The organism is Fluviispira sanaruensis (assembly GCF_004295685.1).
GTDB lineage: Bacteria > Bdellovibrionota_B > Oligoflexia > Silvanigrellales > Silvanigrellaceae > Silvanigrella > Silvanigrella sanaruensis.
In genome coordinates, this window is sequence record NZ_AP019368.1 from 604,289 (window position 1) to 661,959 (window position 57,671).

Sequence of the window (57,671 nt, forward strand, 5' to 3'; positions counted from 1 at the left end):
TTAAAATCAAGCGATGCATTGAGTATTTTTTCCTCTGCTGAAATAGCTCCGTGCATTAATTCCTGAATAGGTGTGAGCTCTTTTAATTCTTTTTTCTCATGATTTATCATTGTCTTAGTATGACATTCAGGGCTAAATTCATAAATATTTTCTCGAGAGCCAAATTCTGCAGAAGATTTGGCTAAATCAAAAGCTTCAGAAAGTCCTTCTGTAGTCAAATTGGAAGTGCGCGTAACACCCATTTGCTGATTTTGGTTCCAAACCCTTAAAATAAGAGAGGAGCGGATGGAAGAAGTTAAGGAAAATGGTTTTTTATCTTTTGCGCTTGCAGAACTTTCTTCTTTTTCTGTGCCAAAAATATCGAATTTTTCAATATTAAGATCACTTGCAATTTTTTTAGTTTCTTTTACGAGTTGTTCAATTTGAAGTGACATTTTATTTCCTTTTTAAAAATTATCGGCCACCGACAGTAATCGAATCGACTTTAATATGTGGTTGTCCAACTGTCACATAAACACTTCCACTAACTGATCCGCAAAATCCAGCAGATATTTCAAGATCATTGCCAGACATTGAAATCCGTTGCATGACTTCTGGGGCTTGGCCAATCAGCGTTGCGCCTTTGACTGGTTTTGTTACCTTACCATTTTCGATCAACCAAGCTTCTTCGACAGCGAAATTGAAATCACCCGTACTGCCCACACTGCCTCCGCCTAATTTCTTGCAATAAATACCCTTGTCTATGCTTGAAAACATATCTTCTTTTGAGTAATTGCCATGAGCAATATAGGTGTTTCGCATGCGACTTGCAGGGGCAAATGTGTAATTTTGTCTGCGCCCACTGCCAGTCCGCGGATGGCCCGTTAAAAGATGACCAGCTCTGTCACAAAGAAAATTTCTTAAAATTCCATTTTCTATGAGCAGAGTTTTTTGTGCGGGCATTCCTTCGTCATCCATATCTATTGAGCCAAAACCATTTTCCCAACTTCCTTCATCCCAAGCTGTGAGATTTTCATGGGCAATTTTCTCACCTTTTTTGTCTAAAAATGGAGTAGAATTTCTTTGTATTGCAGTCGTTTCGAGTAAATGTCCACAAGCTTCATGGAAAATAACCCCACCAAATTGATTGGCTAAGATAACAGGATAATTACCCGAGGATATAAAATCAGCATGCAGCATATGTCCAGAGCTTTCAGCAAGCTTTTCAGAAATTTCTTGTGTGTTTATCTTTCTAAAGAAATTTGGATTTGCTGCATCGCCAGAACGTATATGCGAAGATGTTCTATGAGCACCGTCTTCACAAAATACTTGGGTAGAGAGCGATTGATTGAGGCGAATATCTCTCGCAAATATACCTTCACTCGAGGCTACTAAGACTTCTTGCCAATCTCTGAACCCATTTGTCGTAGCACTCTGTAAGTGCTTTGTTGATTTTTGTTGTGCTAAATTCATTTGCATAAGAGAATCACACAATTCTCTTACTGAGCTGCATTGTGCTAACCAATTTGATTTTTCTTTTATTTCAACATAATCACGTAAAGGCTCTAGGTTTATTTCTGGTATTATTCTATTATGTTCGAGATTGAGAGCGTGGATATTGAGTGCTTTTTCTAAAATAATTTTAAGACCTTTAAAGCTCAGATCATTTGTAGAAACGTAACAATCTTCTTTTCCTTTGAAAACACGAACTCCTGCTCCTAAGCTTAATGCAGGATTTATTGCGGTTACTTGTCCATTTTCAATTAAAGCGCTTAAATAATTTCCTCTTTGTAGAAAAAATTCTATAAAATCAGCGCCAGCAGCGCGGCCTATTCCAAGTAATATAGAAAGTGGCTCTCTCCAAGTGTTGTCAAAAGATGCAGCGTGCATAATGTGATTTTTTTGAGAAATGTTATCCATTGAGAGTGCGTTTCTCATTATTTTCTCCATGAATGAATATTATTTAATTTGGCAAGAAAAGAGCATCACGATATTGTGTAAGAATTGCATCGTATCTACCAGTTTCTTTAATTATTTTATCTGCTTTTTGAAGTTTTTCAATCATATCTTTGGGAGCATTTTTTGTTACAGCTAAGAAAAATGTGACATCAAGAGGACTAAAGCCTTTGTTTAGACTTTTAACATCTAATTTTTTTGCATGTACAGTTTTTACGACTGTGCTTTCGGAGTTAAACCAAGCATCTGCTTTTTTTTTATACAGATTATCTGCGCACTGAGCAACTGTTGGAACAGGAGCTAAATTTTCAAAACCTTGACTGATTAAATATTTATATAAAACGGAATCAAGCCAGACACAAATTTTATTTAACTTCTTGGCACTTTCCAGTGAATTGATATTTAATTTAGCTTCTTTTAATGAGAAAAATGCAGTTTGAATATTGGCGATATGACCCGTATTATAAAATGTATTTAAATTCTTCTCATTTAAAATTGCGACTGTTGAATAAATTTTAGGATTTTCTTGATCAACAGTTTTCATAATGTTGAAAATATCTGGCAATGGATGAATTTCTTGGCGGTATTCTGTGTTCGATATTTTAAAAAGTTCTTTAGCAACATTAACATAAAATTCAGCGGGTGAAGGAGGTGTCATCAAAGTGATTGTCTGATTGGCATAGACTTGTCTTGAGCTAATCATAAGTATGAAAAAACTAAAATATCTTAAAAAGATATTAAATTTATATATTAAAAATATTTTGTAATCGAGCATTTTAAAATGAAAATTCACTTTGTCCTCGATAAAAGCTTTAATTTAATTAAAGCTTTTTAATTTGAATATGAATATCGTTCAGTTGTCGCTCAGATACCGTTCCAGGAGCACCCATCATAAGATCCATGGCTTTTTGATTGAGCGGAAATGTAATCACTTCGCGAATATTTGGTTCATCTAGAAGGAGCATGATCATACGATCAATACCTGGTGCAATCCCTCCGTGCGGAGGTGCACCAAAAGCAAATGCATTCCAAAGTGCTCCAAACTTACTTTCAACCACTTTTTCAGAGTAACCCGCTATTTCAAAAGCCTTTTTCATAATGTCTCTACGATGATTGCGAATTGCACCCGACGAGAGTTCAACACCATTACAAATAAGGTCATACTGGTACGCTAAAATATCAAGGGGGTTCTTTTGTTGTAAAGAATTCATACCACCTTGAGGCATAGAAAATGGATTGTGTGAGAAATCAATTTTTTGTTCATCTTCATTGAATTCGTACATTGGGAAATCAACGATCCAGGCAAATGCCCATATGTCTTTATTTCTTAAATTGAGTTTTTCACCTAAGTGCAGACGAACTTTGCCACCGGCAGTTTGGGTCGCAAGCTTATTGATTCCGACAATAAAAACAACTGCATCATTGTTTTGTAAATTTAGTTGACTGCCGAGACCTTTTTTCTCTGCATCACTGAGCTGTTTGGCAATTGATCCTTTCCATTCACCATCCTTGACTGCAAGCCATGGGAGTCCACCAAGTCCGTTTTCTTTGGCAAAAGTGTCGGCTTCTTCAAAAAATTTACGGCTTTGAGCGGCGGCATTTGGAAGCACGATAGCGCGAATAATACCTTTTTGTGCAAGAGTATTACTAAATACTACAAATTGTGTGTTTGCTAATGTTTCTTCTACATTTTGCATTTCAAGGGCAAAGCGCAAGTCTGGTTTGTCAATGCCGTACTTATCCATTGCATCATGCCAAGGAATACATGGGATTTTGCGATTGTTATGAATATATTTTGCATCATAATTTGATAAAGGCGTTATTTTTCTTTTGGTAAAAGCTTCATTTTCAAAGAGGCCATACATGAGATCTTCAACAATATCAAAAACTTCATCTTGGGTTACAAAGCTCATTTCAATATCGAGTTGATAAAATTCTCCCGGTGATCTGTCTCCCCTAGGGTCTTCGTCTCTAAAACAAGGAGCAATTTGGAAGTATTTATCAAAACCAGAACACATTAAGAGCTGTTTGAATTGTTGTGGTGCTTGAGGAAGTGCGTAAAAATGACCCGGGTGTAGACGACTTGGGACAAGGAAATCCCTTGCTCCTTCAGGCGAACTGCTAGTTAAAATGGGCGTGCTGAATTCATTGAAGCCAAGAGCATGCATTTTTTCACGAATATAACGAATAACATGACAGCGAAATAAAATATTTTTATGCATTTTTTCGGTACGTAAATCGAGATATCTATAGGTGAGCCGAGTGTCATCACTTTCTTGTTTTAGATTGTTTACAACTGGAAAGGGTAAAATCTCTGATGGTGACTCAATAGTGAAATCACTTGCAATAACTTCAATTTCACCAGTGTAAATCTTTTTATTGATAGCGCCTTCTCGTTTTACAACTTTGCCTTTAACTTGAATAACCGACTCTGAGCGCACACTGCTTGCTTCGGAAAAGAAAGGAGTATTTGGTGGGATGACAACTTGAGTGATACCATAGTGATCTCTCATATCAATAAAAATGAGTCCTCCTAAATCGCGTTTGGAATGAACCCATCCCATAAGAGAAACACTCTGATTGATATGCTCAGTATTGATTTCAGAGCATGTATGTGTACGTAAAGTTTGCATTTCCAAATACCTTTCTAGAAAAATACAAGATAACGGTTGGGACATAACATAAATAAAGTTCGTAGCCTAGTGAAGTTAAAAGGTTCAGAATGAATAAAGTTAGCTAAACTTCCAAATTTTTTCGACTAAAACTTTTTCTTGCCTACTCAGAGAGTCCCAGTGTTCAAGAATAAGATCGGGGCGGTTTTGTGCAGTGATTTTGAGCTGCTCTTTTCGAGTGAAATCAGAAATTTTCTTATGATTTCCAGAAAAAAGGATATCAGGAGCTTTCATACCAGAAAAGTTTTCGGGATGTGTGTATTGAGGGGCTTCAAGTAAGCCATTTTCAAAACTATCTAATTCTGCGCTCAGTTGATTGCCCAAGACGCCAGGGACAAAGCGAGCGACTGTGTCGATAAAGCACATTGCAGGTAATTCACCACCTGATAGGACAAAATCTCCGATACTTAAATTTAAATGAGCATGTTTTGCAATCACTCGTGCGTCATAGCCCGCATAACGACCGCAGAGTAATAGAACATGGCTTTTTTTGGCAATATTTTTCGCAATTGAGTTATTAAATACTTTACCTGAAGGTGTTAAATTTATGATAAATGTTGCATCAGTTTTGACTGACAAAATAGCTTTTTCGGTGATATCAGGGCGGAGAACCATGCCATCCCCACCACCAATAGGCTTGTCGTCCACATTTTTTCTTATATTATCGGCAAAATCCCGTAAGTAAACGGTTTCAAGTTGGATAATATTTTTTTTTATAGCTTTTGCGATGACGCCTTCGCTTTTTATTGTTTCGAACATTTCTGGAAAAAGGGTCACGGCAGAAAAACGCAAAAGTTCTTTCACTGCTCATCATCCTCAAAAAATTCAGGTACATACACTATTTCTATAGATCTATTCTCTTCATCTATCTTTTTAATAAAAGAATCGACAAAGGGAAAGAGAGCGGTTTTGTCTGTACCAATGACTTTGATTTCAAGATTATCTTGTGCGCCATAGGAACTGACACCGATTATTTCACCAATTGTTCCTTTGTTTTCTGCAATAACTTGAAAACCTTTTAAGTTGCCAACAATATACTCATCTTTGCCAACAGATATTTCGTTCTTATGCACGTAAATTTTTTTATTATATAAGGACTCAATTTCGTTGCGCGTTTCGAAGCCTTCCAGGATCAATGCCAGGGCATTTCCGCTCAGATAAGCTTTTAGAACCTTTTTTTCATGATATCCTTGCGGGGTTTCTATCAAGAGTTTTTTATAACCGTCCCATTTCGTGCGTCTGTCTTCTGTCTTCAAAAAAAATGCCCCCTTCAAACCATGAGGGCGGCCTACTTGCGCAAACTGAATATACCCTCGCGAAGAGAGTTGGTTTTCATCTAATTGTTCTAATTTAATGGTCATGATTCCGGGTCTTTTAAAAATGCGTTCAGTTCTGATTCCATATCAGACTGAGTGATGTATCCCAGTTCTACAAAGATTTGTCCAATAGGGCGAATGTTTTTTTGCTGAATTTCAAGAAGATGTGTGACATCTTCTTGTGTGAGGAGACTCATTGACACTGCTATTTCACCGAAGGGTTTAGCTGTTTCGGATTGTCTATTTAGTATCATAAAAATTTGCTCAACTGTTAGTTTTCCTTCGTTTAGAGCAATACGACCGATTGGGAGCCAAGTTTGTTTTTGAATATCGAGAGCCATCATAACTTGTCCAGGCGTTATATATCCTTTTTTTACTAGATAGGATCCAAAAAGCAACATAAGAACCTCTCAGGCCCGCAAGGTGAATAATGGTGTCTAAGTTTATGACTCCTATTTGTCGACATATTTATAAAGAATATGAGCTTTTAGAAAGGAAATGTGTCAAATGCTCTCACCGTTTATAAAGCTAAGAGATGATTGTGTTTTATGCCAAAAGCTTATGAATGCTAAAAATGAAAATGATTTTCTTTTTGATGGAGGAAATCATTTTTTAGTTTATAAGAGTCCTTTTGCGCAAAAATGGCCTGGGGCTTTAATGGCTGTTTATAAAAGACATATTTATGAGCATTCTCAAATAAGAGGCAACGAACTGTTAGACACTCTGCAAAGTTTGGTTTGTCTGGAAAAGGCAATCATAAAAGTAACAAAATGTAAAAGAATAAACTTTGTAAAGTTTGCTAACGTTGCGAATCATTTGCATTGGCATATTATTCCTCGTTACTATAAAGAGAATTATTTAGATAAATGCTCTTGGGAATTATTAGATGTTGCTAAAGAAGATCTTTATAAAAATTTTGAACCCCATTTTTTTCAAAAAAACCAAAATTTATACGCAAATTTAAGAAAAGAATACACCTTTGAAATTCATCACCGGGATTCATCTTATTTCGGGTGTGCTTTGTTTTTAAGAGCAAGGGATAAAAATAAGAGAAATAATATTTGGAAATTAAGTTTAGATGAAATTATAAAAAGTGCAAGAGAAAATCCAAGTGAATGGGAATGTCTCTTAATGAAAAGAAATTATTTTGATTTTGCTTGGGATTTTATCGGGGGAAATAGTGATATCAATGAATTTCCTGAATATACAATGATCCGTGAAGTGAAAGAAGAAGTTGGATGGAAAATATTACATTATAGAGAAATATGTCGGCAGTGGAAGCAAGGCACAATAAAGGGTTTTGTTTATTTAGCAATTCCCGAAGAAAAACAGTATATGGATGATGATCCTCCGCGAACTCCATGTGATGAAGTGCAATCTGTTAAATATTTTAATTTATGTGAGATTATTAAGTCGAATCATTTTTCAGACAGTGTCAGAGGTCGTATCAAAGCTTTTATCGATAAACGTTCTGATTTCTTAAGTATTGATCCTTAATAAAGGCAATAAATTTCTCCGCAACTATTTGCTGCATTCCCTTTAATAAATCTTCTTTTATTACATTAATGTGTAGATGAATTTTATATATTAGGAGAATCAGACATGACTGAATTCTTGAGCACTGAAATATTAGCTCGTTTGCAATTTGCGCTTACGATTATGTTTCATTATTTATTTCCCCCTCTTTCCATTGGCCTTGGTTTATTACTTGTTTTTATGGAAGGGATTTATCTTAAAACTAAAAATCCTATTTATGAAAAAATAACAAAATTTTGGGTAAAAATTTATGCAGCTAACTTTGCTATGGGTGTGGCGACGGGTTTGGTGATGGAATTCCAATTTGGTACCAACTGGGCAACATACTCAAGATTTGTTGGAGATATTTTCGGATCTGCTCTGGCATCGGAAGGGATATTTGCCTTTTTTTTAGAGTCAGGTTTTTTAGCAATTTTGGTCTTTGGCTGGGATAGGGTTTCACCCAAGGTGCATTTTTTTTCAACACTCATGGTTGCTCTCGGCTCGGTGGGTTCAGCAGTTTGGATCATCATTGCCAATGCTTGGATGCAGTCCCCTACTGGATTTCATCTTGTAGGTGAAGGAATGCAGCAAAAAGCTGTGATCGATGATTTCTGGGCAATGGTTTTTAATCCTTCGAGTGTGAGAATGATTGTTCATGCCATTATCGGCTGCTGGTTGATGGGTGCATTTTTTGTAATGAGTATTTGTGCTTATTATATCATTCAGAAAAAACATCTTGAGGTTGCCAAGAAATCTTTTGTGATAGCACTGCTGCTTGGTTTTACGGCTTCTCTTTTGGCAGCAAGTTCAGGCCATTTTTTAGCCGATCGCATTGCTATCACCCAACCTGCTAAATTGGCTGCAATGGAAGGTCATTTTAGCACAGGTACAGGCGGTGCACCGTTATATTTATTTGGCATCCCAAATAGTGAAAAAGAAAAAGTTGAATATGGAATAAAAATACCTGGGGGATTGAGTTTTTTAGTGCATTGGAATTTTAGCTCCCCGGTAATTGGTTTAGATCAATTTAAAAAGGAAGATAGGCCACCTGTAGGCATTACATTTTTTTCTTATCATCTCATGATAAGTTTGGGTGTTTATATGTTGTTCATAACAACATTGTCTTTAATTTTATTGAAAAAGAAAAAATTATTTGAAACAAAATGGATAATGAAACTCTATTGTGTTTCTATTCTTGCCCCCATTCTTGCCAATCAAGCAGGTTGGGTTGCTACTGAAGTTGGACGCCAACCTTGGATTGTTTATGGACTTATGCGGACTCCAGATGGTCTTTCTAAAGCAGTTAAAGCAGATCAAATTTTATTTTCTATTATAGTATTTGCTTTTATTTATATTCTTTTATTTATGGCTTATATTTTTGTCATTCATAATAAAATAAAACATGGTCCTGATGAAATAATGCAAAATAAAAAAATTGGAGCTTAAAATGGATATACATATTTTTTGGTTTATTATGTTAGGTATTCTTCTAGCAGGTTATGCAGTTCTAGACGGATTTGACCTTGGTGTTGGTATTTTATATCCATTGGCGAAAACTGAAGAGGAAAAACGATTATTTTTAAATTCAATTGGTCCATTTTGGGATGGAAATGAAGTTTGGCTTGTTACTTTTGGAGGTGCTTTATTTGCAGCTTTTCCCGATGCATATGCAACAGCATTTTCTGGTTTTTACACGCCCTTTATGTTACTACTCTGGGCGCTAATTTTTAGAGCAGTTTCTATTGAGTTTAGAAGTAAATATCATTCAAATATTTGGAAAAATACTTGGGACTGGAGCTTTTGCTTTGCCAGTATTCTTGCGACATTTCTTTTTGGCATTGCAGTTGGCAATTGTTTAAAAGGAATACCCGTTGGAGAAGACAAGGAGTTTTCTGGAGTATTAGCAGACTTATTAAATCCCTATGCGATTACAATTGGTATATTAGCTGTCTCAACATTTGCTATGCATGGTTCTATTTTTCTTTATTTAAAGCTTGAAGGTGAAATAAAAGAAAAAGTATATAAATGGTTATGGCATACTTTTGGTTGTTTTGTTGTGTGCTATATTTTCTGTACGATTTATACATTGGTTTCCATACCGCATGTCATTCATAATTTCGAAGAATATCCGTGGCTGTGGTTCATTGTTGTCTTAAATGTTTTAGCCATTGGCAATATCCCGAGAGCTTTGTTTTTAGGGAAACCTGGTTATGCATTTTTATCTTCTTCAGCTACTCTCATAGCTTTTACTGCGCTGTTCGGTGTTGCACTTTTTCCAAATCTCATAACTTCAAGTTTAAGTCCAGAATATAGTTTAAGTATTTACAACGCATCCTCGTCGGAGAAAACTTTAAATTTGATGAAGATTATAGCATTTTTAGGAATGCCTTTTGTTATTACCTACACACTCATTATCTATTGGGTCTTCAGAGGTAAAGTTAAACTAGGTAAATTCAGTTATTAAAGATTTTACGGAATTTTTTTTATTCTATATTATCCTTTCCTTTCCGATAAAAAATGGTTACTGAATTTGCAAGTCAATTTTGATGTGTTAGTTACATTTTAAGTTTATCCTTTGATAAACTATTTGTTTGTTCATGTAGTGATACCGACTTGGAGTAAATCATGACATTACCAAAAATTCATAGCCAAAAATGGTTAAGTGAAGTTGAATTGCTTGATTCTGATATTGAACCATCAGAATCTCTCATGCCTGCAAATATTGAGAAGTTTTTTGCGGGCATTGCGGATACTAAAGCTTGCTCAAATGCGACTAATGGCATTTTGAGCGATATAGCAAAAGAACTTGAGCACACAGTTCCTTGGTTTCTTTCGCAAATGCCTCCTCTTTATTTGTGGTCTACCTCACAAAAAGCTGTCATGGATGATATTCTTGAAATTGTATCCGGGAAAGTTTTGACCGAAAGGCAAGTGGCTGAAAGAGTTTGTGCCGCATCACAGACTGTCACTTTGATTGCAGCAGGCGAGCACTCAACGGCATCGGTACGGATTGCACCTGAGCTTTCGCGCTTTAAATGCAAGCTCGCACGTTTGTTTAACTCATTAGACAAAAAAATCGGACTTTGTGAAATTTATCATGCTCCATATAATACGGAAACTGCATGGTCGAGCAAAGCAAATCAAGCGAAACAAGAATCACTTAAAAAACTTTTAAGTAACAAGCCAAAAGCAAAAGTCGATGATTTTATCTCATCGCTTGATAAAGATTATGTAGATGTCTCTACAGTTAAGCAAATGTCCTTGGCTTATGATGCAATCGATTACTGTATGGAAAATGAAAACTCCTTTGTTAATTTAACTACGATTGTAGATGAAATGACAAAAGATGCGCGTGTCAGAGTTGATATTTGTTTAAAACATTTTCCTGTGAACGCTGCTATGGAAAATATAATCGGAATTTTTAATCGTTATAATTTTCAAGTACGACGTTTATTAGCGACTGAAATTTGTGCTAAAGAAAATCAGAAATTTACAGTTTTACATCTTATTTCTGGCACTCCAACGGGTGAAGTGATTACAGAAGATATGAAAGCTTGGGGTAAAGTATTAAAAAGCTTAAAAACCCTTTCTTATGTAGATCATGGCGATGAGTTTACGAATTTATTGCAAGGTGAAAATCCATTCAGTCTAAATGAAACAAATCTTGTTCGTGCGTTAGCAAACTGGGTACATATTTTCTTAACGAAACAAAATCCATATTATTATTCTATCGATCGGGTTTCAAAAGTTATTGTTAATAATCCTCACTATATGGATTTGAGTATCAAATATTTTAGAGCACGTTTTGATCCTCGTTTTCAAGGTGAGCGTAAACAATCAATCATTGAATACTACAATCAAATTAAAGCAACATTTGTTGAATTAAATGATGTCGTTGAAAAGAATATTTTAAAAGAAGGCTTAAACTTTTTAAATCATATTTTAAAAACAAATTATTTTTTAATTTCAAAAGGTGGCCTGACCTTTAGAATGGATCCAAGCGCGCTAGATAAGCACTATTATCCAGAAATGCCTTTTGGTATTTTTTATATGATCGGTCGTAACTTTAGAGCTTTCCAAGTGCGTTACCGCGACATTTCTCGCGGAGGGATGAGAGTTGTTATGCCTCGTTCATCCGGAGATTATGAAAATGCTTTGGCAGGTATATTTGACGAAGTCAACGGACTTGCCTCTGCTCAGCAATTAAAGAATAAAGATATTCCTGAAGGTGGAAGTAAATGTGTAATGGTCGTTCGCCAAGGCGGAGATAAAAACGAAGCTGTTAAAGCAGCTATTTCTGGTTTACTCGATTTGATCGTGACCGATCCTGTCACAGGGAGTTTAAAAGAAGGGATCATCGATTATCACGGAAAAGAAGAGATCATTTATTTAGGCCCAGATGAAAATCTCACGGATGATCTTATTGTCTGGATTATTAAACATGCTCTCCATCGCAAATACAAATATGCCTACGCCTTTATGTCTTCCAAACCCGATTTTGGTATAAATCATAAAGTTTATGGTGTGACTTCGGAAGGCGTGAATGTTTATGTTGACAATGTTCTCCGTTACCTTGGTCTGCAAAACTCGACTTTTAGAGTGAAAATGACCGGAGGCCCAGATGGTGACGTGGCTGGCAATGAACTCAACATTCTTTATCGTGAATATGGCGAGCGCTGTCGCGTGGTTTCCATAGGTGACGGATTTGGTGCTGCTTTCGATCCAAAAGGTTTAAATTGGCAAGAGCTCTTACGCTTATACAAAGAATCCCGTTCTATTGTCGAATTCAACCCACAAAAATTGAGTGGAGACAGTAAAGCTTTTGTTATTTCTGCTAATACAAAAGAAAATATGAAAATTCGTGACACCTTATATGCAACGGTTGAAGCAGAAATTTTCATTCCTGCAGGCGGTCGGCCTTATACAGTTAAAGAAAGCAATTGGGATAAGTATTTAATGCCAAATGGTAAGCCAAGTTCTTTAGCAATTGTAGAAGGCGCAAATATTTTCTTCACCAAAGAAGCAAGACAAAAGATTGTGGATTCAGGTGCTGTTGTTATAAAAGATAGCTCTGCAAATAAAGCAGGTGTGAGTTGTTCTTCTTATGAAATCATAGCTTGTTTAACAATTTCACCAGAAGAATTTGCTGCAATAAAAGATATTTATGTTAAACAAGTTTTAACTATTATCCGTTTTAATGCAGATCAAGAAGCTAAACTTTTATTCCGTGAATGGCAAAAAAATAAAGCAGGAACCGATCTCGTTAAATTGAGTTATGAAATATCTACAGAAATCAACTCTGCAAAAGATATTTTACTCGATAAATTAAATTTATTAAGTGATGAAGAACTTTCTGGTAGTAAGTATAATTTTGTTTTATTAAAACATTGTCCTGGAATTCTAGTTGAAAAATATCGCAATCGAATTATCGAGAGATTGCCGCGAGCGCATAAAATTGCGATTTTAAGTGCACATATGGCGAGCCATTTAGTTTATAGAGAAGGCTTGAATTGGCTTGAGTCAATGCATCCTGATCAAATATTTAAAGTAGCGCTTGATTATATGGATGCAGAACGTAACATTGAAAAAATGGTTGCTGAGCTTGAAAATAGCGACATCTCATTCAAAAATGAAATTGCTGAGGTTCTCAAAGCTGCAGGTGCAAAACATCTAGCTTCTCATCGCCTTTAATATCTTTTTAAAAATAGCTGCGGTAACCTCAACCTAGGAGGTTACCGTGCGAACTTTTTTTACTCGTGAACAAAACTTTTTTCTTATAATAGCAATACTTTGTATATATATAATATATCCATTTTTGCTCCCATTTGTATTAGGAATTACTTTAGCCTTTCTATTTGAGCCCGTATTATATAAAATTATATTTTATTTTAAATTGAAAAAAATAATTTGGCATTGGCTTACTGCAATTGTTATTATTATATTAACATTTATTTCAATATTAGGTCCTATTTTTACTTTAATAACGACTGGAATTCAGGAATTGAGTGCCGTCCTCATAATGTTGGAAAGTGAATTAAAAAATCCAACGCATATCGATAGCGTAGCAAAGCATATCAGCCAGTATTTATTAAAGTTTGGGTTTGATTATTCAATTGCAGAACTTATTGACAAAGGTCTCGATTTTCTAAAAAAAGCAGCCTCAACCGTAGCGTCGGGAGCAGGGACGGCTCTCACAGCGACTCCCGCGTTTATTATTAAGGTTTCTGTAATGATTTTAACTTGGTGCTTCTTTTTAATCCATGGGAGAAAATATCGAGAAACTATTTTACCCAAAATTATCCCATGGGAAACAGAGCGACAAATAGTAGCCAAAACAGTTTCATCTGTTTTAAAAGCTCTTATTGTTGCAAACGTTCTTGTCTCTTGTATTCAAGCTATTCTTATTACCACAACTTTGGTCGCTTTTGGTGTACCGCGTTATGCTTTATTAGGAATAATTGCTTTTTTTGTCTCATTTATTCCTGTCATTGGCACTGCACCCGTCATGATTGGCTCTGCTGCTTGGCTTTATATAAGTGAAGATAGAGTGGGGGCAGCAATTGGATTATTAATCTGCGCAGGGATAATCAGTCTCGCAGACAACGTATTAAGACCTTTCTTTATGAAAGGAGGGGCTGAATTGAGTTTCTTTTGGATATTCCTTGCCATAGTGGGTGGAATGTCACAATTTGGGGTGACTGGCGCAGTCTTAGGTCCAGTGTGCTTTGCGCTTTTTGTTGCCGCAAGTAAAACATTAGATGAATTGAGACGAAAGACAGTTTTGGAAGAAGACGTTCCAAATCCTTAAAAATAATAAATTTTAGGATTAAAATAGCAAAAAGGATCATATGCATGATTTTTCGTTCTCTTGGTAAAAATTTACAAGTTTCGGCTCTTGGTTTTGGGGGCGCTGCACTCAGTGGTGAGGAAGGTGGGTATGGATTTGGTTCTATTTCAGAAGAACAAGCCCACGATCTGCTCCAATATGCCTATGAAAAAAAAATCAATTTATTTGACACCGCTCCTATTTATGGTTTCGGCAATTCTGAAAAAAGAATTGGTAGAGCCCTTTCTGGTATGAGTAATATTCGAAAGAATATCGTTTTAGTTTCTAAGCTTGGTGCCACATGGAATACTGATAAAATTAGAATTCTCGACAATTCCCCAGAAACTGTAAAGCGTATGCTTTCAGAATCATTAACAAACTTAAAAACAGATTATCTTGATCTTTATATGATTCATTGGCCAGATGCTAAGAACCCCGTGGAAAAAACGATGGAATCTCTTCTTTATGCAAAAGACGAGGGACTTATTCGCAATATAGGTGTGTGCAATTTTAACCAAGATCAGTTGGAACGAGCTTTAAATGTTGGGCATGTGGATGTCATACAAAATCCATTTTCATTGCTCGATATTGAATCTAAAAATGAATTATTTACATTTATAAAAGAAAGAAATATAGGATTTATGTCCTATGCAACCCTTGCCAAAGGTATGCTTTCTGGATCATTTGGAAAAAATAAAAAGTTTGAGATTTCCGATGTCAGGAGTTTGAAAGAGAAAGTTTTCCAGGAACTCTACTACTCAATCCAGCCATTGCTCAATACATTTTTTAATCTAGCCAAAGAGTGTTCACTTACGCCAGCACAATTAGCGCTTGCTTGGGTGCTTTCCCATGAAGAAGTTGGAGTGGCTTTGTGTGGGGCAAAATCGTTTGAGCAAATTGATGGACTGATTGATAAAGTAAATTATTCTTTGCCATTAGAGATAAAAAATACTTTAGATAAATTGTCACTAGAATTTAAAAGAGTACGAGTATAAAAAAATTATGTTTTTTAAAAATAAAAAAAATAAAATACCATTTTCAGATGCTTCGCATGTTCTGGAAAATAATTATCCATCACAATCATTTGGAGTTGTGATCTTTGATATTGATGGAGATAATGAAAATGAAATATTAATTGCCAATGCATTTGGCGATAACATTATTTATAAATACGATGATAATAAGCAGAAATTTTTTGATATAGCCCCTGAGAATTTTAAAGAACCGAATAAAGCGACTTTAAGCTTATGTGTAGGAGACTTTTTAGGAAATGGCTCGCCCGCTGTTTATATGATGCATGCCGATACCTTAGGTGGAATTAAAACACAATATGACAGTGTTTTTGTAAGAGAATTAAATGAAAAACATGAACTCAGTTTTAAGGATTATCTAGGCACTCATTCAAGTATGAGCAATCCATATTCGGGTAGAAGTATTGCAGCGGTGGACGCGCATGGCAAAGGAAAGCATGATTTCTATGTAGTCAATTACGATGCTCCGAGTTTATTTTATACGTATGATCTACATGATAAATCTATAAAAGAAATATCTAAAGAATTGGGTATAAGACAGTATGCAGGAGGAAGAAGCATATTGGCTCAGTATATTGTCAGTGACAATGCTTTGGATATTTTTATTGGCAACGAAGAAGATCCCAATGCTTTATTTAAAAAAAGTGATACTGGTGTATATGAAGAAGTTGCATTTAATTATAATTTATCGGATATCGAAAATGATGCGCGTGGTATAGCAATAGCAGATTTTGATGGCAATGGTCTTGCTGATATCGTAATCGGCACTTGGGAAGGGTTAAATTCCGTTTTCATGCAGAAAAGTATAGGTATTTTTGAAAATTATTCTCCTGGATTTTTCAGTGAACCAAGACGTATTCGCAGTGTTATTGTCGCTGACTTTGACAATGATGGTCATGAAGAAATTTTTATCAATACCATTGGGCAACGTAATAGAATGTTTCGTTATTTAGGCAATAATGAATGGGAAGAAATTGATATTGGTGCTCTTGCATGTCGAGATCTACAAGGGACAGGCGCGTCTGTTGGAGATTTAACAGGCAATGGCTTTTTAGATATATTTATTTCAGTGGGAGAAAGGAATTCACAAAAGAATAAACTCTTTCTTGGAGTGGCCAATAACAATGCGTGGCTCAGAATTCAGCCACTCACACAAAATGGCTTTCCAGCTTTAGGTGCAAAAGTGAGATTATATTCTAAAGCTCATAGAAACCAAACAAAGTATATTTGCTCTGGCAGTGGATATCTTTGTCAAATGGAACCTGTGGCACATTTTGGCTTTGGTCCAATTGATCCCAAAATTTTATCAGTAGAAATCACATGGCCAGGGAATGGTAAAGATCTTCCTATTACACGAAAATTGCTTGGTAAAGATATAAATTTAAATACGTTTATTCAAGTTCCGCATCCCAATTCCTAAGAAAGTTATTAAATGGATCTCTTAAAGAAAAATGCGCAAATTTCTGCAAATGAAATAGTTTCTCTTAGAACAAATTCTTTAGAATATTGCGAATCAATTATCAATCATGTGTCACGTTCTTTTGCTCTCGGAATCAATTTATTAAATGGAGAGCTCAAAAAAAGTGTTTTGATTGGTTATCTACTATGTCGAATAATTGATACAGTAGAAGATGATTTATCGTTAGAAACTCAGGTTAAAGAAAAATATCTAAAAGATTTTTTAAATTGTTTTGATAATATTGAAAACTCTTACTCATACTCAAGAATTAATAGTTTATTGAAAGGTGATAAATATCATCTTGAACTCGTAAAAAATACCCACCAAGTCTTTCATGTTTATTTTACTTTATCGAAAAATACTCAGAATATTTTAAAAAAATGGGTTTCAGAAATGTGCCACGGAATGATTTATTTTGTGACAAAACAGCCCAAAGGAATTCGCATTCAAAATATTAAGGAGTATAAGAGTTATTGTTATTTTGTCGCAGGAACTGTTGGTTATTTATTAACAGACCTCTGGCGTGAATACGCTTATAAATTGAGTGAGAAAAATTACATTAAGCTGAACAAATATTCTGGAATTTTTGGCGAAGCTTTGCAAACGATAAATATCTTAAAGGATATTGCCTGGGATGCTAAATATGAAAACTCTATTTACATACCCCAAGAGTTTTTACTCAAAAATGGTTCATCGCATGAAAATATTTTAAATGAAAAGTATTACCGGCAAAATGAAAGAGCAGTGAAGGAACTAATAGTTATTGCGCATGAGAACTTAAAAGCATCTTTAATTTATGTAAAAGAAATATCGAAATTTAATTTTAGAATTCGTTTTTTCTGCATTTTCCCATTGCTTATGGCCTTTGCAACCCTAAGAAAAATTGAAAATGCCCCCAATCTTCTGACTCCTGAAAAAACAATTAAAGTTTCACGTCCTGAAGTAAAAAAAATAATTAGAATGTCTTTCTTCAGTGCTCTAAGTAATAAACTCATGCTACGAGCTGTTCAGCAAATTTCAACTAAATAAGTATTTTTTGAAAGCCTAGATCACGGTGACATTTTCAGCTTGTGGGCCTTTTTGTCCTTGGGTCACAGTAAATTGCACTTTTTGTCCTTCAGATAAAGTCCGAAAGCCACTCCCAGAGAGTGCAGAGAAATGGACAAAGACATCAGGTCCACCATTGTCCTGTTTTATAAAACCAAAGCCTTTAGTTTCATTAAAAAATTTTACTGTTCCATTGATTTTTCCGCTATTATCCGAAGCCATAAGTGTTCCCCCAAGAATCTGTCCGTTTTACAAATAAATATAAAATGAGTGTAGCAGAGATTTTAAAAGAACATAAGCCAAATTTTTTAGGAAAAAAATATAAAATTGAAAAATATTGCAGTCCAAGTTTCAAAATGACTGAATCCCATTTTTGGACAGTGTTTTTAAAATTAGTGAATACTGTTAAAAAATTAGCTATAAATCCTATTCAAATAAGAAAATTTATTTATTTTAAAAAGATTAAAAAGGAGTGATCCTAGTCAATATTCAACTTAAATTAAATATATATATATGACAAAAGTAATTTTAATAATTTATTTTTTTGTTTTATTATGATAAGATTTGTTATTATATGTTTTACTTATATATGTAAAAAATTATAATTAATTAGTTTAAATTAAAACTTCGAGGAGCTATTATGCTATTGAATCGAGTTGATAACAATAAAGATCTATTTGATCTTGATCTCTCTATTTAAATTATTGCACTAGAAGAAATGAATTGTAAAAAATATGCTGTTATTTTTACTAAATAAAAAAACTAAGTAATATTTTTTTAAATTATATCCTTTAAAAAAAAGCAGCAATATAATTTAATATAAATAATATATTTTTTCAACTTATAGAGGAAAAATAATTAAGCTGATTGACAGCTTATTTTTATATTTCTAGTATATTAGAGTCTATCTCAACATTCAAATAATTTCATTATATATAATTACTTGAAAATTAGGTTGATCATATAAGCATAAACTTGCTTTACGGCAAAAAAAATTTATTCATTATAACTACCTCACTATAATTCCATATTTCATTCATACAACATTTTTGCATTTACATTCTAATGTATAAATCTCATATTCATAAAAAAATAATCAAAAATATAAAAAGTATATTAACTTTTTTATGCTTAATTTTTCGGAACGAGGAAAAATCTATTATAAATTAAGTAAATAGATTTTATTTAATATATTTTTTTAACAAATCGATTTGACAAATATATTTAAGTCATAGTAATTTATAGTTTGTTATAGAATTATTTATTACGTATACTATTTATAATATATTTTATGTTATTGTTCTATAATAAAAATATTTTTGTTAACATACAATTTTTGTATTTTAGATTTATGGAGGAATCTTATGCAGATTAATGGTGCTGATAGCGATCTTGATCTTTTTGATATCGACTTATCTATTGCAACAGTTCTAGACCTTGAATCAGAATGTTTGATAACTAAAAATTATTGTGTATAATTACATTTTTATTTAAAATGCGACCTTATTTTTTACTTTTCATTGCTTATTAATAACGTATGAATGGGAGATTTTTATGTCAAATATTTTAGAAAATGATAGTGAATATATTTTTGAAATTGATTTTAATGTGTCCACAGTTGAAGTAGAAGAAACTTCAAACTTAAGTAGCTCAATGCATTGTCCTAGGCAGAATATGTGTTTAGAATAAAACTGGGTGCGCAAAATAGATAATTATTTTGCGCATTTTTTTTGATTTTTATAAATAAATATAGTATTAAAATCTTTACATTAAAAATTTGAACTTCCCTCAAAATAAGATTATTTTTTAAATGAATTTTATTTGACATTTAAAAGTTTATTTAGGAAAGCAAAATGATTTCATCTGCTCAATTTTTTATGCTGAGGACTCCTATCTTTCCATTGGATTATTTCATTGATTATTTAAAGAGTGAAGAAGACATACTCGATTTTTTAAGAAATAAAAGTTATTATAATATTTTTAAAGAAGCATTGTTGTTGTCAAGTCAGTCATTATATAAAAGCTTAGTTTTATATGAAAATGCAAAAATTCAAGATAAAAGAAAAGTTGAGCAACTGAGATCCGGTATACTTAAGTATTTTTCTCGTGCAACTTCCCGTGCGACCCCTTTTGGTTACTATGCTGCTGTGCAAATAGGCCACTACTGCGATAAAAACTCAACATCTAATGAACATCAAGGTTCTTTTTTAAAATCAATTCGTCCTGATATGGAATGGCTACAGACTGTCGTGCGGAGAATTGAAGAAAATATAGAACTCCTGCCGAATATACAGCTAAAAATCAATCCAGTTATTTATACACATGGAGATAGGGTTTTACTACCTTATTCTTCGGTCGAAATAAAAGGAAATGAACCAGACTCGAAAGGTTTTTTTAATCAAGATGTTTCCATAAAAAACAATGCTTTGATAGATTATATTAGGAATATATTGAGCGTAGAAATTAAATTGGAAGACTTGCTGATAAAAGTCAGGAATAAATTCCAATTAAAAGATGATTTTAAAACCATAAAATTATTGCAAGATCTCATAAATAAAAATTTCATTATTACTGAATTAAAACCAATTTTAGGAAAAATAGATGTTTTTTCTGATCTTCTTGAGAAATTAAAAGCCTTTCCTTCACAAAGACAGAATGTAGAATATTTAAGAGATTTAAAGCAAAAAATATGTAAATATTCACAAATAAATATTGGCGAAGGTATAGAAGATTTAGAAAATATAATTGAAGATATGCAAAAATTTTGTCGAGTTAAAAACCCCTTGCAAATTGACATTGCTGTAAACAATCTAAATCCTTTTCTCTTAGAAAATGCATATAAAAATAAAATTGAAGATGCAGCAAAACTTATGAGAATGTTATCTCCGCAACAGTTCGGTTTCGAGCATATAAGAGATTACCACGAGGAATTCATTAATAAATATGGTTTTGTCAACGAGGTGCCCATTCAAGAATTACTCGATGAAAATTTAGGATTAGGCGCACCTGCTGATTATAAATTTCCTCAAAGTCAAAGGAAGAAGAATCAAAAAGGCAAAAAGACTAATGAAAAATTAATTCATTTTATTTTAGATTATATCTTGCAAAATAATTGTCAAACAATTGAAAGTATTGCTATAACTGATCAAGATCTCAAAAATATGGAATTCGATCAATTTGACTCTGACTCTCTCCTTGATTCTTTTGAAGTGTATGCGCAAGTATTTAGAAACGATGAAAAATTGAAACAGAAGGTTGCATTATCAGGCTTACAATGGACTCCTGGAGCATGTACATCCTTCGGAAGGTTCTCCCAAATTTTTTCAAACAATGAAAAAAATGAAATTAAAGATTTTATACATAACATAGAACATAAATCTCCTGAGGTCATTTATTGTGAGCTCATATATTCCCCTCAAACAACCAGAGGAGGAAATGTTGCTCTGACTGAAAGCTTCTGGAGTTTTAGAATTTATCTAGATACCTTTGCAGAGCAAAAGAGTTCTTTGTTAAGCTTAGAAGATATATTTGTCTGTGCAAACTTGAAGAGGCTTTATTTTAAATCGAAAAAATATCAAAAAGAAGTCGTTTTTTTATCTACTCATATGCTTAACTTTCAAAATGCACCAAATATAGTGCGATTTATGAGGGAGGTGAGTTCAGAAAAAAATGTCTTATGGAACTTTTTAGCATTAGGAGAGCTTTTAAAAACCTCTTATTTACCACGATTAGAGTACAATGATGTTATTTTTTCTCCAAGGACTTGGAGATTATCTTTAGATTCTCTAAAGGCGCTAAAGGAAAAATTTGATATTAAGAACGAAGTATTAGCTGTATTTAAATTATGGAAAGATAAATGGAAAATACCAAGTCTGGTTTATTTTGTAATTGCGGATAACAGAATATTACTCGACTTAAATAAAGATTACCATATTCAAGAAATTACAAAGAAAATAATAAATGAAGAAAAAATAATTTTGCAAGAAGTTTTTGGTTTAAATAGAGTGGAAAAAGAAAATCAGGTCTTTAGTGAAGAAATCGTGTTTCCTCTTTACTCGACACATAAAAGCAGTATTATTAATGAAATAAATAAAGATTTTCAGGCTAAAAAATATCCCAAAATTTTCTATCCAGGAAGTGAATGGTTTTATGCAAAACTTTATATAACTGGGTTCCGTGAAGAAGAATTTATATCTAACTATATTTTAAATTTTATCGATGAAATAATAACAGAAATATCAATTGAAACATGGTTTTTTATTCGCTATTTAGATCCTAAAAAGCATATCAGGTTTCGCATATTACTGAAAAACAAAAATGATTATGCGCTGTTACTAAAGAAATTCAACTTGTATTTTGAATTGTTAAGCAAAACAGGAATTTTAAACTATGTCTGTATCGATTCATATGAGCCAGAAATTGAAAGATATGGAGGTGCGGACTTACTGCCCTTGGCTGAGAAAATATTTATGCACGACAGTGAAATTGTCTGTACATTATTAAAAAATAAAAAAATATTGGAAGATCGCTTTACTCAACATTTCCTATGTGCCTTTCTCTCATTTGAATTGTTAGATGCATTTTACTTAGATTTTAATGAGAAATTAAAATTTGCAAATAGGATGGCGAATAAAGATAAATATATCGATGATTTTAGAGAGAAAAGAAAAGACTTAATCCAAGTTTATCTTAATAATAATTTCCATTTTTTTGCAGATCCAAATTTTAAAATTTTACAAGACTCTATCAAAAAAAGAAGCTTAGCTATTAATAAATATAATGTTATATTAGAAGAAAAATGTTTGGAATTAAATTTTCTAAATGCAAAATATGAAATTTTGGGCAGTCTAATTCATATGCAGTGTAATCGATTATTTGGGACTAAAAGAGATTGCGAAGAACGGGCAAATGCATATTTATTACATACGATTAACAGCTTAAAATATAGTATAAATAAAAATAAAAGTTAAAATATAGATAGGAATTTTATGCAACATAAAATTATAAATGATCTTATGAATCGATTGGATATTTCAAATCGAAATGACAATGCTTTCATCGAATTTTTAAAAGATAAAGTAAGTATGGAGCAGATGACCCTTGCGAATGGATATCCAGCTTTGGCTTTGTTTTTTTCTCAGTTAGATCGGATCTCACCAGAGCAGAAATTTAAAAAAAATGTGCATTTTTACTTAGAGAAAACAATTGCATGTATACAAAATAATAATCTTGTCACGAATTCATCTAGTTTTAGTGGGATCACAGGCCTTGCATTCGTTGTTTGGGTTTCATCCGAAAATGGAAAAAAATATCAAAAATTAATAGCAAAAATAGATGAGGTTTTATTTCAATTGTTGGATATAAAACTGTCTAGATTAAAAACTCAAAAATTCTTTGGACCTACTGATTTTGATGTGATTCAGGGATTGTCAGGTATTGTTAGATATCTAATCATGCGAAAGGAAGACTATACACACGCAGGCTATTTGAAAATAATAATGGATGTACTTATTCGTTTAAGTTCATATATCAATTATAAAAATAATAAAATTCCAGGGTGGATTTTTATTAAAGAGATGATTGGCGCTTATGAATCAATCTATGAAGATTCTGATGAATGTTTTAACCTTGGTCTTTCCCATGGTATAAGTGGAGTTTTATCTGCATTAAGTCTTGCAAAATTAAATGGAATCAATGCCGAAGGTGTTGAGGAATCCATTCTCAATATTAAAAATTGGCTTGTTAAGGCACAGCAAAGAGATATATATGGAATATATTGGCCAAACAGGTTAAGTTTAGAAGAAGAACTGACAGGAATTCGCAACGAACAATTTGATAAATATCATCGTCAAGCTTGGTGTTATGGTACTCCCGGTGTTTCACGGGCGCTTTACCTTGCAGGACAAGGATTAAAAGATCATAAATTACAAAATTTTGCTTTGAAAAGTTTTTTAGAAATCGAACAAAGACCTGAGGAAACATGGCGCAGCAATTCACCAACGTTTTGTCATGGCTATGCAGGACTTTTACAGATTGCAAAACGCTTTTATTTTGATACAAAAGAGGCAAAGCTGATACCACTTATTTCTCGATTGGAACAAAGAGTTATGAGTTATTATACTCAGGAAGCCCCCTTTCTATTCAAAGAAAATAATGGATTTTTAATAGATATTGGCATTATTGAAGGTACAGTCGGGACCGTTTTAAGTCTTCTCCATACAGATCACTTCGCAGATTGTATTTGGGATTATCCTTTTTTAATTTCTTAGAGAAGAATTTTTTTGCAGGAATAGTTAGATTTTACTTTAGAATAAATAGAATTTATTAAAGTATAAGTTGATTTAAATATAAAATACTTTGTCCTAAAATAATTTAAAGTCGAGGAGTTTGATTTTCCATAAATCAAGTCGAACGCCACTGTACTCAGATTCCAGAAATTCAATTCTATCTTTTCTATAGGCAAATCTTTTCTTTACATTAAAAATAACAACCATATAATTTTTCTTTTTAAAGTATTCACTCAAATTACGCGTGTGTTCAGGGTTTGATAAAAAATTATTCACCGACAGTTCGTATAATTGCAAAAACTCTTTGTCATTTTCAGGATAAATATTGTTAAAGAACGATCCTGCTTTAAAATATGCAAAGTTGGCGTTCGGATCATCTGTTTGGGTATCAAAACCTGTAAACCAAAGCACATTTTCATCGTCTTTTTTAAACTTTGTATAATTGGGATCAGTATTGTGAAATTGTAAATTGATGCCTATTTCAGCAAGTTGGCGTTTAATTTCTTTGATGTAATTTACACTGTTTAAATCTTTTTTAATTGTCCAAAATGAATGTACATTTAACTCTTTTCCTTGCCAAAGCTCTGCAGGCACTTTGTTTAAATATTCTTTGGCTAATTCAAAGTTTCGTGCTGTTAAGTTTTCTCTCGATCTGTATCTTTCTTGCCACGAGTATCTGGCAAGCATTTGGTCTTCAGCCACGAGATCATTGTCAGGGGAGGTATTTACAATTTTTTCTCTATCTAAAGCGAGCGAAATGGCAGCCCGAAAATTTTCGTTGCTCCCAAGTTTTGATTTAAAATTGAAGAGCAGTCCTCCATTCACATAAATATTGGGGAATAAAACTTTGCCATCATATTGTGATTCAGACATATGGGAAAGAAAACGGAGATCTCCTATATCCTTATTCTCAAATATAATTCGGATGTACTTTGGGATATCTTCATTAGATGTTTTTTCTAAGACAAATTGATATTTTTCTAAATCGGATTTTACAATTTTATAGCGGCCAAAACCTATCGGTATCCCTTTCCAGTCGACATAATTCTCTGTGAGTTCTTCGATTGGTACAATTGGCATATATGCACTTGAAAGCTTTTGTAATAGAAAGTTATTATCCCTTTTTAAATGTAAAATGATTTGGTAATCATTTACGACTTCAAATCCGGATAAAACACCCCTTGGGTAATTTAAATTATGAATTGACACATATTTTGCAGGTTTTAGAGAATCTATTCCTATAATGTCATCAAGGTTTGAAAATGCGAAATTCTCCTCAGGATTTTGCATAATAAGCCTTATAAATGAAAACTCTACATCGAAAGCCGTGACAGTTCTGCCATTATGAAACTTCACATTTTCTTTAAGATTGATGATACATTTTTTATTTTTACAAGAATAATTATCTATAAGAATAAAACGATCTGTTTTAGAGCTAATTTCTTCTAAGTCAATTAAATTTCCAAAGACTGCAGAGCCAAAAGTTTCTACTACGTTTGTCGCAGTATCTACATAACTCCATGGGATATAGGGTGTTTCTCCTAAATTTATTGTCAGCGTTTTTTTATTATTGTAAAGATCGGAATCGCTATACATGTATTCTTCCTTCTGAGCTTTTAAAGCTAATAAAAATATTGCTAATAAAACTATTGATGATATTGATAAAATGTATTTTAATTTCATATAATACTTCTTTGTGTAATCCCCGAAAAGTGGACGGCTAAATTTCATAACTTTCTTCATATTCTAAAGGCGCAAAATAATCAAGAGTGGAGAGCGCACGAATTCGATTATAAAACACCTCATTATATTCTATAATCGAAGATTTTGCTTCTTTTCTGGTAATAAAATTGCAGCGATGCACTAATTCTTTTTTCAAATGAGATCTTTTTTTATATGCCATGTTCAATGAATTCAAAACAATTTATTTTTTAAATTATCATGCATACTCCAACCAATTATTGCTCTTGAAAAAGTATCCAATATTATACACAAATAAACCCAGCCATCTTTCGTTGAAATATAAGTTAAATCGCTAGTCCAAAGTTGATTTGGCTTGTAGGAGGTAAAGTCTCCTAAAATTAAATTCGGAAAATGTATTGCTTGTCTATCAACCTTTGTCGTTGTTGTTTTAAATTTGGGTTTGCCTGCACTATTAATATTTAGTTTTTTCATAATTTTAGATACACGCTTTTTGCCAAATTTAATAAATGATTTTTTAACAGTAGATAAAATACGCCGCCTTCCATATGTACACCTAGAAGAAGTATGTATTTTTTATTTCTTATTCTAGGCTATAATCAAAGTGATGATTTTTATCTTAACACTCAAGCCATTTATAAAATCCACTCTTAGAAACACACATTACTTTAAAGAGTAAAAAAAACAGGATAATTTTACTTCTCCAGCAATATAAAATCGAATTTTAAAAGAGTCGCTTTGCGAAGAAGGTTACCTCCTTTTTTAAAAGTTCATTTTCTCACAGTAGTTTTCTCAATTCGTCAGGATTTTTCTTTAAATTTGAGTTATCCTTTTCACTATTAGATCGTTTCCAGATATTCAAAGTGGGGTAGGAACCCCAAAACTCCCTAGCAATCTGAGGCATGCTTTTAGGAATATTTTCTATGACTTCAAGGACTTGATTTTTAAACTTAAGAAAATATTGACTTTTAACAGATTTCTTCTTTACCATTGGACAACCCTTTTACATGAGAACCTAAGTTCATAGCATATTGTCCACTAAAAGGAATCACTTTATCTTTTTTAGAGAAAAATAGTGACTAAAAAATAATTTAATCATAGAAAATTTTAATTGTAAATTAATTTTGATTAAATTAAATTGGTAATCTTATTAAAATTATATTCTTATGAAATAAATCATTATATCTACTTTAGACGCTGTACAGTATGATTAAGCTACCAAGTAATCATTATGAATATTGAATTTTTTAATAAATATTAAGCAATGTGCCATCCATATAAAATTCTCAAATAGTTTAGGGTCTCGCTCATACCGAACATTAACCTTTCGATAATTTTTTAAATGTGCATTTGTTCTTTCAACAGTGTATCTCTTTTTAAGCCTTCGCGCCTCCCGTCCATCTTGGGTATGGTTTTTACGATTTAGTTTATGATATGCAACAAGACTTATTCCTAACTTCTTGCACTCAAGATCCAGTTTGTCAGAATCGTATGCTCTATCTCCAAGTATATATCTAGGTTTGGTTAGCGATATAGAATTTTTTATAGTTTTCATCAGTAGGCGTGACTCATGAGGATTAGCAGAATCAACATGCAGAGAAACTAAGAGCCCCTCCTTATCTACCATTTGCATGACTTTTGTTCCTTTTCCAATCTGAGTTTTTCCGATCATTGCTCCACCCTTAACTGCTTTTACAAAAGTTCCATCTACTGAAACTGTGTTTAAATTTGCTCTAAAATATTTTTTATAGGTTGCAAAAAACTGCGTGTAAGTTTCTTTCCATGCATCCAACTTTGAGAGCTTTTTAAACCAACAGTAGCAAGTGCTTTTCGGCGGATATTCCCTGCTTAAATTCCTCCATTGAATGCCTGTAATTAATACATAAAATATTCCGGAAAAGATTTCTGCTGGATCATGTATCCTTGATCTGATTTCGGGTAAAAATTGAATCATGACTTGCGAAGCGCTTAAAATTTCTTTATATTCTATGACGGTACCTTTTTTTGTTTTTTTAGTCGAAAACTAAGGTAACATCATTTTAAAAATAATCAATCTTCCCTAAAAAATCATGTCGAAAAATTTTTAATTATAATAAAAAATTTTTAGTATAATCGTAATAATTAATTTCTCTTTTTTTAATTAAGAATTATAAAACAAAATATAACTTTATATGCTCAAAAAATACATATCAGTCCCTTATTAAAAATGCTAAAATTTTTTGCTTTAATCTTGTATTTTATTGAAATATTATATTTAATCCTATTTTTAGAATTTACAAATATTAGTTCTGAAAGTATAATATTTTGGGAGGCACACTCATTTATTTAATAAATAAAGGTATTTTCTATGGATAAAAAGAAATTAGAAGATAATATGCGGCACGAATTAAATAAAATTTTATTACTTTGTGAAACCGAATTAAAAAATGAAGACTATATTGTAAAAGAAAGATTTTCGAGAAGTGATAATGAAGTATTGAAATATTATTTTTATTTTTCGTTAATCACAAGAGAGTTGATGGCTAAAAATATTGGAGTCTCTTGTGAGAGGCAATTAAGAAGATATTTTGAGGCACCTTTATCTGTGCTAAACAATTTTGATCTATGTAACAAAATAGCAAGTTATTTGAAAATAAGCTATATTGATTTTATATCGAGGATTGTAGATGATAAGAAATCTGAATTGAATTATCAGTCCTCATTGCTTGAGGCTATTAAGCAATATGATGAGAAGTTTTCAATAGCAGCAAGAAGAAAATTAACTAAACTTATCCTAGTAATTTTAGAGAATAAAATCGATATAGATTGCTTTTATGAAAGCTCGATATTTATGATTTCAAAAAAACAATATAAAATAGAATCAATTAATAGGCTAAAAATGTTCATTGGCAAATATGTCAGCTAATAAGTTTTTATATGTGTTTGGGTGCTTTGGAACAAATGCTTTTACTTTTATTAAGTATTCCTGTGGAATTGTTCTTAGTGCCTCTTTTTCATAGGATGAACAGATGACAATCGTGCCTTTGAAGTTGTCTTCTGTATAAATATCTATATCTTCAAAAAATCCACTTTCTATTAAATTATAATCTCCAAAGTTAAAATCACAGATAATAAGGGATATTTTGCATAAAAATTCTTCATTATTTATTTTTTTACCCATACTATATGAAAAAAATGATTCTGGGTTCTTGAAAAAAATGATTTGAGCATCTGTCATTTTATTTTTCCAATCATCCCAAAAAAGAATTTCATCTTCAATCATAATAACGAGTGGTTTATTATCAAAACTTTGTAAATTTTCGATTTTATTCCTTTTTGATAATCTGCTTTTTTGTGTTTCCATTTGAATTCTGAAATTAGAATATTTTAGACATGGTAATAATATTCTAAATGTTGTAGGGTTATTTGCAATTAATAATATTTCAGCTGAAGATCTGTTCAACATTTTTTTTAGATTTGTAAGACCTTGTCCATGACCATTTTCTTTGGTGGAATAACCTTTAAAAATTTTATCTTTAATATTTAGATCGATAGGGATTCCATCATTAGATACATCAATAATAATCTTTGCATTGTATCTTTTTTGTGAAATAATTATTTTGATTATTTTAGCATCTACGCTTTTATGTATAGCATTATCAATAAGGACAATGATTGCGTGTTCTAAATATTTATTAATATAGTTTATTAGATTATATGTGTTTATACTTATTTTAATGTTGACATCTATATTTGAAAACTTTGAAATACCTTCAATAAACTCTTTTGGATTGATACTTGTAAATCTTGAATCATCTATGAGTTCTGCAACTTGATAGTTGTAATGTATAGCGCGCTTAACTATTTCATCTTTATTACCGCTTGATTTTAAAACATTAATTTGATTATCTAAACTATGTTTTATTAAATTGATTGTATTATGAATGGTGTTTACTCTAATTTTGTCAATTAACTTATCTTGAACTCTATTGTAATAAATATTTAAAGGTAATGCAACAAAAAAAGTCCAAATAATAATACAAAATAAGTTTAAAATAATTAGAGAGAAAACAAAAGGTAAATTAAAAATGTGAATAATTTTTTTATAATATATTATCTTATATTCCTTGTTTTTGGTTTCATAAATATTTGCAAAGTATAAATACTTATTATATAAAATAAAGAAATCATTTCTCTGTAATTTGTTTTTTATAATTTTAACTCTGTCTTCATTTATTTCAACATCAGAAATACTCCAAATTGGACTACTGGATAATTTGCATTTCTTACAATCCCAAATCTCAACAGAAAAATTATTTGAATTTGATTTTTCATAGTTATAAATAGAAAGGGAAAACTCTAAAAGACGTGTTAGGATATCCTCGTTATTATTAAATTTAGATAAATGTTGAATATAGCCACTACCGGAATAAAATAGCTCATCCATATTTCTTTTAAAATAAATAAAATTTTCTAGGAGAATAATTGCAACAATGAGAAGTGAAATAAGTTCAAGTTTTATAAAAGTATAGATTGAAAATTTTTGTAAGTAATTCTTCAAATTGTTGCCTATTTAAAAATATTATCGTCTTTTAAACGAATTTTCCACAGATCCATTCTAATCCCGTTGGGCTGTGGTTCTAAGAACTCTATCCGATCTTTCTTATATGAGAATCTTTTTTTGACATTTAAAAGAACAACCATATAATTTTTATCCTTGAAATAAGCGCTGAGCTTTTGCGTAGCTTCAGGATGTTCCATAAAGTGTTCGTTTGAATTTTTAAGAAGATTTTCGAATTCTTTATTGTCTTGCGGGAAAATATGTTTAAAAAAAGAGCCTTTCGTAAAATATGCAAAATTTCGATTCGGATCGTTAGATAGAGAATCAATACTACTTCGTTAATTAAAAATATGTTATATTTAAGTCCTCGAAATATTTTTTTGAGGTTGAATCATGAAAATAGCAAATATAAAAGATCTTTCATTAAAAGTTTCACAATTTATCGATGGTTTTAGATCGGTTTTTAAAAGAAATGATAGAGTACATTGGTGTAAAACTTACATATATGGATTGATATTAGATGGCGAGAGAAAATCTATAGGAGCAATGGCATCAAGAATTTCAAATGCAAATGAACAGTCTTTACAGCAATTTGTTAATCAAAGTCAATGGTCTTTTCATGAGCTTATTATAAGTTTAAATAAATATATGATTAATAGACTGAAAATGAATGAATTTATTTTTTCTCTCGATGATACAAGTCTTCCAAAAAAGGGGGATGAGAGTGTTGGTGTATCAAGACAATATTGTGGAGTTCAAGGTAAGATTTCTAACTGTCAAGTAATTGTTACCTTACATGCGATTTCTAATAAAATACATTTTCCAGTTACTGCAAGGCTATATTTGCCAGATGGATGGATTAAAAATTCAAAAAAATTAGATAAAGTAAAAGTACCTTTAGAGGAAAGAAACTTCAAAGAAAAGTGGAGAATAGCACTTGATTTGATTGATGAAAGCATCCAGTTATTCAAAATAAAATCATTAGTTTTTGACGCAGCTTATGGGTGTAATAGAAATTTTCTAAATGAACTTGATAAGAGAAAAATAAATTTTGTAGGACATATTAGAAATAACGAGAAATTTTGGTCAAAGAATATTCCAATAAAAAGTGTAGTTCCGAGAAAACGCAATTTACAAACAAAACTTAGAGATTATGACAATCCTGTAGATAATAGATATAAGCCCCGCTCTGCTTTAAGGATAGCAGAAGAGTTATTTTCAAAAGGAAGTAATATCAAAATAATTCAAATCCGACGGAAAAATGAAAATATAAAAGTAGAATATGTTGCTACAAGAGTTATGGAATGTATTTCAAGACCTTGGCAAAAAGTTGGAAAAGAAAGATGGCTTCTAGTTGAAAAAAGAAAAGATGGAGTTTTAAAATATTATATTTCAAATTATTCAAAAACTTATCCAAAAGATGAAATAATAGAACTCATGCATAAAAGATGGAAAATTGAACAGGGATACCAGATTTTAAAAGAAGAATTGGGTCTTGATCATTATGAAGGGCGTTCGTGGTTAGGATTGCATCACCATATAGCTTTATGCTTTTTAGCATATTATTTTATAAATGAATTCGATAAAAAAAAACTTGAGATCTCATTTTCTGCTGTAAGGCGATATATAAATCGTATTTTTCAAACTATTTTTTGTCCATTTTGTGATAATACTTTTCCTTGCTTTCCTAAGCTTATTTTAAATACTTCTTAGATTTAACGAAGTAGTAATCAAAGCCTGTCCACCAAAGCACATTTTCATCCACTTCTTTGAATTTTGTATAATTAAAATCTGTATTATGGAATACTAAATTCAGACCAATTGCCGAGAGCTGCTTTTTTATTTCTTGAATGTATTCTATATCATTTAAATTTTTTTTCAGCATCCAAAAGGAATGCACATGCAAAGTTTTATCTTCCCAAAGTTCTTTTGGAACTTTGTTTAAATATTCTTTTGCCAAGACAATATTTTGCTTAATAAGAGGTATTTGTTCTCTGTATTTTTGTAAAATGGAATGACTTGGTAGTATTTGATCCTCTGCCACAAGGTCATTATCAGGTGAAGTTTGCGCAATTTTTTCACGATCAAGTGCGAAAGAAATAGCATGCCGAAAGTTTTCATTTGCGCCGAGCGGGGTGCTAAAATTAAAGAGAAAACCTGCATTCACATAAACAGTTGGAAGAATGACTTTTCCTTCGAATTTTGAATCGGACATATGCGATAAAAAACGAATGTCTCCTATATCTTGATCGCTAAAAATCATACGAATATATTTGTGATTATTTTCCGATGCTAAATTTTCTAAGATGAATTGAGATTTATCTAAGTCAGATTTTATGAGTTTATATTGGCCAAATCCAATCGGTAAATGTTTCCAATGGATATAATCACTTTGTAGTTCTTCAATGGGAACAATAGGCAGTCTGCCTGTATTTAATTTTTCGATGATATAAGGATTGTTTCTTTTTAAATTAAGAACGACTTTGAAGTTATCTATTACTTCGATCCCCTGAAGAATACCTCTTGGATAAGTGATTCCATTTTTAGTCTCATTTTTGCTCTGTTGAACAGAATCTATTCCTAGAATGTCATTTAGAATAGTAAATGCAAAATTATCTTCTCTTTTTTGCGTAAGAAAGCGAATAAGTGAAAATTCGAAGTCATAGGCTGTGACTGTTCTGCCATTGTGAAACTTTACTTCTTTATTTAAATCTATAATGCATTTACTATCTTTGCAGGAATAATTTTCTATTAAGATATATTTATTTGTGCTACTTTTAATTTCTTGAGTTTCAATTAGATTACCAAAAACAGATGCAGCAAAAGTTTCTATAACATTTGTTGAGGTATCGACTGAATTCCAAGGTATTTGCGCTGTATCGTTTAAGTTCACAGTCAATGTATTTTTCTCATTGAAAAGGTCTGAGTCTGTATACATTTCAGTTTTCCTTTTGTTTATTATAGTCAATACTATAATTATGATTGCTATTGATATTACTAATGTTATGCATGAAATGATTTTAAATCTCATAATTATTTCCTCAATTATTTAAAATTGAAAGAATAATGTATCTGATTGTGACTCTGATATCAAGTTAACATTATTTTTCAGTATAATAGTGGTCAATGGTTTATTTAGTAGATTTAGGTAAAGATTTGGATACTCAAAGATGCGACCAAATAAAGCGAGTCTTCATTTGGTCGCATCTTTTATTTCTTCAAATAATAATTTACCTAAAAATTGAGCTCTTGTTTATTTAAATAAACAAGCCTAATGCTTTTGCAACACCTGCACCATAACTGGGGTCTGCTTTTTTGCAGTTTTCGATATGTCTTAATTTAATTTCATTTGAAGCATTTCCCATAGCGCGAGCTGTATTTTCAAAAAGTACTTGTTGTTGCTCTGCACTCATCAATCGAAATAAGAGGCCTGGTTGGGAATAATAATCTTTATCTTCTCTATGATCCCAATGTCCTGCAGTACCGTCCAAAACTAAATGAGGTTCTGCATGATTGCTTTGTTGCTGCCACTCACCTTTGCTATTTGGCTCATAATTTAAAGTTTTTCCTTTGTTGCCATCAACTCTCATGGCGCCATCACGATGGTAACTGTGATAAGGACAACGAGGAGTGTTTACTGGAATGATTTGATGATTAACACCAAGTCGGTATCGTTGTGCATCACCATATGAAAAAAGCCTTCCTTGCAACATTTTATCTGGAGAAAATCCGATACCAGGAACGATATTTGCAGGATTAAAAGCAGCTTGTTCCACTTCGGCAAAATAATTTTCAGGATTTCGATTGAGTTCTATAATTCCGACTTCGATTAAGGGATAATCTTTATGCAACCAAACTTTTGTAAGATCAAATGGGTTATATTTGCAGTTTGCAACATCTTTTTCGGACATAATTTGAATACACATTTTCCAACGTGGGAAGTCTTTATTTTCAATACTTTCAAAAAGATCTCTTTGATGGCTTTCCCGATCTTTTGCAATAATCGCTTCAGCTTCGGAATCTGAAAGATTCTTTATCCCTTGCTGTGAAATAAAATGAAATTTAACCCAACTTCGATTGTTGTCTTTATCAAACATACTAAATGTATGACTACCAAAGCCATGCATATGTCTGTAAGAAAAAGGAATTCCTCTTTCACTCATTACAATTGTTACTTGATGAAGAGATTCAGGAGATAAAGTCCAAAAATCCCAATTATTTTCTGCGCTGCGCATATTTGTTACAGGATCTCGTTTTACCGCATGAGCTAAATCTGGAAATTTAAGTGGGTCGCGTAAAAAGAAAACGGGCGTATTATTTCCAACAAGATCCCAATTTCCTTCTTCACTATAAAACTTTATGGCAAAACCACGTATATCTCGTTCAGCATCTGCTGCCCCGCGTTCTCCGGCAACAGTTGAAAATCTTATAAATAGATCTGCTTTTTTACCTATTGAAGAAAAAATACGTGCCTTTGTATATTTTGAAATGTCATTTGTTACTGTAAATGTTCCATAGGCTCCAGAACCTTTTGCGTGCATACGACGTTCTGGAATAACTTCACGATCAAAATGAGCTAACTTTTCCAAATACCAAACGTCTTGCATTAGTAGGGGGCCATAGCGACCTGCCGTCATTGTATTTTGATTATCTACAACGGGTACTCCAGCATTATTTGTTAATTTATTAATACTTGTGTTAGGTAGAGACATGACTTTATTTCCCTTCTTATAAAGTAATTATAATGACCTTTAAGTTTTGATTTAATATAGGAATCTACCGATTAATTGAAATTTTACAGGTGTGATTCGCAACCATTCTTTTATCGGAGAAACCTAAAGGAGTGAGTCAATGCATTGTTTGAGTCAATTTGTTTCAACAAATCGATCATTTAAAGGATGAATCTCTCTGGCGTTATTAGGAAAAATTGCTTTAAACTTTTGTATTTGTTCTTCAGACACTTCTACTTCATTTTTTAAAACGAGCCAATTTACTTTTTCATCGCAAGGAAATGTAGTTAAAGAGCCAATATAGCCGTAATAAGATAAATCGCTTGGTAAAATATCATTTAATTTTATTTTTAATTTGGTATTCAAAATCGCATGATCTTCCTTTGGTAAATTTTCAAAGAATTGTTTTAAAGCAAGATTTTCTTTTCCAGAACGCATTAAAATAGCAATTACAGCATATTCACCTGATTCACTTTGATGAACGAGGTGAAGTTCTAAGTCGAATAATTTACCGTCTAATTTGTGTTCACTCGGTGCGTGCAAGTGAAATTGTTTTAATGAATATTTTTCTTTTCCAAGTACAATGCTATTTGCATTGTCAAATTTTGCTTTAATAGTATGCTGATTATTTTTTATAATTAATGGTGAAGTATGATAATTTGTAATAATAATTGGTAACATTGCATTTGTTTTTAACTCACTTGTCAAAATATGAACAGGAGATTGTTTTTTTCCATGTGAACATGAATTAAAATCCACTAAGAGTTTATTTTCATTTATATCTTCTTTTTTTTCATCATAAATTTCTAGATGCTGAGAATTTTTATAATGTTTTGTCTGAACACATCCAGCGAAATACAAACTACAAAATAGTGGTAACAAAATCCGAAAAATCATAAACTTAATCCTTAAAACTGTTAGAATAAATATTTTATAAAATAAAACTTAAGTCATACTTTATAAAAGTGCATCAAGTTACCATTTATAATTTAGTTATACAACAATAAATGTGTACTTAAACTTTAGTATAAATAAAAAATTGCTAATACTGCAAACTTTGTTATGATCGGAAGCAATAGACAAAGTAATATTAATAATTGTTAAATGATAATATTGCTTTGTCTTACAATTAAGTGCTTGATGTTTTTTCTAGAAGGACTATTTTATGAATAAAGAAACGGCAACAAACATTTTAAAAATGATATTAGAACAAAAATTCATAATTTAAGTCAGTCTAATATGAGTCTCGGTCCAAGCGCTGCCTCAATTAGGAATCATAAAATATGAAATTTCATTAGAGCTTTTAAAAATATATCGAAAGAAATTTTGTGAGTTTAAATCAATAAACATTTAGTATCAATGTAATTAGGAATTAATTTTATTATTAAATTAACTAAAGGTAAATTTTATTTAATTTATTTTATGATATTAATGATTTAAGTAATTTATATTCTAGCAAAAGTCTATTGAGAAAAAAAATTAATTTTATTCTTGAAAATACAATGGATGAAGAGATTTTTTATTCTGAGAGATGACGATTTTTTTTACGACAAGAAATTGAAGAGGCACGGGAAAAATTAAAGGAAGAAAAATAAATTCTGATATTTCATCAAATGTCTCATGAAAAATTTATACTAATTAGTTTTGTAACCAGAAAGTTTTGGTCTTATCATTTTAAAAAAAAATTTTGATAAAAGCTGGGAAAAAAATTATTTTTAGTAGGAAAAATTCTTATGCGTGAGCTCTACCAATCCATAGATAGTTTCTTTATTTAAACATTCAGAGTTAATTTCCAATTATACGAGCAATTTTTTAAAATATTAAAATGCTGTTTTCAACGCAAAGAGCAGCTGCTGCTGGCCCAAAAGGGCTATATGTCAAATGAATTAAAATTAAGAATATTGATTATCGATTTGTTCATATTTATATCAAGTATAAAATTAATTGATATTATTTGAATGTGATTTTTAATTGATCATATTGCTTAGTTATTAATTCGGTTTTAAAATAACAACTTTTGCTCTGCGCTTAACGGACCAAGTCGATTTCTCGCGATTGAAAAAAGAAATTGCAGGCAAGGTTTCAGCTATGACAAGTGATTTGATCTTATCGCTTTCTTCAAAAATACCTAATTTCTGTGCTTGTTTGATGATTTGAAAAAATTCATCTTGTGAGCAATTTTCTGTGACTTCTGCAGTTTGAGTTTCAGGCGCATAGGGTTTAAAAATACTATCTTCAATTCTTAAATTATATTTTTCGAGTTTAAAATTTATTTGTCCATTTTGATGATGAACAATCTGTAGATTTTTCTGTAACTTTAAGAGATGAGGTTCTATGTCTTTAGGATTTGCTTTGTCCTCTATGAAAAGTTGCACTGTAAGGCGAATTTGTTTCGCGAGAAGATTCGAAATTAAGAAATTTCTCATAAATTCTGCAATCTCAATTGCTCCAGCGCTTTCGACAAAATCATTTTGTGATGATAACAAAGCAGCTTTGGACTGAACTAAATCTTGGGAGGCGTTTTGAATAAAGAAGGTTGCGCGATCGAATGTGTCCATTATTTTCTGATGGAGTGCATCTTGCTTTTCTGGAAGGGTGTCCACAATTTTGAGACGCTCAGAAACCTGTTTTAATTGATCTTGTTGAAAACTCAGACTGTCTGCCAGTTGGTCGGAAAGAGTTTTGATTGCTTCCATGTTTCTTTGATTCATAAGAATGAGTTCTTGATTTTCAGCTCTTAAATTCGCCACTACTTTTTGACTTTCAAAACCAAACAGGCGGGTCAAAAAAGAAGATTTATGTGGTGCATTGAAATTTGTCGCAGAAGGAATTGGCTTAATCGCTGACTTTTGCATGGTTTTCATGTTCATGGAGACCTCCTTGTCGCATGCTGAGTTATCTTATACTTTTCGTTGGACTCCAGTCAAAAAAAATACAAAAAGAATCAGCTCATATTTAAATAATACAATGTCTTTATATTAATTAAGAAATATTAAAAAATAAAATAAAGGAACGATATAGAAATACAATTTATTTATTTCTATAAGATATTAAAGAGAAGCAATGCACTCTATTTCGACCATTACATCAAGTGGTAATTTAGCAACTTGGACTGTCGAACGGGCAGGGGAATGTCCTTTGAAGAGCCTTTCATACACGCCATTCATTTTCTGAAAATCATTCATGTCTTTTAAGAACACGGTTGTTTTTACTACTTTTTCGATTCCTGATCCACTTGCGTCTAAAATTGCCCGCATATTTTTAAAGACTTGTTCTGTTTGGCCTTCAATATCTGTTGCTTCAACTTTCATAGTTGAAGGATTTAAAGGAATAGATCCAGAACAGTAAACCATATTGCCGAGAACGATCGCTTGGGAGTATGGTCCGATTGCTTTAGGTGCATTGTCTGTTGCGATGATTTTCATTGAATTTTCCTCTTTGAAATTTATAGAATCAAACATACCAAAAGTGTTTTAAATTAAAAATTGCTAACAAACAAGTTTGCTTTGCCTCTGAAGTTTACTCGAGCTGAGCCTTTTGAAGAATTGATGTCGTGCTTCTTCCTGGAACGAGTGCAATGTGTTCGACGCATCCCCCCCAAGAGATCACTTCTTTTGCGCCAACAGTATTTTCAAAATTATAATCAGCACCTTTTACCAGTACATCTGGTTTGATAGCTAAAATGATTTCAAGTGGAGTGTCTTCATCAAATATGACTACATAATCAATGCAGGCCAGCGAAGCTAAAATTTTTGCTCTATCATTTTCACTTTGCACGGGACGACTTGAGCCCTTGAGGCGTTGCACGCTTTTATCGGAATTTAGGCCAACGATGAGTAAATCGCCCAAAGAGCGCGCTTTTTGTAAATACTCGACATGACCAGCATGTAAAATATCGAAACAGCCGTTGGTAAAGACAGAACGTCTTTTTTGAGATTTTAAATCTTTGGCAAGCAGAGTGAGTAAATTGATATCGAGTCGTTTTTCTGGATGTGTAGCCTCGCTCTTGTCTTTGAAAACGCTTAAAAACTCAGACGGCGAGAGGGTCGATGTGCCTAATTTTCCACAGACAATGCCTGCAGCAATATTGCCGAGCTCTGTTGCGCGGATGAGGGGAAATTGCGCTGCTAAACACATGGCGATAAAAGCAATTAGAGTGTCGCCTGCTCCGGAAACATCAGAAACTTGTAAAGCATGCGAAGCAATCCTATAAGTACCTTCGATATCTTGTCCGCGTGTCATAATTCCATGTTCTGAAAGACTCATGACCAAATTTTTACAGCCACTGGCTTTTAAATAGCAGTCTGCAATGGCATCGACTTCTTCTTCAAATGATTTGTTATAAACTCCTGGATTTTGTACTTTATAAACAGATTTTCCTTCGCTTAAATTGGGTTTTATCACCGTCGAATTTTCGTACCTTCCCACATCTTCGCTTTTTGGGTCTGTCACTATCGGGATCTTCTTTGCATTGCTGACTGCAATAAGGCGTGTGATCAAATTTTTAGTCAAAAAACCTTTGCCATAATCTGATAAAATAAGGCAGATATTTTGATTATTTTCGATAAAGTTCTCATATAACTCTAAGACTTTTTCTTCTTCTGCGCATGAAATCATTTCATTGGATTCTTTATCAACGCGCACAATCTGTTGCGCACCCGAGCTTGAGTTTCCTGACATAATTCGCATTTTTGTTGTTGTGGGAATATGCTTTGAGACAATTAAGGCGCTGGTATCAATATTATGTTCTTCAAGTACATTTTTTATAACGATCGCTTCTGCGTCATTTCCGATTCGGCCACAAAGAACGGCTCTTGCTCCCATAGAGGTAATATTGGCTGCGACATTGGCAGCTCCGCCTGGAACAGCTCTCCTTTTGCTTTCAAGTACCACTGGCACTGGAGCCTCAGGCGAAATACGACTCACTCTCCCTTCGATATAAGTATCGAGTATGATATCTCCTACAATGAATATTCTTGTTTCTTTTAAGTTTAGAATATCTTCTGGAGTCGTGTGATGAAAGAGAGATGTCATAAAAAAGTGCTCCAAACAGGGAGGGTTAACAATCACTTACTGAGCTATGAGTTATCAGTTTGGTTCATGGAATTCAAGAACTATGCTGATAGTATCTATTTCTAATTCATTTGCTTGACTTGGTGTATTTTGTGGAAATCCTTGCGTCATTGCGACATTATAAAAGTCATTTTTTTGTTCAGAGTTGAGGATATTTAATTGTGCTGTTAATGCATTTTTGACAACTTGGTCTAAGTAAGGCTTTTCTTCTTGTAAAGGCAATATTTTAGCAATACCGAGATCAAAAGTATTCGTATTTGATTTTGAGTATTTGAATAAAACTTCGTATTTTCTTGGGAATAAATTTTGACCAAGAAGCTGTTTTGGAAGTTTTAAATAGCCAAAAGGATTTTGGTAAACTTGAGTGCTTAATTTTTGATCTTGTATTTTTATTTCCTGATAATTAATATTACTAGGCTTAGAAACTTCATTTTTTTCAGTCATAACATTATTTGCATAATTATTATTTGCATTTTTAATTATTCCTTTTTCAACTTCATTTATTTTTCTAATATTGTTCTTTGGGGGGTTAACTTGATTTATTGTTTGATTTGTTTTGTTACTAATTGGAGTAAATGTATTTAAAGTAATTGTTTGATAGTTTTCTAAAGGTTTTTTTTCAAATATTTTATAATCTCTATGTGCAAAATGTAAAACAAGAAAAAATGCACTATGAATAAGCACTGAGAGAAGTATGGGTAGGGTGAATTTCAAAACTTTGTTAAGTCCATTTTTATTTGAAATATGTTTCATGCTATTCTTTCTTTTAAATCCTATGCACTTTTCAGCATTTGGATAAGTATTCGTTCTTAGCTTATGGAGTTTGATATGTCCAAACAATCAACGATTGTTATTCTTTGCTTATTTGGTCTTGTAGCCATTGGATCATCCATAGGTATCCTTTTCTTAGGGAAAAAAAACTTTCAAATTGAAACAAATTTTTCTCAAGCCAATATTGCGAATGCAGCACAAGATTTAAGGGATTTTCCTCTACCTGAAAATCCTTCTGTATCGTCAAAATATAATGCATGGTACGTTATAAATTTAGGTAACATTCCTATTGGACTTCTAATTGCTGGAACAGAAAATCTAAAAACAGGTATTTCAACTCAATATACTATGCAGTTTGTGAGTCGAATTGGCTCATCACCTTTACTCTCTATTTTAAAAGGAGAGATGGAAATTGAGCAAGAAGAGCAGCTTAAATTTCAGCAAACCCTTTTATCACGGACTGCAAATGGTTCATTTAAAGAAATTCAAAATATTTGGCGACAAGATAAAAACTCTAATCTTGAATTAGACAAAGATATGGGTGCAAACCTTCAAGGAATTATACCTGCAGTATTATCTAAGAATAAAATAAATTCAGCTTTAAATAGTTCCACCCGTCTCTTTTATTTTGAACCAAAAGACTCAAAAAATAAATCAACCAAAACCTTTATTCCATTTTCAGGAAATTTTATAAATAATTCTGACATAGATGTCAAATATGACGATGATGGGTTTTTAAATACGGGGAAGTTGATCCTAGAAGGTGGCAATGAACTCCAATTTATCAGAATTGAACAAGATCGTTTCAGTTCTTTAACAAAATCAATTACGGAAACATTAATTGACTTTGGATGGTTTGCCTCCTTAAATTCTATGAAAAATGAATTTGATTATCTTAGAAAATCTTTGGAATCATGCACGCTTCAGGCAACAAGTTTGAATAATAAAATGATTCGTTATATGCCGCAAAGTTCTTATTTAGCTTATAGAAGAATTGTTAACATGTCGCATTTTTGCGCAAGTTTAAATCGTCATCTATCTGCAAAAGATGCAGATAGCAATACAAGTAAGCTTGTTATTCTTTCAAACAGTGTTAAAAATTTATTAAAAGAAAATCCTCAAGAGTTACCTTATTATTTTGCTTATTCTCCCGATATGACTTTATTTTACAATGACACAATTTCTTTTCTATGGCCGAGAATCACTTCTCTTTTAGTCAAAACAACTATGAGTGAACTCGAAAATAATTTTGAATTAGATAAAAGTCGTAAATCTCTTGTTGGTATTCAATTAAATATTTCTAATATGCAGTCAAGAGCTGTCGTGCGTGCACAGATTAAATTAATTGAATCGCCTCTGAATTTTAATATAGAAACAGCACAGTTTTCTAATATGAGTTCCACGAGTTTAAGTGATGTGCCGATGAATATTGAAAAACCATTGACATCTATTTTTCTTGATGGGCAGTTTTTTGCTAAAAAAATGGATATCAGTTTTGATGAAATATGTAAGGCAAATAATGGTAAAATTGGTCTAGATATCGGAGATGCTCCGCAAGTTGCAATTAATGCAGAATCCATTCGCGGAGTTTGGGATATGCAAACCCGTATCGAGCTTGCCAGACAGTTCGCAATAAAATCAACCATTGCAAAAAATTGTTCTGATATTTCTTTTCGCGTTCCTGTGAGTTTGCAAAAAGCCTTCTCAAAGGAATTAGAACAATTCAAAAGTGAAGTTTTAGGCTCTGAAAATGAGCTTCTTTTATCGAATAATATTCAGAAAAAATTATGGATTGTCCCAGGGAAATATCGTCTTGTTGTGACTTCGCTCGTCACAGGTGCTGTTTTATCTGCTCAGGAATTTTTGGTGGCAAGTGGTGTGAATACGAACGTAACAGCTAAAATTAATTAATTTTATGAATTGATGTTAATATAAAGCTATCTTCATATCCTGCGCGGTATTGCAAACGATGGCATGCAATTGACAAACTTTTTTTGGGACAGATTTCCATTAAAAAACCGTTAAACCAAAGGTCTTTTTCTGCTACTTCATGTGCCATTTTTGTGCCAGGATTTGAAAATCGATTGATAATTCTTTCTTTATTCATTCCTATAACACTGTCATATGGACCAGTCATACCGACATCTGTTAAAAAGGCAGTGCCATTTTCAGTCAGACGTTCATCACTTGTGGGCGTGTGCGTGTGTGTGCCGATCAAACCAGCTAGTATTCCATCATACATCCAAGCAATTGCTTGTTTTTCAGAACTTGCTTCCGCATGAATATCAGCAATGACGATATGTGCACCTGATTTGACTTTATCTTTAAAGTTCTCTTTTTCTTTTAATAAAAATTCAAATGGGCTGCTGTATTCTTCTCGCATGGCAAAATTACCCATGAGATTTATAATATGAACAGATTTATTTCTTTCTTTAATAAAAAAAGAAGGAGCTTTATCGATATGCGATATACCAATTAGATTTTGTGGGAGAACTAAATCTCTATGCTTTTTACGAATATTATGCACATCAGATTTGTCTTTCCAGTGATTTCCCATGGTAACTGCATCAATACCTATACTTTTTATTTCATCAAATATTTTTTCAGTTATACCGAAACCACCAGCTAAGTTCTCTCCATTTATTGTAATAAAATCGAGCTGAATTTCTTGTCTAAGTTGGGGAATTACTTTTTTTAATATTCTTCTTCCGCCACGCCCCAAAACATCACCAATCATAAGAATTTTTATACTCTCATGATTGGGTTTTAGATGCTGTGCAATGGAAGAAAAAGAAGTATCTCCTGAATACGAATGCGCTGTAATTTTATTTTGCAAGATGTGTCGCTCGCTGTTCTCTAACCATAGTTACTTTAATATTGCCTGCTTGATGAAGCTCACTGCGCAAGCGTTTTGCAACGGACTTAGCGAGTAAAGTCACTGCTTCATCATCCATTACGGTGGGTGATACCATAGCTCGAACTTCACGACCAGATTTAATAACATAAGCTTGTTCTACGCCATCAAAACCTTCGACAGTTGATTCCATATCACGCAATCTATCAATTGCTTTTTCAAGGAATTCTTTGCGTGCGCCTGGACGGAAATTGCTTAGAACATTTGCGGTTTGTACGATGACTGTGATGGCGTTTAAACCATGTAAATTATCATTATGATGTTTTGCTGCAGCTTCAACAACTTCTGGTGATTCACCATATTTTTGTAAGAAGAGTGCGCCCACATGCGAATGATTTCCTTCTGATTCTTCATCTAAGCTCTTGCCAATATCATGCAATAGAGCTGCTCTTTTCGTTAAGCGCACATTGAGATCGAGTTCTGCAGCAATGATTCCTGCAATTTGAGCAGTTTCAATGCAGTGTTGCAAAACGGATTGGCCGCCCGTTGTCATGTATTTTAGTTTTCCAAGCGCTTGAATGACTTCAGGATGCAAGCCAGTTATTCCGCAATCAAAGGATGAACGTTCACCAGCTTCACGGATCATTTGTTCAAATTCTGTTCTGGTTTTTTGCACAACTTCTTCAATGCGCGCAGGATGAATACGTCCATCAGCAACTAAACGTTCAATAGCAGTTTTGGCAATTTCTCTGCGAATGGGATTGAAGCAGGAAATAATAACGGCCTCAGGAGTGTCATCGATAATTAGATCGACTCCAGTGGCCTGTTCAATTGTGCGAATGTTACGTCCTTCGCGCCCAATGATACGACCTTTCATATCATCCGTTGGCAAAGTGATGACTGAGACAGTGGCATCTGTCACAAATTCGTTTGCGATCCGTTGAATAGCAGTGGAAATAATTCCGCGTGCTTTTTCATCGGCAATACGTCTCGCTTCTTCTTCTGCAGCGCGAATTTCTGCACTGGCAGACTTTCTTACTTCGACTTCGATCGCTTTTTTAAGTTGTTCTCTTGCCTCTTCCTGTGAGAGTCGGGCAACGGATTCAAGCCGCGATTTGCTTTCTTCAACTGTTTCTTCTGCTTTTCTGAGTGCTTCTAAAACTTTTTTTTCTTCAGATTCGATAGATTCCATTTTTCTCTTCAAATCTTTTTCTTTTTGTTCGAGTTGTTGAGCTTTTTTTTCTATCGTCTCTTCTCTTTTTTGAATTCGAGTTTCTATTTTCTTGATTTCAAGATTTTTTTCTCTTTGCGCCCGTTCAAAATCTCGACCTTCATTTATAGCAAGTTCTTTGGCTTCTCTGAGAGCTTTTTTAACCAGTTCATCTGCTTGTGCTCGGGCTTCCCCAAGTCTTTTCTCAGCCTCTTCATGTTTGATCTTTAAATCCTGCGTTAGGGCGCGCATGTTCATTGTATGAACCCCCAAAAACGCTAGGGCGGCCACAGCTATTCCGATAGCTATGATCAGTACATATTCCCAAACACCCATGTTTTTATGACTCCAAAAATATAATTTCATTAATTTTTATGTCTAAGTAAATCCTTTTAGGGACATACCAACATTTTACAGTTTCCGACCTTAGAACATCGTATAGAATTTTACCAGTAATAGAATAAGTGGAAACAAAAAAGGCTGGCAATAAAAATTGCCAGCCTTTTTCTAAATAATGGTGCGGATGGGCGGACTCGAACCGCCATGCTTGCGCACACGCCCCTCAAACGTGCGTGTCTACCAATTTCACCACATCCGCAGTGAGGGGGTTAGTACCTTAGGAAAAATAAAAGGTCAACTTTTTCCTGAAGGAAATTTTAAAAAAGTGAGGCTTGAAATTAAATACAGTAAATTCAATTGTTTATAAAAAAAAGAGCGTGGGCGAGTTTTGTAAATTACATGCATTTGTCATTCCTTCCTTTCAGGTTTAATCTCTCTATGATTTTGTATTATATCAGGATAAGGAGTTTTTAATGACTGAAATAATTGAACTTAATGATGATAGCGGGACGTTGGAATTAAAGAAAGAGAATTTGGCGCTGATTGATTATTATGCGCCTTGGTGTGGTTCCTGTCGAATGGCTTTTCCAATGTTTAGAAAAATTGCGAGTGAATTGGGCTTGCCTTTGTATAAAATTGATGCGGAAAAAAATGAAAAATTGCGTGGATTAATAGAAATAGAAAATCTTCCAACTGTTGCAATATGGAAAGATGATAAAATGATAGCAAGTATTTGTACAACAAAGGAAGAAGGGCTGCGAGCATTCTTAAAATCACATGGCATAGGTGTGTAAAATGGATATAAAAATTATTAAAGAATTATCGCAAAAATATTCCCAAGACGATCTTATAAGATTTGCAGATGAACTCGAAAATACAGAAAAGACAAGCTGCCCAGAATGTCAAAATAACTCAGATATAAATGAAGTTATGAGTAACTTTTTGCAAGCGTGTGAAATTAAAAAATTGATTGACAATGGTGTTTCTTTAAATGAGGCTATCAGGGAATTTACAAAAAGAGTGAGAACTGTTTTGTCGTAATATGAGAATCACTGATTTGAATAAAAAAAGTGTAGCAAAAATATCATATCCATTGTGTGCATTTATTTTACTAGTTCTTCCGTTATTTAATCAAGCTTTTGCTAGATTAAATGCAGGATTAGCCGTGTTAAGTGGTATTTTACTGTCATTGCTCTTACAAAACCCATATCAAAAGCAAACCAAAGAGATAGCAACAAAATTTTTATCCTGGTCGATCATTGGTTTAGGCTTTGGTATGAATTTGATAAAAGTTGCAGAAGTTGGGCTAAATGGAATTACATATACAATTATTGGTATTTCTTTTACATTGATTTTAGGAATTGTAATAGGAAAAATATTAAATAATAAAAGAGACATGTCCCTCTTAATTTCAGTCGGAACTGCGATTTGTGGAGGGAGTGCTATTGCTGCTCTAGCTCCAGCAATTAAAGCAAATAATAATGATATTTCTGTTTCTTTAGCTATTATCTTTATTTTAAATGCACTTGCTCTTTTTATTTTTCCACCAATTGGAGAGTTTTTTAATTTAACTCAGGAGCAATTTGGTCTGTGGAGCGCATTAGCAATTCATGACACAAGCTCTGTTGTGGGTGCTACTTTAGCTTACGGCGAACAATCTTTAGAAATGGGTACGACTGTTAAACTTGCACGGGCAATTTGGATTGTTCCAGTCGTTTTTTTGATCGGTGTTTTTTATGCAAAATATATTTTTAAAAATAGGGAAATTTCAAAGGAAAAAGTAAAAAAACCATGGTTTATAATTTGGTTTCTCTTAGCTGCTGCCCTAGTAACTTGGGTGCCATTTTTGCAAGCTCCTGGTCAGATTGTACGTGGCATATCAGAACGTATGCTTATTATTATTTTATTTTGTATAGGTTCAAACCTCTCTCGGACTGCTATAAAAAGCGTAGGAATCCAACCTTTTATTCAAGGAATATTACTTTGGATAATTATGGCTTCTCTTACATTTGTAGCAATTTATTTTCATAAGATTGGTTTTTAGTTTTATAATTTATTATTTAATATTTTTTGTTGCATGCTCACCATCAGATTTTTTTAAAGTCAAACTCAAAATTGATACTGGTAAAATACAGAGAGCTAGAATAAAAAATGTAGTCCTAAAAGCCTCTATTGCTTTGGGATTATGAATTGGAAAAGCATAATAATTAAGAAAACTAATAAGTATAAAAGAAGAAAATCCAATGGAAATACTATTTGAAAATTGACGGATTGTGACATCTAGGCTTGTTGCAGTGGCAGAAATATTTTTGGGAACATCGACATAAATCATTGGACCATTGCTTGAAAATGCTAAAATATTAAAAAAACCAAGAATGGCAGTTGAAAATACGATATAAATAAAACTACTATTTTGATTTATAAAGGAAATTAAAATAAGAGCAAAACATATGCCAAATGGAGCAAGTGAAAGTACTCTTTTGAAACCAAATATTTTTAATATTCTAGGAGATATTCCACGCATTATCAAAGCACCAACAGCCATAGGAGCGACTAACAATCCCGATATCATAGGTGTCATACCAAACTGCAATTGAAAGAGTAAAGGAAGGAGAAAAGAAACGCCTCCTGTTGAGATATAAGTTATGCTATTGCCAATTACTCCTGTTCTAAATGTTTTTATTTTAAAAAGGGTTAAATTTAAAATAGATTTTTCTTTCATTTTTATTGCATGATAAATAAATAAAAGAAAAGTAAAGGATCCTATTGTTGCTACAAAGGTATGAAGTTTATTTGAGAGTAAGTTTTCTCCTACAGTTTCTAAAGCAACTGTTAAAGACGCTAAAGAAATTCCAGATAAGAAAAATCCTTTTAAATCTAAGTTCTTCTTATTTTCTGCAACTTCATTAGGTATATATTTCTGCACTAAAAAATAAGTTAAAATACCCATTGGAATATTGATAAAGAAAATAATACGCCATGAGGTGTAGGTAGTAATAACTCCACCTAACAAAGGGCCTGCTATAGGACCTAAAAGTGCAGGAAAAAAGATCAGCATGGTTGCGCGCACAAGTTCTGAGGGAGGAAAGATACGAACCATAATTAAGCGGGCAACAGGTGTCATAAGTGCGCCTCCAAATCCTTGGAGAAAGCGAAAAATAGAAAGTTCTATCAAAGAAGTGGCAAGTCCACAGAGAATAGAGCTTAAGGTAAAAATAACGATTGCAGAAGATAAAACTGGTTTTGTGCCGAAGCGATCAGCAGCCCAGCCACTTATGGGGATAAACATAGCTAAACTCAGTAAATAACTCGTAACTGCAAATTTTAGGCTGACAGGATTGGCATTGAGTGAGCGTGCTATATCTGGAATTGCGGTATTTATTATGGTCGTATCAAGCATTTCAATAAACATAATTCCGGCTAATATCCAAATAATAACCCTTTTATTCATATCTTCTGGATTCATTTTAAAAAATCTTTCTGTCCTTTAGAGCAGGAAGTCTTGTTCTCGATTCATCTATATTTGACCTATGAATGTCGGCGGTCAAAATTCCTGTTTCTTCGTTCATTCGGGCTAAGATTTTTCCCCAAGGGTCTATAATCATGCTATTTCCATAGTTTTTCTTTTGACCATTCGAGAAGGAGCCTGTTTGATTGCAAGCTACAACAAAGCATTGATTTTCGATAGCGCGCGCGCGCAATAAAACTTCCCAATGATCTTTGCCAGTTTGCCAGACAAACGCGGCAGGAACAAAAATAATATCAAAGAAATTATCTTGTTTTAAAGCAGAGCGGACGATTTCAGGAAAACGCAAGTCATAACAAATGATATTGAAAGCATTCCATGAACCTTCTGTTGTTTCTAATTGATAAGATTTTGGATCTTCTCCAATTTCAAATGAATCGCTTTCACAGTAGAGAGGTTTGCCATTTTGATCCCGTAAATTAAACAGGTGTTTTTTTCGGTAAGTAGATATAACATCCCCATTTTTATTAAATGTAATGCAAGTATTAAAAACTTTTTTAGAATTATTAGGGATTTCTTCTGAATGACTGCCAGCAATAATATTAACTTTATATTCTTTAGCAGCGGATTGAATCTGTGTGAATATTCCTTCATTTATTTTTGATCTTGTTTGCACTCTCAGGCTCTCATCACCCATGTATGTAAACATTTCAGGTAAAACAACCGTTTCAGCTCCTTGTTTTGCTGCTTGTGAAATATTATTTAAGGCAATTTTAAGGTTCTCGTTGATGTCGTTTTGCGGATTTAACTGTAGACAGGCTATGCGCATGATAAGAAACTCCTAGTAAAAGGGACAACCTCTTCATTATATTTAGAGTGAAAGAGTTTATATCATAATATTTTTTATTTTTCATTGTTGAGAAATAATAAAATTAGTCACTTTTGCATCGTTTGAAGCCCCTGCTGTAGCATTGATTTGGCTGAATAAATTGGCAAGGAGTGACGAACCAGTCGAAGTTCCTGAAGATATTCCTGCGCTGGCTAAATTGGTTTGTGCATTTTGTAGATTTGTATAGACTTTTGTTGAATCTGCTGAACTCATTGCGTTGGTGAGTGAGGTTGAAATATTCCCCGCGCTATCCAAGCAAACTGCTTTTATAATTAATATTGCAAGTCCTGCTTGGGCGAGTGCCAGTTGATAGTTTTGATTCGCTGTTCGTTGAGAAGAAGAGATTGTGCTTAATATATTAACAGCGTTTGTCAAATATGTGATATTAGTAGAAGATCCGTTTGGCATAGATGATAAAATGGCTTGAAAATTATTTTTTGCGCTACTTGTATTTGTTAATATTGAGACAGTGATATTAAGAAGATTGTAACCGGCGGAAAGCATATAAGCTGTTCCAAGCATACCAATAGCCTGTGTGTCACTCGGGTTGTTATTCAAATATGATACCAAAGTACTTATAGCAGAAGGATAGTCTCCTGAGTAAATACTATTTTGAGCTTTGTCTTTTTGACTTACAGTTGTTAAGGAAGAGAATAAATTACCATTGCCACAGGAAAATAAAACTGGTGTAGTAATAAGAATAAAAATAATTGTTAAGAATTTTATCTGAAATATATTTAATATCATATAAGCCACCCAAGTACTATTCGTGAAAAAAATCTTTCGCTTGGCAAAGAACCAGTTATTTTGCCAATTTCTTCTGTATACATACCACCTTCTATTTTGATAAATTTAAAGTTTAAAAATAAGCCAAATGTTGGGTAACCTTGATTGAGTCCAGTCATTATGCCAAAGAAATTATTTAAAACATACTCAGCTCCTAAATGAATTCTTTTCCCAATATCCGTGTTTTCTGTATTACTTATATCTCTAAAGTCAGCATAAATTCCCACTCGGCTTTTTTTTGTCCCAAAAGTTGTTTTAAATCCTGTATCAAAAACTGTTGGCTCTGAAGTTGGGGCCTTGCTCCCTTCAGGAACTGTCCACCTATATTGCATACCAAGATTTCGCACAGTGATTCCAAGTTGAGTAGAGCTTTCTTTATGTAAAACAAGAAGTAAGCCAATATCTGCCCCAACCCCACTGCCAACATTAAGCGAATTTGTAATCATTGTTTTGAGTGAATTATTGGAAATTTCACTATCGACATCAAGAGCGGATATTGAAAGATTCACTTCTCTTTTTTGAATATATTTTCCATTAATACCTACGAGTAAATGTCCATCAAAAAAATCGTGTGCTAAAGTAAAATAAACACCAGCTCGATTAGCGCCATAAATATTTGCTGTTGGTATTCCTGTAGTTGGATCAATTCCTGCATAAATATTCGAATTTATTCTATCCATCACGCCAAGCGAAACTTTTTTGAAAATGATTCCCGTTAAACTTTGGCCTGCTGCGCTATAAACTTTGTTCTGATTTGCGGCTAAGAGTGATGCTACATTCCCATTTCCTTGTGCTGAGTCATAAAGGCTTATAAAATTGCTTGTTCCTTCGATTTGAGGGCTGATTATGACAATTTCATTTAAAATATTATTTGCATAAGCGATTGCAGCTGGATTGTAAAATATAGAATCCCCTCCATTTGCATCAGCAATTCCAGTATCACCTCGGCCTAAAAAGCGAGAGGAGCGATATTCTCTTTGCAATTCTTGGGAGTAAATAACTTGAGTTTTAAATAAAATAATAACTAGAATAGTGATATTAAATCGACTTTTAATAAATATTATTATTCCATCCATGGATATTTCCTTATCTTTCGAGTCTTTCGAAAGCTAAGGAAAATATCGGAATGAAAAAAGGAAACTTTATTTTAAGTTCTCAAAATTAAAGCAGTATATTGCGTTGTTTTATAGAATTTGATTGTTTTGTTTAAGAGCCTCTATTCTTTGTGCTAGAGGTGGGTGAGTGGAAAATAACTCTATGAAACTTGATCTGTTTGAAATTTGAAAGGCAGCAATAGAAGAAGGAGCCTTCTCTTGTTCCTGTAAAGGAATTTCGTAAGCTCTTTGCAGAGCGCTGAGTGCCGCAATCATATTGCTTTTTCCAGCGAGCTGCGCCCCGCCGCTATCTGCTTTAAACTCTCTTTTCCGAGAGAACCAGCAAATAACAAGACTGCCTAAAATACTGAGAAGTATTTCTAGGACAATGATAACGATAATATTGACGATGGGACGAATGTCCTCTTTCACGAATTGAGTCGTCGCAAAGGCAATAATTCTTGCAAAGAACATGACAAAAGCGTTCACCACACCCTGGACGAGAGTCATGGTCACCATATCACCATTTGCAATATGGGATATTTCATGGGCTAGCACACCATCTACTTCATGCTGATCCATATGCTCCAATAGACCACTTGAGACTGCTACAAGAGATCTTTTTTTAGAGGGGCCCGTTGCAAATGCGTTTAAATCAGAACTTTCGAAAATACCAACTTCAGGAGTGGTGGGAAGGCCAGCTTTTCTGGATAGATTGGCTACGCGATTATAAAGATCCTTTTCACGTGCACTTGCGTTTGTGGGATCAATGACAGTGATATTCATTGAAAATTTTGCGATCCAGCGTGAGATTGCAAGGCTGATAAAAGCGCCACCAAATCCCCAAATAAAACAAAATGCAAGTAAGCTTTTGTAATTAATGCCTCTTTCTGTCATATAATGATTCACACCGAGAACTGATGTCACGATGGTAATGGTAATCATAACTAAAATATTTACAGCCAAAAAAAGTAGAATGCGTTTTGCCATGTCGTTATTTCCTCCCCTATCGAAATCATATTAAATATACTATATAAAAGAAAAAGAATAAAATCTCTTTAGATAAAATTTTATTCTTATAATTCATTTAACAAAGGTTAAAAACTTTATGGTTTATTCAGATCCTAACAGTGCAAAAAATGATCATAAAAAAATAAAAGTACGTGTGCAAAATATTCTTGAAATGAAAAAAAATTCCAAACGAATATCATCAATTACTTGTTATGATGCAACTTTTGCACGCATGATTGAAACAACTGAAATTGATGTGGTTTTGGTTGGTGATAGTTTAGGCAATGTGATTCAAGGTAAAAAAAGCACAATTGATGTATCAATAAATGACATTGCTTATCACATTAGCTGCGTCTCTTCGTCTTTAAAGACCCCTTTATTGGTGGGAGATATGCCTTTTTTGAGTTCGGGAATAAGCAGAGCTGAAACGGCGCACAATGCAGGTATTTTATTACAGGCGGGGGCAGAAGCTGTTAAAATTGAAGGTGCAAGTTCAGAAATTTGTGAGCAGATTCATTTTTTAACCCGACATGGTATTCCAGTGATGGGGCACATAGGACTTATGCCACAAAGTGTGCATGCTCTGAGCGGTTATCGCATACAGGGTAAAAATGAACATGATAAAATGAGGCTTCTGACGGAAGCGCAAAAATTGCAATCAGCGGGTTGTTTTGCCGTTGTGCTCGAGCTTATTATGCCCCAAACAGCAAAAGAAATTTCTGAGTCATTAGAAATCCCTACAATAGGTATTGGCTCTGGTAATTTTTGTGATGGAAATATACTTGTGTTACAGGATATGTTAGGAATGAATAAACAATTTAAACCAAAATTTTTAAAGCATTATCTACAATTAGAAGATTCTATAACCCAAGCTTTACAAGAATACTGTGACGATGTTAGAAATGCAAAAAGTGAATTAATATGATTGAAAAAAAATTAAGTATAGAAGAAATTAAGGCGCGTTTAAAAGTTGTTTGTATTTGCAAGGGAATTAAACAAGCAAGAATTTGTGAAGCAATTGAAAGAGGCGCAGATACTGTTGAAAAAGTAAATAAAGTAACGGGGAGCGGAAGTGGAGGATGCAATGCCACGCGTTGTGGACCCGTGATAAAGAAATTAGTAGAAAACAAAGGTAGGGTTTTGCTAGAGCCTTATAAAACAGAAATTGAAGATGATGATCTTAATTTCTAAAATTATCTTCATTTTCTAATTTTATATAATGATTTAAGCTTTCAATAATTGAATAAGACTGTGGATAATCTTTGCGAATTCCAATGTGAAAATGAGTTGAGCTCTTTTTTATAAATGGAATATCAAATATTTTAGAATCTTTATTATCTTTTTTAAAATCGTGATAAAAACCAAGATTGGCAACTATAAAGTCAATTTTATTTGCATTTATTTTGGGGATACAATCTGTTCTTTTTGTTACTTTAATTAGATTAATTTCATTTAGATTTACCTCGCTCCAAGCGTTGCCTTTATAATCACAAATGCGGTATTTTTTTAGATCTTCAATATTTTTTATTTTTTTTATTTCAGTGTCTAAATTTTTATTTATATATAGTAAGAAGTTTTTAATTATAAATGATGATTTTTGTGTAAAGTAAGCATACTCTTTTCTTTTATCAATTGGAGTAGTTATATAACCATCGGCTTCACCACTTTGCACCATATATTGTGCTTTTTCCCATGAGTACGATTCATTTGTAATTTTAATATTAATTTTAGCAAATAATTCTTTTATATAGTGCGGAAATATTCCATATGCATCATTTTTTTCAGGTGAAGATGAATAACTATAAGGGGAAAAATCATTAAAATAAACAAAAACCATTTCTTCAGTAGCATCTGCAGATTGGCTAAAGGAGAGTGCAAATAGAATTGTTAGGCGCGCAAATAATTTCATCCCAATCCTAACTCAATCATGCAGCGTGTGTGTGAAATATGATTTTAAAATATTATGTAAAAAACATAAAACATGAATTTTGACAGGAAAAAAAATCGATTTTTCTTGTGCGATGTAAGAGATGAGGTAAAGAGAGAAGAGTGGCAGGCCAGGAGGGACTCGAACCCCCAACAAGCTGATTTGGAATCAGCCGCTCTACCATTGGAGCTACTGACCTACACGAACTATTGTCGTTACCAGTTGGCAACGATTTGGTCAAGCATCAAGAACTGTTGGAATCAAAGTTTTTAGAATTGGGTGAATGATATGCTAAAATTAGAACATTTAGGGACAGGCGAAATATTTTATGCAACGAGACAATCAGCAGGTTTTGATATCTGTGCAAATCAAGAATTGATTTTAAAGGCCAAGTCTTGGGCCTTAGTGAAGACTGGATTGAGGATCGTTGAATCCTTTGATTCGCAATTGATTAAATTAAGTGAACAAGAGTGCAATGTTGTAGCAGAGATTCAACTGAGACCTAGAAGTGGCTTGGCTGTTAAATATGGAATCAGTGTCTTGAACTCTCCAAGTACGATAGATGCAGATTATAGAGGTGAAATAATGGTAAGTCTTATAAATCATTCTAATAATGATTTTAAAATTCAACCTGGTGATCGAATAGCTCAAGGTGTTTGTGCGCTTGCTATTCAAATTCCAGGCATTAAAGTGAAAGATGTCGAACGTGGGGAAAAGGGGTTTGGCTCAACAGGTAGGAATTAAAAGGAAAATAATCTATTCGCTTATTTCTTTATCCAGCCTTTTATTTTCTTAACCTTTTCGTTCGCTCAAATTTAAAAAAAAGATATTATAAGGGTTGAGAGAAGTAAGTTTTCATTGACCAGCTGGTCAATCTATGATAATATTATCCAGCTTAAGGGCAATGCTTTTATTAAAATTTATTATAATAATTTTAGGAGTTTATTTCTTATGGACGACCCTTCGGGTAGCGTGACAGATCGAAGTCAGAGTTTTCAATATCCTGTTGATAAAGCAGTGAGCCTGGATAGAACTATTTATTACATCCCAGAATCTGTAACAGCGCAAATTCAATTGTTTTCAGCAATCAAGAATATATGCAGTACTTTTGATGAAATATTAACGTATCTTGAAGATGGAAAGGTGGATAAAATTGTCTTTCACCCAATGACAGCATCTTCAGATAGAAAGTACATTGTTCATTGGGCAAAAGTATTTAACCCCAACATTATTGAGCAGTTAAATAATAATTTCCCAGCTAGATCATTCAATCCAAATCATGTTGCATAAAATAAAAGTCATTTTGCTGTCTCATTATATAAATAATGATTGAAACTGATTGGAGTGACTTGCTCTTTATTTTTGGAAATGTAAAATATCTAAGAAGAATGGATTTCTTTTGTAATGTGAGAGATTCTTTTTATGAAAGAACAAACTTATAATAAGTTAAAAAATTTTCATAGAGTTAAAAATATAAAAGAAATTTCGCAGAAGAATATAAACCCGAGTATCTTTGAAAATAATACAATTATTAAGATTCAAGAGAATATTTATAATTACAAAAAAAAAGAGCTTGAAAGATTGCGAAAATTGGAAATTCTTATGGAAATTCTAAAGAAAATTGAGGAAAGATCTCTACATTACAAGTATACTTTTAAATAAATTGCAGGTTGGTTATGAGAAAAGTTCTTGTTATTAATGGTCCAAATTTAAGTATATTAGGCAATCGACAAACACAAATTTACGGGTTTGAAACTTTGCAAACGATTATCCAAAACTTAAAAATTATTGCTGAAAAAAGTGATCTCATCCTTAAAGATTATCAAAGCAATATTGAAGGAAACATCGTTTCATTTTTAAATGATGAATTTTTGGAACTTTTATCTAAAGAAAATGTCAAAAAATTAACAAATTTAAACTCTATTGAACATAATAATATTGCAGGAATAATTATCAATCCTGCAGCCTATACACATACGAGTGTTGCCATTCATGACGCCTTAGAAGTTTTTTCAAAAGAAAATATTCCGATTTTTGAAGTGCATTTAAGCAATATTTACGCGCGTGAAGAATTTCGGCGTAATTCATTTGTGAGTCCAATTGCAACTGGAGTCATTTCTGGGCTGGGCTCTTTTGGTTATACCGCTGCTCTTCACAGAATCATAGAGTTGGCATGAAATGTTAGAAAAATTACTTAAATTAATATCTTATGAAGATCTTATCTTCTCTTTTAAAGAGAAAGAGCTCTACGAAGAATTTACTGTTCATCATGAAACGTTTGCCCTAAGATCAGCAAAAGTCGTCAAAATATCCGATGCAGATTTACTCCGTAAAATCCTTCCAGAAGAGTTTTCTTCACAAATGTTTGGTTCTGGACACTTAAATTTACTGGCATTTGTCTTTGCTCTTAGACATAAAATCTTAGCTCTCAATTCTATGTTTCATCTCTCAGTACTGAAACAAAATAAAGACCCCTACTTTCATCAGACAAAAACTGAATTCAGAAAAATATTTGGTGGTACTTTTATTGATGAATTTGAAAACATATTTGAAATGTTACTTCCATCTTTTTGGGGGAGTTCAAAAAAATTACCGATTTTAGGTTTTTCAGCTGTTGGTTGTCATTTTGTCCTGAGAGACATCCATGCCTGTCGAGCATTTGATGCTTATAATATTCCATTTTGTAAAAATTATGCAGAAGGCACATTTTGCAGATATCATATGCAAGAAAAGTATTGGATTAAATCTATAACAGAAGAAGCTTCTGTTCAAGCAAAACTCTCTCAATTCTATTTAGATCCAATGAATTTTTCTCAATTTGATGAGGCAACTTTAGAAAAACTCGTTAACGGTTTCTTCTCGCACTTTAAAGCATTTCATGAAAATAAACATATCCCATTTATTTCCCAAGAAAGAGTACAATTTTTATTAAATTTTTATAGCTTTTCTGGACTTGAAGATTTAAAAGAGAAGGGTACTATTGAATTGCGTAAACGCTTTCTTGAAAAGGCAAAACAATATCATCCCGATGTTGGTGGTGCACATGAATCTTTTCGTGAAGCTCGTGAAAATTATGAATTTTTGAGAGAGATCTTAGTTCGATGAGTCAATTATTTTATAAAATAGATGCGTTTAATTTTGTTCCAATTAAACGCACTCCTTGGGGTGGGGCTAAAATTTCAGCTCTTA

54 protein-coding genes and 2 tRNA genes (2 of these 56 running past the window's edge) are annotated in these 57,671 nt (G+C 32.8%); 24 read left to right on the forward strand and 32 right to left on the reverse strand.

Features of this window, described 5'->3' with window-relative positions; translation table 11 throughout:
- The 7 genes from EZS29_RS02630 to EZS29_RS02660 form a co-directional block, all read right to left on the reverse strand.
- Nucleotides 1-434: the 5' end (the start) of a TldD/PmbA family protein gene (locus tag EZS29_RS02630; RefSeq protein ID WP_130606249.1), read on the reverse strand. 916 nt of this gene lie to the left of the window's left edge; 434 of the gene's 1,350 nt are visible here — the first part of the coding sequence; its start codon is at nucleotides 432-434; the stop codon falls past the left edge of the window.
- A 19-nt stretch (nucleotides 435-453) separates the two neighbouring features.
- A complete protein-coding gene (locus tag EZS29_RS02635; RefSeq protein ID WP_342777858.1) occupies nucleotides 454-1,899 on the reverse strand; it encodes a TldD/PmbA family protein in 1,446 nt (481 codons plus the stop codon).
- 43 nt (nucleotides 1,900-1,942) lie between these two features.
- On the reverse strand, nucleotides 1,943-2,728 hold the full coding sequence (locus EZS29_RS02640; RefSeq protein ID WP_130606253.1) for a type 2 periplasmic-binding domain-containing protein: 786 nt from the start codon (nucleotides 2,726-2,728) through the stop codon (nucleotides 1,943-1,945).
- A 28-nt stretch (nucleotides 2,729-2,756) separates the two neighbouring features.
- Nucleotides 2,757-4,568 carry an aspartate--tRNA ligase gene (gene aspS, locus EZS29_RS02645; protein ID WP_130606255.1) on the reverse strand — a complete coding sequence of 604 codons (1,812 nt, stop codon included), beginning with the start codon at nucleotides 4,566-4,568 and terminating at the stop codon, nucleotides 2,757-2,759.
- Between the two features lie 99 nt (nucleotides 4,569-4,667).
- On the reverse strand, nucleotides 4,668-5,411 hold the full coding sequence (trmD, locus tag EZS29_RS02650) for a tRNA (guanosine(37)-N1)-methyltransferase TrmD (RefSeq protein ID WP_216678705.1): 744 nt from the start codon (nucleotides 5,409-5,411) through the stop codon (nucleotides 4,668-4,670).
- On the reverse strand, nucleotides 5,408-5,968 hold the full coding sequence (rimM, locus tag EZS29_RS02655) for a ribosome maturation factor RimM (RefSeq protein WP_130606257.1): 561 nt from the start codon (nucleotides 5,966-5,968) through the stop codon (nucleotides 5,408-5,410). The genes trmD and rimM overlap by 4 nt, the downstream gene beginning before the upstream one ends.
- The gene (locus EZS29_RS02660; protein ID WP_130606259.1) at nucleotides 5,965-6,324 is read right to left on the reverse strand and encodes a cyclic di-GMP-binding domain-containing protein, MshE-related; all 360 of its coding nucleotides are present in this window, start codon (nucleotides 6,322-6,324) and stop codon (nucleotides 5,965-5,967) included. The genes rimM and EZS29_RS02660 overlap by 4 nt, the downstream gene beginning before the upstream one ends.
- A gap of 106 nt (nucleotides 6,325-6,430) precedes the next feature.
- Between EZS29_RS02660 and EZS29_RS02665 the strand changes: the two genes are divergently transcribed.
- The 8 genes from EZS29_RS02665 to EZS29_RS02700 all read left to right on the forward strand — a co-directional run bounded on the left by EZS29_RS02665 (nucleotide 6,431) and on the right by EZS29_RS02700 (nucleotide 17,786).
- On the forward strand, nucleotides 6,431-7,420 hold the full coding sequence (locus EZS29_RS02665) for an NUDIX domain-containing protein (RefSeq protein ID WP_172603739.1): 990 nt from the start codon (nucleotides 6,431-6,433) through the stop codon (nucleotides 7,418-7,420).
- 105 nt (nucleotides 7,421-7,525) lie between these two features.
- The gene (locus EZS29_RS02670) at nucleotides 7,526-8,887 is read left to right on the forward strand and encodes a cytochrome ubiquinol oxidase subunit I (protein WP_216678706.1); all 1,362 of its coding nucleotides are present in this window, start codon (nucleotides 7,526-7,528) and stop codon (nucleotides 8,885-8,887) included.
- Between the two features lies 1 nt (nucleotide 8,888).
- Nucleotides 8,889-9,905: a cytochrome d ubiquinol oxidase subunit II gene (gene cydB / locus EZS29_RS02675; protein WP_130606263.1), complete on the forward strand. Its 1,017-nt coding sequence runs from the start codon at nucleotides 8,889-8,891 to the stop codon at nucleotides 9,903-9,905.
- Nucleotides 9,906-10,066: 161 nt separating this feature from the next.
- Nucleotides 10,067-13,132, forward strand: a complete 3,066-nt coding sequence (locus EZS29_RS02680; RefSeq protein WP_130606265.1) for an NAD-glutamate dehydrogenase domain-containing protein — start codon at nucleotides 10,067-10,069, stop codon at nucleotides 13,130-13,132.
- 46 nt (nucleotides 13,133-13,178) lie between these two features.
- Nucleotides 13,179-14,249, forward strand: a complete 1,071-nt coding sequence (locus tag EZS29_RS02685; RefSeq protein WP_130606267.1) for an AI-2E family transporter — start codon at nucleotides 13,179-13,181, stop codon at nucleotides 14,247-14,249.
- A gap of 44 nt (nucleotides 14,250-14,293) precedes the next feature.
- A complete protein-coding gene (locus EZS29_RS02690; RefSeq protein ID WP_130606269.1) occupies nucleotides 14,294-15,262 on the forward strand; it encodes an aldo/keto reductase in 969 nt (322 codons plus the stop codon).
- A gap of 7 nt (nucleotides 15,263-15,269) precedes the next feature.
- Nucleotides 15,270-16,718, forward strand: coding sequence for a CRTAC1 family protein (locus EZS29_RS02695; protein ID WP_130606271.1), 1,449 nt, complete (start codon nucleotides 15,270-15,272; stop codon nucleotides 16,716-16,718).
- A 12-nt stretch (nucleotides 16,719-16,730) separates the two neighbouring features.
- On the forward strand, nucleotides 16,731-17,786 hold the full coding sequence (locus EZS29_RS02700; RefSeq protein ID WP_130606273.1) for a phytoene/squalene synthase family protein: 1,056 nt from the start codon (nucleotides 16,731-16,733) through the stop codon (nucleotides 17,784-17,786).
- A gap of 15 nt (nucleotides 17,787-17,801) precedes the next feature.
- Here the strand turns inward: EZS29_RS02700 and EZS29_RS02705 are convergent, their stop codons facing one another.
- Nucleotides 17,802-18,026 carry a cold-shock protein gene (locus tag EZS29_RS02705; RefSeq protein ID WP_130606275.1) on the reverse strand — a complete coding sequence of 75 codons (225 nt, stop codon included), beginning with the start codon at nucleotides 18,024-18,026 and terminating at the stop codon, nucleotides 17,802-17,804.
- A 1,332-nt stretch (nucleotides 18,027-19,358) separates the two neighbouring features.
- Between EZS29_RS02705 and EZS29_RS16185 the strand changes: the two genes are divergently transcribed.
- From EZS29_RS16185 to EZS29_RS02715, 3 genes are all read left to right on the forward strand, one after another.
- The gene (locus EZS29_RS16185) at nucleotides 19,359-19,493 is read left to right on the forward strand and encodes a hypothetical protein (RefSeq protein WP_281276296.1); all 135 of its coding nucleotides are present in this window, start codon (nucleotides 19,359-19,361) and stop codon (nucleotides 19,491-19,493) included.
- A gap of 164 nt (nucleotides 19,494-19,657) precedes the next feature.
- Nucleotides 19,658-22,774 (forward strand): lantibiotic dehydratase, encoded by a 3,117-nt coding sequence (locus tag EZS29_RS02710; protein ID WP_130606277.1) that lies wholly within the window; start codon nucleotides 19,658-19,660, stop codon nucleotides 22,772-22,774.
- An 18-nt stretch (nucleotides 22,775-22,792) separates the two neighbouring features.
- A complete protein-coding gene (locus tag EZS29_RS02715) occupies nucleotides 22,793-24,073 on the forward strand; it encodes a lanthionine synthetase C family protein (protein WP_130606280.1) in 1,281 nt (426 codons plus the stop codon).
- A gap of 93 nt (nucleotides 24,074-24,166) precedes the next feature.
- On the opposite strand, the gene EZS29_RS02720 is transcribed toward EZS29_RS02715, so the two are convergent.
- From EZS29_RS02720 to EZS29_RS02740, 5 genes are all read right to left on the reverse strand, one after another.
- Nucleotides 24,167-25,774 carry an ABC transporter substrate-binding protein gene (locus tag EZS29_RS02720; RefSeq protein WP_172603740.1) on the reverse strand — a complete coding sequence of 536 codons (1,608 nt, stop codon included), beginning with the start codon at nucleotides 25,772-25,774 and terminating at the stop codon, nucleotides 24,167-24,169.
- Between the two features lie 37 nt (nucleotides 25,775-25,811).
- Nucleotides 25,812-25,994, reverse strand: coding sequence for an IS3 family transposase (locus tag EZS29_RS16305; RefSeq protein ID WP_130606284.1), 183 nt, complete (start codon nucleotides 25,992-25,994; stop codon nucleotides 25,812-25,814).
- Between the two features lie 11 nt (nucleotides 25,995-26,005).
- On the reverse strand, nucleotides 26,006-26,365 hold the full coding sequence (locus EZS29_RS02730) for a DDE-type integrase/transposase/recombinase (RefSeq protein ID WP_342777859.1): 360 nt from the start codon (nucleotides 26,363-26,365) through the stop codon (nucleotides 26,006-26,008).
- A 205-nt stretch (nucleotides 26,366-26,570) separates the two neighbouring features.
- A complete protein-coding gene (locus tag EZS29_RS02735; protein WP_130606288.1) occupies nucleotides 26,571-26,783 on the reverse strand; it encodes a hypothetical protein in 213 nt (70 codons plus the stop codon).
- A 219-nt stretch (nucleotides 26,784-27,002) separates the two neighbouring features.
- The gene (locus tag EZS29_RS02740; RefSeq protein WP_130606290.1) at nucleotides 27,003-27,746 is read right to left on the reverse strand and encodes an IS5 family transposase; all 744 of its coding nucleotides are present in this window, start codon (nucleotides 27,744-27,746) and stop codon (nucleotides 27,003-27,005) included.
- Nucleotides 27,747-28,139: 393 nt separating this feature from the next.
- On the opposite strand from EZS29_RS02740, the gene EZS29_RS02745 reads away from it, so the two are divergent.
- Nucleotides 28,140-28,697 (forward strand): hypothetical protein, encoded by a 558-nt coding sequence (locus EZS29_RS02745; RefSeq protein ID WP_130606292.1) that lies wholly within the window; start codon nucleotides 28,140-28,142, stop codon nucleotides 28,695-28,697.
- Here the strand turns inward: EZS29_RS02745 and EZS29_RS02750 are convergent.
- Nucleotides 28,665-30,332 (reverse strand): ATP-binding protein, encoded by a 1,668-nt coding sequence (locus tag EZS29_RS02750; protein WP_130606294.1) that lies wholly within the window; start codon nucleotides 30,330-30,332, stop codon nucleotides 28,665-28,667. The genes EZS29_RS02745 and EZS29_RS02750 overlap by 33 nt on opposite strands.
- A gap of 8 nt (nucleotides 30,333-30,340) precedes the next feature.
- Nucleotides 30,341-30,532 carry a hypothetical protein gene (locus tag EZS29_RS02755; RefSeq protein WP_130606297.1) on the reverse strand — a complete coding sequence of 64 codons (192 nt, stop codon included), beginning with the start codon at nucleotides 30,530-30,532 and terminating at the stop codon, nucleotides 30,341-30,343.
- A gap of 193 nt (nucleotides 30,533-30,725) precedes the next feature.
- On the opposite strand from EZS29_RS02755, the gene EZS29_RS02760 reads away from it, so the two are divergent.
- Nucleotides 30,726-32,045: an IS701 family transposase gene (locus tag EZS29_RS02760; RefSeq protein WP_130606299.1), complete on the forward strand. Its 1,320-nt coding sequence runs from the start codon at nucleotides 30,726-30,728 to the stop codon at nucleotides 32,043-32,045.
- Here the strand turns inward: EZS29_RS02760 and EZS29_RS02765 are convergent.
- The 7 genes from EZS29_RS02765 to EZS29_RS02795 all read right to left on the reverse strand — a co-directional run bounded on the left by EZS29_RS02765 (nucleotide 32,026) and on the right by EZS29_RS02795 (nucleotide 40,888).
- Nucleotides 32,026-33,270 (reverse strand): ABC transporter substrate-binding protein, encoded by a 1,245-nt coding sequence (locus tag EZS29_RS02765; RefSeq protein WP_172603741.1) that lies wholly within the window; start codon nucleotides 33,268-33,270, stop codon nucleotides 32,026-32,028. The two genes, EZS29_RS02760 and EZS29_RS02765, sit on opposite strands and share 20 nt — an antisense overlap.
- A gap of 319 nt (nucleotides 33,271-33,589) precedes the next feature.
- Entirely contained in the window at nucleotides 33,590-35,044 is a 1,455-nt protein-coding gene (locus EZS29_RS02770) for a catalase (RefSeq protein ID WP_130606303.1), read from the reverse strand.
- A 153-nt stretch (nucleotides 35,045-35,197) separates the two neighbouring features.
- Nucleotides 35,198-35,959 carry a carbonic anhydrase gene (locus EZS29_RS02775; RefSeq protein WP_130606305.1) on the reverse strand — a complete coding sequence of 254 codons (762 nt, stop codon included), beginning with the start codon at nucleotides 35,957-35,959 and terminating at the stop codon, nucleotides 35,198-35,200.
- 1,094 nt (nucleotides 35,960-37,053) lie between these two features.
- Nucleotides 37,054-37,932 carry a hypothetical protein gene (locus EZS29_RS02780; RefSeq protein ID WP_130606307.1) on the reverse strand — a complete coding sequence of 293 codons (879 nt, stop codon included), beginning with the start codon at nucleotides 37,930-37,932 and terminating at the stop codon, nucleotides 37,054-37,056.
- Nucleotides 37,933-38,112: 180 nt separating this feature from the next.
- Entirely contained in the window at nucleotides 38,113-38,487 is a 375-nt protein-coding gene (locus EZS29_RS02785; protein WP_130606309.1) for a RidA family protein, read from the reverse strand.
- A gap of 94 nt (nucleotides 38,488-38,581) precedes the next feature.
- Nucleotides 38,582-40,096 (reverse strand): D-glycero-beta-D-manno-heptose 1-phosphate adenylyltransferase, encoded by a 1,515-nt coding sequence (gene rfaE2, locus EZS29_RS02790; RefSeq protein ID WP_130606311.1) that lies wholly within the window; start codon nucleotides 40,094-40,096, stop codon nucleotides 38,582-38,584.
- A 54-nt stretch (nucleotides 40,097-40,150) separates the two neighbouring features.
- On the reverse strand, nucleotides 40,151-40,888 hold the full coding sequence (locus EZS29_RS02795; protein ID WP_130606313.1) for a hypothetical protein: 738 nt from the start codon (nucleotides 40,886-40,888) through the stop codon (nucleotides 40,151-40,153).
- 75 nt (nucleotides 40,889-40,963) lie between these two features.
- On the opposite strand from EZS29_RS02795, the gene EZS29_RS02800 reads away from it, so the two are divergent.
- Entirely contained in the window at nucleotides 40,964-42,817 is a 1,854-nt protein-coding gene (locus tag EZS29_RS02800; RefSeq protein WP_130606315.1) for a hypothetical protein, read from the forward strand.
- Here the strand turns inward: EZS29_RS02800 and EZS29_RS02805 are convergent.
- The 3 genes from EZS29_RS02805 to EZS29_RS02815 form a co-directional block, all read right to left on the reverse strand.
- The gene (locus EZS29_RS02805) at nucleotides 42,810-43,742 is read right to left on the reverse strand and encodes a TIGR00282 family metallophosphoesterase (protein WP_130606317.1); all 933 of its coding nucleotides are present in this window, start codon (nucleotides 43,740-43,742) and stop codon (nucleotides 42,810-42,812) included. The genes EZS29_RS02800 and EZS29_RS02805 overlap by 8 nt on opposite strands.
- Nucleotides 43,732-45,306 (reverse strand): ribonuclease Y, encoded by a 1,575-nt coding sequence (gene rny, locus EZS29_RS02810; RefSeq protein ID WP_172603742.1) that lies wholly within the window; start codon nucleotides 45,304-45,306, stop codon nucleotides 43,732-43,734. The genes EZS29_RS02805 and rny overlap by 11 nt, the downstream gene beginning before the upstream one ends.
- Before the next feature lie 179 nt (nucleotides 45,307-45,485).
- A tRNA-Leu gene (locus EZS29_RS02815) sits at nucleotides 45,486-45,568 on the reverse strand.
- Nucleotides 45,569-45,782: 214 nt separating this feature from the next.
- Here EZS29_RS02815 and EZS29_RS02820 point away from each other — a divergent pair.
- From EZS29_RS02820 to EZS29_RS02830, 3 genes are read left to right on the forward strand one after another with little or no spacing between them, the layout of a single operon-like run.
- Nucleotides 45,783-46,103: a thioredoxin family protein gene (locus EZS29_RS02820; RefSeq protein WP_130606321.1), complete on the forward strand. Its 321-nt coding sequence runs from the start codon at nucleotides 45,783-45,785 to the stop codon at nucleotides 46,101-46,103.
- Nucleotide 46,104: 1 nt separating this feature from the next.
- Nucleotides 46,105-46,350: a DUF6952 family protein gene (locus EZS29_RS02825; protein WP_130606323.1), complete on the forward strand. Its 246-nt coding sequence runs from the start codon at nucleotides 46,105-46,107 to the stop codon at nucleotides 46,348-46,350.
- A gap of 16 nt (nucleotides 46,351-46,366) precedes the next feature.
- Entirely contained in the window at nucleotides 46,367-47,353 is a 987-nt protein-coding gene (locus tag EZS29_RS02830) for a YeiH family protein (RefSeq protein WP_216678707.1), read from the forward strand.
- A gap of 12 nt (nucleotides 47,354-47,365) precedes the next feature.
- Here the strand turns inward: EZS29_RS02830 and EZS29_RS02835 are convergent, their stop codons facing one another.
- From EZS29_RS02835 to htpX, 5 genes are all read right to left on the reverse strand, one after another.
- Complete coding sequence (locus tag EZS29_RS02835) at nucleotides 47,366-48,775, reverse strand: DHA2 family efflux MFS transporter permease subunit (protein WP_130606327.1); 1,410 nt, start codon at nucleotides 48,773-48,775, stop codon at nucleotides 47,366-47,368.
- A 1-nt stretch (nucleotide 48,776) separates the two neighbouring features.
- Nucleotides 48,777-49,604, reverse strand: coding sequence for a carbon-nitrogen hydrolase family protein (locus EZS29_RS02840; RefSeq protein ID WP_130606329.1), 828 nt, complete (start codon nucleotides 49,602-49,604; stop codon nucleotides 48,777-48,779).
- A gap of 81 nt (nucleotides 49,605-49,685) precedes the next feature.
- The gene (locus tag EZS29_RS02845) at nucleotides 49,686-50,411 is read right to left on the reverse strand and encodes a hypothetical protein (protein ID WP_130606331.1); all 726 of its coding nucleotides are present in this window, start codon (nucleotides 50,409-50,411) and stop codon (nucleotides 49,686-49,688) included.
- The gene (locus tag EZS29_RS02850; RefSeq protein ID WP_130606333.1) at nucleotides 50,408-51,526 is read right to left on the reverse strand and encodes a PorV/PorQ family protein; all 1,119 of its coding nucleotides are present in this window, start codon (nucleotides 51,524-51,526) and stop codon (nucleotides 50,408-50,410) included. The genes EZS29_RS02845 and EZS29_RS02850 overlap by 4 nt, the downstream gene beginning before the upstream one ends.
- A 108-nt stretch (nucleotides 51,527-51,634) precedes the next feature.
- Complete coding sequence (gene htpX, locus EZS29_RS02855; RefSeq protein ID WP_130606334.1) at nucleotides 51,635-52,534, reverse strand: protease HtpX; 900 nt, start codon at nucleotides 52,532-52,534, stop codon at nucleotides 51,635-51,637.
- A 118-nt stretch (nucleotides 52,535-52,652) separates the two neighbouring features.
- Here htpX and panB point away from each other — a divergent pair, with 118 nt between their 5' ends.
- Nucleotides 52,653-53,480: a 3-methyl-2-oxobutanoate hydroxymethyltransferase gene (gene panB / locus EZS29_RS02860; RefSeq protein ID WP_130606336.1), complete on the forward strand. Its 828-nt coding sequence runs from the start codon at nucleotides 52,653-52,655 to the stop codon at nucleotides 53,478-53,480.
- Nucleotides 53,477-53,746, forward strand: a complete 270-nt coding sequence (locus EZS29_RS02865) for a (2Fe-2S)-binding protein (protein ID WP_216678708.1) — start codon at nucleotides 53,477-53,479, stop codon at nucleotides 53,744-53,746. Before panB ends, EZS29_RS02865 begins: the two co-directional genes overlap by 4 nt.
- On the opposite strand, the gene EZS29_RS02870 is transcribed toward EZS29_RS02865, so the two are convergent.
- Both EZS29_RS02870 and EZS29_RS02875 read right to left on the reverse strand, forming a co-directional pair.
- Nucleotides 53,736-54,464: a substrate-binding periplasmic protein gene (locus EZS29_RS02870; protein WP_130606338.1), complete on the reverse strand. Its 729-nt coding sequence runs from the start codon at nucleotides 54,462-54,464 to the stop codon at nucleotides 53,736-53,738. The genes EZS29_RS02865 and EZS29_RS02870 overlap by 11 nt on opposite strands.
- Nucleotides 54,465-54,605: 141 nt before the next feature.
- A tRNA-Trp gene (locus EZS29_RS02875) sits at nucleotides 54,606-54,681 on the reverse strand.
- Between the two features lie 89 nt (nucleotides 54,682-54,770).
- Here EZS29_RS02875 and dut point away from each other — a divergent pair.
- The 5 genes from dut to EZS29_RS02900 form a co-directional block, all read left to right on the forward strand.
- Nucleotides 54,771-55,226, forward strand: coding sequence for a dUTP diphosphatase (gene dut, locus EZS29_RS02880; protein ID WP_130606340.1), 456 nt, complete (start codon nucleotides 54,771-54,773; stop codon nucleotides 55,224-55,226).
- A gap of 207 nt (nucleotides 55,227-55,433) precedes the next feature.
- A complete protein-coding gene (locus tag EZS29_RS02885; protein WP_130606342.1) occupies nucleotides 55,434-55,772 on the forward strand; it encodes a hypothetical protein in 339 nt (112 codons plus the stop codon).
- 380 nt (nucleotides 55,773-56,152) lie between these two features.
- Nucleotides 56,153-56,659 carry a type II 3-dehydroquinate dehydratase gene (locus EZS29_RS02890; protein WP_130606344.1) on the forward strand — a complete coding sequence of 169 codons (507 nt, stop codon included), beginning with the start codon at nucleotides 56,153-56,155 and terminating at the stop codon, nucleotides 56,657-56,659.
- A 1-nt stretch (nucleotide 56,660) separates the two neighbouring features.
- Complete coding sequence (locus EZS29_RS02895; RefSeq protein WP_130606346.1) at nucleotides 56,661-57,587, forward strand: J domain-containing protein; 927 nt, start codon at nucleotides 56,661-56,663, stop codon at nucleotides 57,585-57,587.
- A protein-coding gene (locus EZS29_RS02900; RefSeq protein ID WP_130606348.1) for a type I phosphomannose isomerase catalytic subunit crosses the window boundary here: on the forward strand, nucleotides 57,584-57,671 show its start. It continues 986 nt past the right edge of the window; only the first 88 of its 1,074 coding nucleotides appear in the window; it begins with the start codon at nucleotides 57,584-57,586; the stop codon falls past the right edge of the window. The genes EZS29_RS02895 and EZS29_RS02900 overlap by 4 nt, the downstream gene beginning before the upstream one ends.

What these genes read in the sequence shown, in the direction of transcription:
- EZS29_RS02635 (WP_342777858.1), bottom strand. Translation starts at nt 1,899, where the DNA reads ATGGATAACATTTCTCAAAAAAATCACATTATGCACGCTGCATCTTTT.
- aspS (WP_130606255.1), bottom strand. Translation starts at nt 4,568, where the DNA reads ATGCAAACTTTACGTACACATACATGCTCTGAAATCAATACTGAGCAT.
- rimM (WP_130606257.1), bottom strand. Translation starts at nt 5,968, where the DNA reads ATGACCATTAAATTAGAACAATTAGATGAAAACCAACTCTCTTCGCGA.
- EZS29_RS02660 (WP_130606259.1), bottom strand. Translation starts at nt 6,324, where the DNA reads ATGTTGCTTTTTGGATCCTATCTAGTAAAAAAAGGATATATAACGCCT.
- EZS29_RS02665 (WP_172603739.1), top strand. Translation starts at nt 6,431, where the DNA reads ATGCTCTCACCGTTTATAAAGCTAAGAGATGATTGTGTTTTATGCCAA.
- EZS29_RS02670 (WP_216678706.1), top strand. Translation starts at nt 7,526, where the DNA reads ATGACTGAATTCTTGAGCACTGAAATATTAGCTCGTTTGCAATTTGCG.
- cydB (WP_130606263.1), top strand. Translation starts at nt 8,889, where the DNA reads ATGGATATACATATTTTTTGGTTTATTATGTTAGGTATTCTTCTAGCA.
- EZS29_RS02680 (WP_130606265.1), top strand. Translation starts at nt 10,067, where the DNA reads ATGACATTACCAAAAATTCATAGCCAAAAATGGTTAAGTGAAGTTGAA.
- EZS29_RS02690 (WP_130606269.1), top strand. Translation starts at nt 14,294, where the DNA reads ATGATTTTTCGTTCTCTTGGTAAAAATTTACAAGTTTCGGCTCTTGGT.
- EZS29_RS02695 (WP_130606271.1), top strand. Translation starts at nt 15,270, where the DNA reads ATGTTTTTTAAAAATAAAAAAAATAAAATACCATTTTCAGATGCTTCG.
- EZS29_RS02700 (WP_130606273.1), top strand. Translation starts at nt 16,731, where the DNA reads ATGGATCTCTTAAAGAAAAATGCGCAAATTTCTGCAAATGAAATAGTT.
- EZS29_RS02705 (WP_130606275.1), bottom strand. Translation starts at nt 18,026, where the DNA reads ATGGCTTCGGATAATAGCGGAAAAATCAATGGAACAGTAAAATTTTTT.
- EZS29_RS16185 (WP_281276296.1), top strand. Translation starts at nt 19,359, where the DNA reads ATGTCAAATATTTTAGAAAATGATAGTGAATATATTTTTGAAATTGAT.
- EZS29_RS02710 (WP_130606277.1), top strand. Translation starts at nt 19,658, where the DNA reads ATGATTTCATCTGCTCAATTTTTTATGCTGAGGACTCCTATCTTTCCA.
- EZS29_RS02715 (WP_130606280.1), top strand. Translation starts at nt 22,793, where the DNA reads ATGCAACATAAAATTATAAATGATCTTATGAATCGATTGGATATTTCA.
- EZS29_RS02720 (WP_172603740.1), bottom strand. Translation starts at nt 25,774, where the DNA reads ATGAAATTAAAATACATTTTATCAATATCATCAATAGTTTTATTAGCA.
- EZS29_RS16305 (WP_130606284.1), bottom strand. Translation starts at nt 25,994, where the DNA reads ATGGCATATAAAAAAAGATCTCATTTGAAAAAAGAATTAGTGCATCGC.
- EZS29_RS02735 (WP_130606288.1), bottom strand. Translation starts at nt 26,783, where the DNA reads ATGGTAAAGAAGAAATCTGTTAAAAGTCAATATTTTCTTAAGTTTAAA.
- EZS29_RS02740 (WP_130606290.1), bottom strand. Translation starts at nt 27,746, where the DNA reads ATGATTCAATTTTTACCCGAAATCAGATCAAGGATACATGATCCAGCA.
- EZS29_RS02745 (WP_130606292.1), top strand. Translation starts at nt 28,140, where the DNA reads ATGGATAAAAAGAAATTAGAAGATAATATGCGGCACGAATTAAATAAA.
- EZS29_RS02755 (WP_130606297.1), bottom strand. Translation starts at nt 30,532, where the DNA reads ATGGAACATCCTGAAGCTACGCAAAAGCTCAGCGCTTATTTCAAGGAT.
- EZS29_RS02760 (WP_130606299.1), top strand. Translation starts at nt 30,726, where the DNA reads ATGAAAATAGCAAATATAAAAGATCTTTCATTAAAAGTTTCACAATTT.
- EZS29_RS02765 (WP_172603741.1), bottom strand. Translation starts at nt 33,270, where the DNA reads ATGTATACAGACTCAGACCTTTTCAATGAGAAAAATACATTGACTGTG.
- EZS29_RS02770 (WP_130606303.1), bottom strand. Translation starts at nt 35,044, where the DNA reads ATGTCTCTACCTAACACAAGTATTAATAAATTAACAAATAATGCTGGA.
- EZS29_RS02775 (WP_130606305.1), bottom strand. Translation starts at nt 35,959, where the DNA reads ATGATTTTTCGGATTTTGTTACCACTATTTTGTAGTTTGTATTTCGCT.
- EZS29_RS02780 (WP_130606307.1), bottom strand. Translation starts at nt 37,932, where the DNA reads ATGAACATGAAAACCATGCAAAAGTCAGCGATTAAGCCAATTCCTTCT.
- EZS29_RS02785 (WP_130606309.1), bottom strand. Translation starts at nt 38,487, where the DNA reads ATGAAAATCATCGCAACAGACAATGCACCTAAAGCAATCGGACCATAC.
- rfaE2 (WP_130606311.1), bottom strand. Translation starts at nt 40,096, where the DNA reads ATGACATCTCTCTTTCATCACACGACTCCAGAAGATATTCTAAACTTA.
- EZS29_RS02795 (WP_130606313.1), bottom strand. Translation starts at nt 40,888, where the DNA reads ATGAAACATATTTCAAATAAAAATGGACTTAACAAAGTTTTGAAATTC.
- EZS29_RS02800 (WP_130606315.1), top strand. Translation starts at nt 40,964, where the DNA reads ATGTCCAAACAATCAACGATTGTTATTCTTTGCTTATTTGGTCTTGTA.
- rny (WP_172603742.1), bottom strand. Translation starts at nt 45,306, where the DNA reads ATGGGTGTTTGGGAATATGTACTGATCATAGCTATCGGAATAGCTGTG.
- EZS29_RS02820 (WP_130606321.1), top strand. Translation starts at nt 45,783, where the DNA reads ATGACTGAAATAATTGAACTTAATGATGATAGCGGGACGTTGGAATTA.
- EZS29_RS02825 (WP_130606323.1), top strand. Translation starts at nt 46,105, where the DNA reads ATGGATATAAAAATTATTAAAGAATTATCGCAAAAATATTCCCAAGAC.
- EZS29_RS02835 (WP_130606327.1), bottom strand. Translation starts at nt 48,775, where the DNA reads ATGAATCCAGAAGATATGAATAAAAGGGTTATTATTTGGATATTAGCC.
- EZS29_RS02840 (WP_130606329.1), bottom strand. Translation starts at nt 49,604, where the DNA reads ATGCGCATAGCCTGTCTACAGTTAAATCCGCAAAACGACATCAACGAG.
- EZS29_RS02845 (WP_130606331.1), bottom strand. Translation starts at nt 50,411, where the DNA reads ATGATATTAAATATATTTCAGATAAAATTCTTAACAATTATTTTTATT.
- EZS29_RS02850 (WP_130606333.1), bottom strand. Translation starts at nt 51,526, where the DNA reads ATGGATGGAATAATAATATTTATTAAAAGTCGATTTAATATCACTATT.
- htpX (WP_130606334.1), bottom strand. Translation starts at nt 52,534, where the DNA reads ATGGCAAAACGCATTCTACTTTTTTTGGCTGTAAATATTTTAGTTATG.
- panB (WP_130606336.1), top strand. Translation starts at nt 52,653, where the DNA reads ATGGTTTATTCAGATCCTAACAGTGCAAAAAATGATCATAAAAAAATA.
- EZS29_RS02865 (WP_216678708.1), top strand. Translation starts at nt 53,477, where the DNA reads ATGATTGAAAAAAAATTAAGTATAGAAGAAATTAAGGCGCGTTTAAAA.
- EZS29_RS02870 (WP_130606338.1), bottom strand. Translation starts at nt 54,464, where the DNA reads ATGAAATTATTTGCGCGCCTAACAATTCTATTTGCACTCTCCTTTAGC.
- dut (WP_130606340.1), top strand. Translation starts at nt 54,771, where the DNA reads ATGCTAAAATTAGAACATTTAGGGACAGGCGAAATATTTTATGCAACG.
- EZS29_RS02885 (WP_130606342.1), top strand. Translation starts at nt 55,434, where the DNA reads ATGGACGACCCTTCGGGTAGCGTGACAGATCGAAGTCAGAGTTTTCAA.
- EZS29_RS02895 (WP_130606346.1), top strand. Translation starts at nt 56,661, where the DNA reads ATGTTAGAAAAATTACTTAAATTAATATCTTATGAAGATCTTATCTTC.